The following is a 57,671-nucleotide window of genomic DNA, read 5'->3' as shown; positions in this document are numbered from 1 at the left end:
TTGCTTCAAGATTTTTTACATTTAAAAGATTTTTACTTTCTAACTCATATTTTGATATTAAATATTTTTTAATTGAAATACTAACAGGATGAGTTGATGCATCTAAAAGTGAATATAAAAGGTTTAATTTATGAATATTATCATCCATAATTCTGGCTTTTACAACATTTAATTCACCCTTTGTTAGAGTTCCTGTTTTATCAAAAACAACAGTATTTGCAACTGCTAGGGTTTCGATAAACTTAGCTTCTTTAAATAATAAGCCTTTCTTTGCAAGCTCTGAAATTCCTATTAAACTAGCCATTGGAGTAGCAAGAGCTAAAGCACAAGGACATGCGATTACTATTACAGAGATTGCTACAATAAATGATTTTTCAAAATGATTAGTTCCTGCATAATCAAAACCTAAATCTATCCCCATAAAATACCAAACTAAAAAAGTAAGCAAAGATAAAGACAAAATGGTAACGGAAAAACCTTTTGATATTTCAGCAGCTTTAGTTTGTATGGTTGGTTTTGAATTTAATGAATCTTCAAGCAAAGCAACAATAGATGAAAAAGTAGAATTTTTAAAACTTTTTGTTACTTCAAACTGAATCAAAGAATCCATATTTATAGTTCCACTATAAACTAAATCATCTATTTTTTTATATACAGGCATTGATTCTCCAGTAAGTGATGATTCATCAAAAGAACCCTCACCTATTAGAATTTTACCATCAACTGGCACTTTCTCCCCTGCTTTTATCTCAACTATATCGCCTATTGATATACTATTTAATGCAAGAGTTTTTTTACCTTCTTTTGTTACAACAACAGCTTCTAAAGGTAGAGTTGATTTTATTTTATCAAGGGTATCAACAGCAGATTTTTTTCCAATAACTTCTAAATATTTCCCAACAAGAACAAAGGTAATAATCATGGCAACTGAATCAAAATAACTTTCCCCTTTTGCTCCAAAAAGAATAAATAAAGAGTAAATATATGTTAATGTTGCTCCAAAAGAGACTAAAAAATCCATATTTAACATACGGTTTTTTAATCCATAATAAGCACCCTTGTAAAAAATCCATCCACTATAAAATAAAACTGGAGTAGAAAGAAGAAACTCTCCTATATGAATCATATGTTTTACTTCATCCGAAATACCTGTAAAAAAACCTGTATATTTTGCAACACTTAGCATCATAATATTCATACTTGCAATTACAGCAACCATCATACGAATAGAATAATCTCTTTTGGCTTTTGATGCTTGAAGATCAGCAATACTTGAATCATATGCATAAGCGTTATAACCAATTGATCTGATTTTTAAAATGATTTCTGATAGTTTTAATTTTTCATTATCCCAAACTATCCTTGCTTTATTTGTAGTGAAATTAATATTTGCTTCAACAATACCTTTTGTGTCATACAAAATTTTTTCATTTAACCAAACACAAGCAGCACAATGAATTCCCTCAATTATCAAATCTATTTGTGAAAAACCTTCTTTTGTAGTGCTTACATAATTATCTAAAAAATTTAAAGAATCAAATTTATCAACATCATCATTATCAAGTTTTAAAGGTGGAGCTATTGTTTTATTTCCAAGTTTATCGTAAAAAGAGTCCAAGCCATCATCTTTTAATAAATGATAAACACCTTGACAACCCTTACAACAAAAATTTAAATCTTCTTCTTTTATCATAATATCTTTGGAAAACTCTAAATGACAATGATTACACTTTACTTTTGACAAAAACGCTCCTAGCTTGACAATAAAATTACTTCTTTTTTTTGATTAATAATTTTGAGTTTGTAATTATGTTTAATTATGATATTATATCTTAATAATTTTAGAGAGAGACTTAATAATGATAAATAATATTTCAATACTAAAAAACATAACTATCCTATATGCTGAAGACGAAAAAGACTTAAGAGAAGTTACTCATCAAATACTAAAAGGTTTTACAAAAAAGCAGTATGTTGCCCAAAATGGACAAGAAGGATTAGAATTATTTAAAGCCCATGAAAACGAGATAGATTTAATTATTACAGATGTAAATATGCCTGTAATGAATGGCTTAGATATGGTAAAAGAAATAAAAAAAATCAATTTAAATATCCCTATTATCGTAGCAACAGCATTTTCAAATAAAGAATATTTACTAGAAGCAATTGACATAGGTGTTGATAAATATGTTTTAAAACCTATCGATATTGCAAAACTTTTACAAGTAATGTCACAATCTTTAATTTATCATGAATTAAAAGACCTATATACAGATACTCTAACAAATCTACCAAATAGAAATAAATTAAAAAAAGATTTGGATGAAAATAATATCGATTTAATGGCATTACTTGATGTGGATGAATTTTCGACTATAAATGATCTTTTTGGAGAAAAAATTGGTGATACTATTCTTTATGAATTAGCTAATAAAATAAAAAACTATTTTCCAAAGAATGAATATTTTGTTTATAGAATGGAAGCTGATAAATTTGCGATTGTTGCAAAACAAAATAATAAAGATGTAAATGAATTTTATGATTTATGCAAAGCTTTTGCAGATAAAATTGAAAAAGAATCTTTACTGATAGAAGAAGATGAAATTGATATAAATATCACAATAGGAATAGCCCAAGGAGATGGAGCAAGAGCATTTAAATACTCTCAAAGGGTAATTAACTATGCAAGAACAAAACTTCAAAGAATCATGATTTACAATGAATCATTTAGAATACAACAATCTTTTGAAGAAAATATAAAATGGGTAAAACAGTTAAAAGTTGGATTTAGAGAAAATTTATTTCAAGCATATTTCCAACCAATTGTTGACACTAATACAAAAGTTATATATAAATATGAAGCTTTAATTAGATATATCACAAAAGAAGGAGTAGAAATAGCTCCATATAATTTTATAAATGTTGCTAAAAAAACAAAACTTTATCCAAATATAATCAAAATTGTAATTCAGGACTCTTTTAATCTAATTAAGACTAAAAACAAAAGAGTTTCAGTTAATATCTCTTTTGATGATATTGCAAATGATGAAACAACTGCATTTATATATGAAATATTAGAACAAAATAGAGAATATACTAAATTCTTGGAGTTTGAAATCCTAGAATCAGAGGAAATTTCTGATTTTAATGAAGTTTCAAAGTTTATTAGTGAAATCAAGAAATTTGATTGTATTGTTGGTGTTGATGATTTTGGAGCTGGATATTCTAACTTTAACCTTCTAACACTACTTGATATTGATTTTGTTAAAATTGATGGTTCTTTAATTGAAAAAATAACTACTTCAAAAGATTTAGAAATTATTGTAAATACAATTGCCAATTTCTCAAAAGAGTTCAAAGTAAAAACAGTAGCTGAATATGTATCAAATGAAGATATCTTTAATAAAATAAAAGAGTTAAATATAGACTATTGTCAAGGTTACTATTTTGATAGACCTTTGAGTTATGATAATGTCAAATAGGCTAATTTAGCCAATTTGATATGATTTTATCTTTTTCAAAAAGCTTTGTTTTTATTCTTGTAATATTAGCAATACAAACTAACTCTTTTGCTGCTATTTCTAAATTATCATTTACAATCAAATAATCATAATCTTGAAAAAATTCAACTTCACCCTTAGCATTTTTGATTCTTTTCTCAATAATATCACTACTATCTGTATTTCTAGCATTTAATCTTTCTTCTAATACTCTTAAAGATGGTGTTGTTATAAATACCGAAGTTACAATTGAATTTAGTTTAGATCTAACTATCTCATGCCCTTGCACATCTATATCAAAGATAACTAGCTTTCCTTCTTGTAATGCTTTGTTAATTGGAGTTAAAGAAGTTCCATAATAGTTATCATGAACTTTTGCATATTCTAAAAAATTATCATTTTCTATATCTTTTTCAAACTCTTCTTTTGTAACGAAAAAATAATCAACACCATTAACTTCTCCTGTTCTTGGTGTTCTTGTTGTAGTTGATATCGAAAAATAGTAATCACTTATATCTTTATACACTTCTTTTAATAATGTAGATTTCCCACAACCACTAGGTCCAGAAAGAATTAATATTGCGCCTTTTTTTTCATTAATCAATTATTTTTCCTTTAAACTCATTTTTACATTTACTGTTTCACCACTTGAAAGTTTATCAATAACTGATTGGTCAAATTTTTCTAGCAATGGTCTTAATTCATTTATACTAAAATTACTCAATACTAAATTATATGGCTTTACAGGAGCTGCTTGAGTTAAATCAAACTCATATTCTTTTACTTCTGCTAATGCATCATCTATTATTGCAGAGATATCTTTCCAGTCATTTTTTTCTAGGTTGATTTCATTCTGAATATTATCTTCTCGTAAAATATCATTAATTTTATTTAATTCTCCATGGTCTAAAATTCCACCCGTTTTTAAGCTTTGTAAGTGAACAATACTCTCATCTTCATCTTCATAAGCATCTTCATCATAAATATTTTCATTAATAAACTTAGGAGATTTATTTTTTTCACTATGATTTTCTTTTTTTTCACCCAATGAATCAACATATTGAACTATTGGAATAGTTACTTCTTCATCCTCTTCTTCATATGAATTTTTTGAGAAAGATATTCTTTTATTACTATTTTCTTCATCTTTTTCTTCTTTAATAAATTTAACTTGTTCAAGTATCATAGCTTCTAATTTTGTAGGAAGAAATGGCCGTGGGATTATAAAATCTCTTGCTTTGTCAAATGGTAATTCTTCAGAGCTAATAGCTCCTAATTTTCTAGAATATTGTTTTATTAAATTAAATTTATCATCAATAAAATTCTGATCAATAACAATTAAATCAAACTTTTCACTTATATTAGTATTTCTTTGAGTTGTTAATTTAATATTTAATCTTTTGCATACTAAAGTAAAAATGTGCTCAATTATTGTTGTTTCACATACCAATAATAAATTCACTTAATCTCCTGCAATTTCAATTCTTCTAATTTATATACTTTATCACATCTCATAGCTAAATCATGTTCATGGGTTACTAAAATTAATCCTGCATCATTATTTTTAATATACCTAAATAAAGTATCCATAACAATAGCTGCAGTATCTTTATCAAGATTTCCAGTTGGTTCATCTGCAAAAATAATTTTTGGTTTTTTAGTCATTACTCGTGCAATTGATAATCTTTGTTGTTGACCACCACTTAATTCACCAACACCTTGATTTATTACATAATCAATATTTAACTCTTTTAATAAATCTTTATCTATTTTCTCACCACTTAATAATGTAGCAATTTCTAAATTCTCAATAGCTGAAAATCCTCTAAATAAATAATGTGCTTGGAAAATTATACCAAAATCATCTCTACGTATCTTTAATAAGTCATTTTGTTTTTGTGCATATATATCTTTACTTTTAAAAACAACACTACCGATTGATGGTTTTAAAAGAGAAGATAGGACATTTAATAAAGTAGATTTTCCACTACCACTCATTCCTATAATTGCAATTGATTCTTTTTTATAAAGAGATAAGTTTATATCATTGAAAAGTTCATAATCAAACTTATGAGATAGATTTCTAGCTTGAAGTAAAAGGTCATTTGCAATGAGCTCATCCATTTTATTAGCTTCACTCATTACATATTTCCTTTTTTTATATATTTACATAGCTTTTAGACTATGATTATTTACCCATTTGTTTTGCAACTTCAGCTGCAAAATCTTCTTCTACTTTCTCAATACCTTCACCAAGTTCAAATCTAATATACTCAGTAATTTTAATAGAAGCATCAACGTCAGCAATAGCTTGCTCAACAGTTTTTTTGTCATCCATTACATAAGCTTGAGATAATAATGCAAGTCTACCATCTAATTGTGTATTATCTGTAATATATCTTTCGATTTTTCCAGGAATAATATTTGCCCAAATTTTTTCTGGTTTACCTTGCTCTTTTAATTCAGCTTCAAAAGCAGCTTTTGCATTTGCAATAGCTTCATCTGTTAATTGAGATCTAGAAACAAAATCAGGAATATTTTTTAATGGTTTCCCTAATCTTTTTAATTCGTCATTATCAGCAGCAATTTCAGCAACGATAGCTCTGTTTTCAGATTCTACAAATTCTGGATCTAAATCAGAGTAAGAAATTACAGTTGGTTTCATAGCAGATGCATGCATTGCTATTGATTTTAATAAAGCAGCAGTTTTTTCTTTAGCAGCTTCATCACAAGTTGCAGCTAATAAAACTCCAACTCTACCATTTGTATGAACATAAGCATTTACAACAGTACCAGATACAGAAACAAGTTTTCTTGCAACTAAGTTTTCACCAATTGTTGCAATTTTTCCATTTAAAAATTCTGGGAAAGCCATTCCATTAATTGTAGATGCAGCTAAAGCTTCAGCATCTGCAATTTGATTAACTTGAGCATGAGAAACAATCTCTTGCGTTAAGTTAAGGAAGTTTTCATTTTTTGCAACGAAATCTGTTTGAGCATTTAATTCAAGCATAGTTGCAACTGTATTGTCAGCATTAACTTTAACAGCAATAACACCTTCAGCAGCTACATTCCCAGCTTTTTTAGCAGCTTTACCAAGTCCAGCTTCTCTTAAAGCTTGAACTGCTTTTTCTAAATCACCTTCTGTTTCATTAAGTGCATTTTTGCAATCAAGCATACCTGCACCAGTCATTTCTCTTAATTCTTTAATTAGTTTTGGAGTTGCTCCTGCCATAATTATGCTTCCTCTGTTTCTGCTACTTCGTCATCACCTTCAGCAACTGCTTCAGCTATTAACGCTTCAGTCTCTTCTTGAGACACAGGCTCTGAATCATCACCATTGATATCAGCTAATGCTGCTTTACCTTCATTCATTGCTGCAGCCATTTCGTTGCAGAATAAGTGAATTGATCTAATTGCATCATCATTACCTGGAATTGGTAAATCAACAACATCTGGATCACAGTTTGTATCTAATGGAGCTACAACAGTAATTCCTAATCTTCTAGCTTCTGCAATAGCAATTTTTTCTTTAACAGCATCAAGAACAAACATCATATCTGGAAGTTTGTGCATTTCTTTGATACCACCAAGGTATAATTCTAATTTTTCTTCTTTTCTAGAAAGCATTAATGCTTCTTTTTTAGTTAAAAGATCTAATTGACCTTCTTCTCTCATTTTTTTAATAATTTCTAATTTTCTAATTGATTTTTTAATTGTTCCAAAGTTAGTTAACATTCCACCTAACCATCTATGGTTAACGTAAGGCATTCCACAAGAAATAGCAGCTTTTTTGATTGCTTCACTAGCTTGTTTTTTAGTTCCTACGAAAATCATTGTTTGACCTTCAGCAGCTCTGTCTCTAACAACATTGTATGTATATCTGAAATATCTTAATGTTTTTTGTAAGTCAATAATATAAATATTTTTTCTTACACCGAAAATGAATTTTTTCATTTTTGGATTCCATCTTCTTGTTTGGTGTCCGAAGTGTACACCACACTCTAATAGGTCTTTCATTGTAACCATGAGTAATTCTCCTTGAATTAATTGTATTTTTTGTAATAGGGTTTTTGCCTCTGCGTCCCTTAATGAGTAAATTTCTTTAATCACAACCCGTACAAGGATTGACACATGTGAGGTTCTAATTTAAAATTAGAGCCGTGATTTTAGCTAAGATAAGTTTAAGATAAGTTTAATCCAGATTTGATAATTTCTTCAAATTTTATTTATTACTTATTGGATAAAATAAATTTATTAAAAAGCAAGGAAAACAATTTGAGTTCAAAAAATAAATTAACTGAATTAAAAAATGAAATTGCAAAGGGAGTAATTGGTCAAGAAGAGATGGTAAATTCTATTTTAATAGGACTTCTTACAAATGGGCATATTTTACTAGAAGGTGTTCCTGGTCTTGCAAAAACAACAACCGTAAAAGCAGTTGCCCAAGCTATTGATTTAGGTTTTAAAAGAATTCAATTTACACCTGATTTACTTCCAAGTGATATAATTGGTGCTCAAATATTTGATATGAAAACAAATGAATTTAAAATCAAAAAAGGTCCAATTTTCACAAACCTACTTTTAGCAGACGAAATAAACAGAGCTCCTGCAAAAGTTCAATCAGCATTGCTTGAAGTTATGCAAGAAAGACAAGTTACAATTGCTGATGATACATTTATAATAGATTCACCATTTTTAGTTCTTGCAACTCAGAATCCAATAGAGCAAGAAGGAGCTTATAGCTTACCCGAAGCTCAACTTGATAGGTTTATGTTTAAAATTGTAGTTTCATATAATACAAAAGAGCAAGAGTATGAAATAGCAAAAAAAGTTACTATGAACTCATTTGAACAGATAGCTAAAGCCATAGATAAAAATGATTTAGAAGAACTAAAAAAAGAGGTAAAAGATATTCATATTGATAAGGAACTTGAAGAGTACATAATTGATATAATTGATGCTTCTAGAAATCCAAAAGATTACAAACTTGATGATTTGGTTGATATTATTCAATTTGGAGCAAGTCCAAGAGCAACTATTGATATGTTTAAAGCTGTAAAAGCAAATGCATACTTAAGAGGAAATGACTATGTAAGTCCTATTGATGTAGCAATTGTTGCTAAAGATGTATTAAGACATAGAATTATTTTATCGTATGAAGCAATGGCAAAAGAGATAAATGTTGATGAAGTAATTCAAAAAATCTTAGAAAAAATTTCAATTCCATAAAATATGAATCAAGCTTTAAAAAAAATACTTATAAAAACTAAAAAACAAGTTTTTTCAGAAATCATTGGAAATAATAGTACTAAATTAAAAGGTGAAGGTTATGATTTTTGTGAGTTAAAAGAGTATGAATATGGTGAAGATGTTAAAAATATAGATTGGGTTATAAGTGCAAAAATGCAAAAACCTTATGTTAAAGTTTTTTATGCTCAAAAAGAGTTAAATGTAAATATTGTATCTTTTTTAAATGGCTCTACGTATTTTGGAAGTGATGCATTTAAACAAGAAGTTATTGTACAAATTGCAAGTGCTTTGGGATTTATTTGTGTAAAACAAGGAAATCCTTTTTCTTCATTTATTGCAAATGAGAAATTAGAAGTATGTACAAAAAAATCAAAACAAATTTTTAATGTAAATTATATGAGTGAGCAGAAATATTATTATAACGTTATTGGTAAAAATATAAACTATGAAAAAATTACAAAAGAACTTTTTAAATCTATTCATCATAAATCTATGATTTTTTTAATTGGTGATTTTTTTGATATTGAAAAACTTGATTTAAAACTTCTTTGTCAAAAACATGAAGTAATAGCTTTAATCATAAGAGATAAATTTGAAGAAAATCCAATAGAACTTGGAAATGTAAATTTTATAGATCCTAATAACAATAGAAATTTTGAAGGGATTCTAAATAAAAACACAATTGATTTATATATGAAAAAAATAAAAGAGAATGATCATAAACTATATAATCATTTCCAAAATTGTGCAGTTAGATTCACCAAAATATATACCCATGAAGATCTAATAAAAAAATTAATAGGAGTTTTAAAATAATGAATGAAGATCTATTATCAAAACTTCATGATATAAAAGAATTAGAAAAAATTCCTGATAATTCTATATTTATTTTTTCTGCTTTGGTATTTATAAGTATTTTAATAATTCTTGTAATTTTATTTTTACTTATTAAATATTTTAAAAACAAAAAAATAAGTGAAAGAAAAATTTACTTTAATATTTTAAAAAATATTGATTTTGAAGATTCAAAAAAAGCTGCATATACAATCACAAAATATTCAAGACTAATTGCAAATACAGATAGAGAAAAGAAATTAGCAAATGAATTAATAGAAGAACTTGAATTTTTTAAATATAAAAGAAATGTAAAAAATATAGATAAATTAACAAAAGCAAAATATTCAACTTTTATGGAAATTTTAGATGTTTAATAGCTACAATAATTTTACTTTTGAATATCCCTATTTTTTACTTTTGATAGTTTTATTTATTGTTTGCTCAATATATTGTAAAGCAAAAACACCTACATATTTTATTCCACATTTAAATATTTTTCAATTTGCAAATCAAAAATCAATGATTGTAATAAATATTTTAAAATATCTGGTAATAGTTTTCTCAATTATAGCTCTTGCAAGTCCTATAAAAATAAATGATACAATCCTTTTAAAAAACAATGGAATAAATATTCTTTTAAATATAGATGCAAGTGGTTCTATGAAAGAAAGAGATTTGGATGCAAACTATTCAAAAAATCGTTTTGAAGTTGTAAAAGAAATTGTAAAAGATTTTATAGACAAAAGAGTTGCTGATAATATTGGGATTGTTTTATTTGGAGATTCTGTTTTAATTGCAAGTCCTCTTAGTTTTGACAAAGATGCACAAAAACAAATACTTGATTATCTTGATGTAGAAATGGCTGGTCAAAAAACTGCAATTATTGACTCCCTTGCATCAAGTGTAAATATACTAAAAAATCAAAATGCTAAATCAAATATTATAATTTTATTAAGTGATGGAGAAGATAACTCAAGTAAAATTCCCCTTGATGTTGTAATAAAATTATTAAATAAATATAATATTAAAGCATATACAATTGGAATTGGTAATTTTAACCAAAATATATTATATGAGATTTCTAAAAAATCTAATGCAAGATCCTATACCGCAATGTCAAAAGAAGATTTGATTTTAATATATGAAGACATAAATAAACTAGAGAAATCTCAAATTGACCAAAATAAAATAATTTTAAAAGATTATTTGTTTTTTTATCCTTTATTTTTTGCAATTTTATCTTTGATACTGTTAATATATTTAAAAAACAAGGAATAGCTTTTTTAAATTAGATATAATTAAGGATAAAGGATTAATTATGATTAAAACAAACTATTCCTATCTCAAAATTACATTTGTTTATTTCTTATTTGGTATTTTATGGATTTACTTTTCTGACTCAGCTATTAATTTATTTATAGATGATTTAACTACCTTACAATTTATTCAAACGATTAAAGGTTGATTATTTATCTCCTTATCAACTATATTACTTTACTTTTTTTCTAAACAACAGTTCAATAATCTGCAAGAAGAAAAAAATCAATTAACAAAAACAAAAGATTTATTAGAAACTATTATTGAAAATGCTCCTATTTCTATATTTTGGAAAGATATAAATGGAGCTTATCAAGGTTCAAATAAAAGGTTATTAGAATTAATTAATTTAAATAATAAGGAAGAATTAATTGGTAAAAAAGACTCTGATCTTAATTTTCCTGAAAAAGAAGAGTTTGTATATGATGATAAGTTAATTATGGATACTAAAAAAGCTAAATTAAATTATACTGAAAAAGTTACAATAAATAAAAATATAGTAAGAATAGTAAATACTTCAAAAGTTCCTTTAATAGATGAAAATGGTCATGTTATTGGAATTTTAGCATTGACTCAAGATATCACAGATCAGGTAAATAATTTAAATCAATTAAAAGAGCAAGAAAAATTGATAATTCAACAATCAAGATTAGCTTCAATGGGTGAAATGATTGCAAATATAGCGCATCAATGGAGACAACCTTTATCAATTATTTCTACACTTGCAACTGGTATAAAATTAGAAAAAGAACTAAAAATTTCTGATGAAAAAAATGAGATGGAAGCATTAGATATTATAAATCAAAATACTCAATATTTATCAAAAACAATTGATGATTTTAGAAATTATTTTAAAAAAAGTAATTATATGAATAGTATATTTACAAATGATTTACTTGAAAAAACATTAAAATTAATATCTTCAAGATTAAAAGATAAAAATATTGAAATAATATTAAATACTGAAAATATAGAAATTGAAACCTATGAAAATGAACTAGTACAAATCTATATTAATATTATAAATAATGCAATTGATGCATTTGAAAATTTTAAAAATTTAGATAGTAAAAAATATATCTTTATAGAAAATAAAAAAGTTGATACTTTTTTAGAAATAGAAATAAAAGACAATGCAGGTGGAATTGATGATGAAATAATTAATAAAATATTTGAGCCCTATTTCACGACGAAAGATGAGACACAAGGTACAGGTTTAGGTCTTTTTATGTGTAATGAACTTGTAACAAAACATCTAAAAGGAAATATTCAAGCTATAAACACTACTTATACTTATTTAGATAAAAAATATAAAGGAACAATTTTTAAAATTGTATTACCATTATAGTTACTTTGAAGGCTTATAGAGGTGCATTAATTATTGAAGAAGGTTAAAAACTTTCTGGAAACAAAAGTTATGCCAGTAAAAGCTCAATTTAAATAAAGAGTTTTACTCTTTATTTAAAATTTTTAATACTTCTTCTTTATCAGAAAAAGGGAATTTTTTATCATAAATAGTTTGTGTTGATTCATCACCTTTTCCAAGAATCAATACAACACTATTTTCATCTGCCATGGCTATGGCTTTTTTTATAGCTTCTTTTCTATTTATTTCAACTTGAACACTCGTATGGTTTTTTATACCTACTAAAATATCTTCAATAATCATATCAGGATCTTCAAATCTTGGATTATCACTCGTTACTATAATATGTTTAGAATAAGATGCAGCAACACTTCCCATTAAAGGTCGTTTTGCTTTATCCCTATCTCCACCTGCACCAAACACACAAATAATATCTCTTTCATTAAAGCTTTGTAAAACCTCTTTCATTCCATCAGGAGTATGAGCAAAATCTACTATTATTAAAGGATTAGATGAAATAGTTTCCATTCTTCCACTAACCCCTGCAAAACCTTCTAAAGCTTCACAAATTTCATCAAGTGATTTTTGTGTTGTAATATGAACAGCAGCAACTGCTGCCATCAAATTATAAACATTAAAAATACCCATCATATGAGATGAAAAAGAGTGCATTGTTCCAAAATGAGAGAACATTACATGAGTTCCATTTTTAAAAGAGTATGCGGTAACTTTGTAAGTTGAAGGCTCATCTAAAGAGTATGCATATCCATTTTTAGAATTATACTTAACTATTTTATCATCTTTGTTAATTAATTTTTTACTATCATCTTCAAAAAATGAATTTTTAATTCTTATATACTCTTCTATTGTTTTATGATAATCAAGATGATCTCTTGTAATATTTGTATGAATTTTTAGAGCAAACTCTAATCCTTCAATTCTTTTTTGCTCAATTGCATGAGAGCTAACTTCCATCACAAAAAAAGTACATCCATTATTCATAGCTTTTTGAATATGAGCAAAATTTCCAATTTGAACAGGAGTTGTTAAAGAGTATTCTTCAACTCTTTCATCATTTATAAAAAAACCTCGTGTACCTTGAAGGGCAACTTTATATCCTAAATCTAATAAAATAGAATAAATAGCTGCAGCTGTTGTAGTTTTACCATTAGTTCCTGTTATACCTATAATATTTATAGAACTCATATCAAGATGATTTTTTAATTCAGAGGAATCAATAATTTCTTTACAACCATTTGAAATGGCATTTTCTTTAAATTTTTCATTTTGTTTTGAAACTACAAATACAGAGTTTTGATCTGCTTCTTTTGAGTTATCTGTATAAATTTTATTATTTATGATTAGTTGCAAGTTTTTTCTCTTCTAATTTTTTATATAATTTTTCTATCTCTTGATCATATGAGAAATATTCATTAAAACCATCAAGATATGTATATGCTGTTGTATTAAAATCATTATCTATTAATTTTGTTACAAAATCAAAAAAATCATCTTTATTTTCAATTGCAACTTTTGTTGAAAACATAATATCTTCAAAAGCTATTCTAAAAGAGCCTCTTGAATTTATTAATTTCTTAAAATCTTCATATCGTATTGCATCTAAAGCATCAACAGTTGAAGAAGATACTTCTTTTAGTATTTCCATCATCTTATCAATATCACCATCATATGCATTTATAACATCTTCAACATATCTCACAGCTTCATCAAGGTTTTCATCTTTTACTACTGTAAAATAATCATATAGGGACATTGCTTTTTGTTCATCTTCACTTGCAATATCACAAAACAATGCATATATTTGATACTCTTTATTATCTGGAAAATGTGATGATAGTTGTGAATATAAAAACAAAGCTTTTTCAAATTTCTTTTGAATGAAAAAAGAGTTTGCTTCGCTTAATAATCTACTCTCATTTATCATTAAAATTCCTCTAATCTATTTTCCATACCTTGTGGAACATTAACTATTTGTAATTCAGGGTGAATAGCAGCTTTTAGCTCCTTTTCAACTATATATTTTAATGTACTTCCACTTGCACTACAACCAACACATGCACCTTTTAATTGTACAAAGACTCTTGCATTTTTTATATCCAAAAGTTCTATTGCACCACCATCTCGTGCAAGCATTGGAGCAATTTTATTTTTTATAATTGAACTTACAGGATCTTGTAAATCTTCATCTGTAAATGGCATCATTTTATTTTACCTCTTTTGCTTTCTTTTTTACAAAATATATTCCAATAGCTGTGATTATTAAAATTATAGCTATAGTTTGAAATATAAATGTAAGCGTTACTTCTTCTTGAAACATTTTATTCCTAATTTAAAACTTCATCACATCTTTGACAAAGTGTTTCTTCTTTTGTTGCTGTATATTTCCAACATCTAGGACATTTATGTGCATTTGCTTTATAAACTTCAAATACATTTCCATCAACTTGGAAAGTTCCAAGTATATCAGAGTTTTGTTTATCTTTTGTTACAGAGCTTACTAAGAACCAATCGCTAGATTCTACTTCATCTAATGCTATTATATCTTCACAATCAGTATAAATCATTAATTCAAGTGTAGATTTTATAACTTTTTCCTTACTTAATGCATCTTTTATTTCAGAGAACTTCTCTTTTGCTGAAAATAAAATAGCCTCTTTAATATTAACTTCAACACTTGGTAATACTACTTTTTTATAATCAAATATATCTTCACAGTCACCTTTTATAAAATCAGGTGCAAAAGACAATAACTCATCCATAGTATAAGTTAAAATTGGAGCTATTGTTGATATTAGTTTTTTAGCAATTAATGCCATTGCACTTTGAGATGCAAGTCTATGAATATCATTTTTATCATCACAATATAATCTATCTTTACAAACATCAAGATAAATACCTGATAAATCAACAACTAAGAAGTTATTTAATTTATTTAAACCTTTTGAAAACTCATATACATTAAATGCAGCTTCAATTTCATCAAATACTTTTTTAGCTTTATTTAATACCCACTTATCTAAAGGTCCCATTTTATCAACTGATACAATCTCTTCTAAATCACTTACATTCGCAAGTAAGAATCTTGCAGTATTTCTAATTTTTCTATAAAGCTCTGCATTTTGTTTTAAGATATTATCAGAGATTTTTAAATCAGATTGATAATCACTCATTGCAACCCATAGTCTTAAAATTTCACTTCCGTACTCTTTTAAAACTTTATCAGGAGCAACAACATTTCCTTTAGATTTAGACATTTTTTCACCCTTTTCATCGACAGTGAATCCATGTGTTAAAATCGATTTAAAAGGAGCAATTTCACTTGAAGCTAAAGTTGTTAAAAGTGAAGATTGGAACCAACCTCTATGTTGATCACTTCCTTCTAAATACATATCAGCAGGGAAAGTTCCAGCATCATAATTTCTGCTTCTTAAAACAGCATTTTGAGTAGAACCTGAATCAAACCAAACATCTAAAATATCAGTTGTTTTTTCTAAATCTTCAGGATTTAATCCACTTCCTGGATATAATAATTCTGAAATTTCTAAATCATACCAAGCATCACAACCTTTTTGTTCAAATATCATTGCTGTATAATTTAATACTTTTTCATCAAAAACAATCTCATCTGTTTTTTTATTTCTAAAAAATGCGATTGGAACTCCCCAATCTCTTTGTCTTGAGATACACCAATCTGGTCTTCCATCAAGCATTGCCTTTAATCTATTTCTTCCCCATTCAGGATAGAATGTTAAATCTTCAACAACTTTAAGAGCATTTTCTCTTAGTGTTTTATTTTGTTTTCCATACTTATCATCAATTGAAATAAACCATTGTTTTGTAGCTCTAAAAATAATTGGTGTATGTGTTCTCCAACAATGTGGATAAGAGTGTCTAATATCAACTCTTTTTAATAAAGCATCACCTAATTCTTCAAGTATTAAATCATTCGCTTTAAATACATTTAATCCTAAGTATTTTTCTGTATTTCTAAAAAGCTTTTCTCTTATAATTGTTTCATCATATTTTCCAAAAGCATCAACTGGCATTATTACATCAAGACCGTATACTAAACCAATTTTATAGTCATCTTCTCCATGTCCAGGAGCTGTATGAACTGCACCTGATCCTGAATCCATCATTACATGTTCACCTAAAACAATTTTAGACTTTCTATCATTTAAAGGATTTATTGCATTTGTATTTTCTAAATCTTTTGGATTAATTGTTTCAACAACTTCACCTTTTATTACTTCATTTTCTATTAGAGAGTTATATAATTTCTTAGCAACAATAAACTTATCACTCGTTAATACATACTCTTCTTCACCATTAAGTGAAATACCTGTATTAGCTGGCAAAGTCCAAGGAGTTGTAGTCCAAATAATAATACTTGCATCTAATTTTTCATGTTTAAAAGCAACATAAATAGATGGTGATGTTTTATCTTCATACTCAACTTCAGCTTCAGCTAAAGCAGTTTGAGCAGCCCAAGACCAATAAACAGGTTTAGATCTTTGAATTAACAAACCTTGTTTTGCAATAGCACATAACTCTCTATAAATATTCGCTTCAAATTTAAAATCCATTGTTAAATAAGGATTTTCCCAATCTGCAATAACACCCAATTGTTTAAATTCACTTCTTTGAATATCAACAAATTTAGCAGCATGATCACGACAAAGTTGTCTAAGTTTTGATTTAGGAAGTATTTTTTTCTTTTCTGAACCAATTTTCTCTTCTACTTTTTGCTCAATTGGTAAACCATGACAATCCCAACCCGGAACATATCTAATTGATTTTCCCTCAAAATAATGAAATTTGTTAATAATATCTTTTAAAATTTTATTTAAAGCATGACCAATATGAATATTTCCATTAGCATAAGGAGGTCCATCGTGAAGTGTAAATGACTCACAACCTACCCTATTTTGTTTCATTTTATCATATACTTTTTTTTCATCCCATTGCTTATATTTAACAGGTTCATTGTTAGGAAGATTTCCTCTCATTGGAAATTCTGTTTTTGGAAGCAGTAAACTCTCTTTATAATCCATTATAACACCTTCAGTTTTCAAAATATTTATAGTTTTTCATTAAATCGCAGATTATATCTAATTTAATTTAAAAGTAAATTTATCAACAAAAAGCTATGTGACTTTTTTATTACATATCGTACAAAACTTGTACAATCAAATCTATACTATAATAATTATGTGTTACTAAAATCTATAAAATATTTACTAATTGCACAATTTTGTGTTTTATTTATGCAAAATATAAAAATTATATGATAGAATCATCAAATATTTCACAAAAACATAGGAATGATAAATGAACGAAAAACACTATGAAGTCGTAATTGTAGGTGGAGGTATCTCTGGAGCTGCATTATTTTATGAGCTTGCTAAATACTCAACAGCAAAAAACATCTGTTTACTAGAAAAATATGAAGATCTTGCTACTTTAAACTCAAAAGGTACAAGTAACTCTCAAACAATTCACGTAGGTGATATTGAAACAAACTATACTTTGTCAAAAGCTAAAATTACAAAAAGAACTGCAAAAATGATTGAAAAGTTCTGTTTACAATATAATTTACAAGATAAAATTATGTTTAAACACCAAAAAATGGCTTTAGGAGTTGGAGAAAAAGAAGTTGAATTTATTACAAAAAGATATAATGAATTTAAAGAAGTTTTTCCTTATTTAGAGTTATGGGATAAAGAGACTTTAAGAGAATTAGAACCAAAATTAGTTTATGCAGATAAAGCACAAACTAAAGATAGACCAGAGCCAATTATTGCTATGGGTGCGAAAGATCAATATACAACTGTTGATTTTGGAGCTATGACTAAAGAATTAGCAAAAGCTGGTCAAAATGCTGATTCATCTAAAACTACAGATATATTCTTTAATTCAGAAGTTGAAGATATCGAAAAAATTGGTGATAAATATAAATTAACAACTGTTAATGGTACTGTTTACACAGCTGATTTCGTGGTAGTTAATGCAGGTGCTCATTCATTATTTTTAGCTCATAAAATGGGTTATGGTAAACATATGGGTTCTTTATCAATGGCTGGATCATTTTATATTACAAATGGTGAGTTCTTAAATGGTAAAGTTTATATGGTACAAAATGATAAATTACCATTTGCTGCTCTTCATGGAGATCCAGATATCTTAGAAAATGGTAAAACAAGATTTGGACCAACTGCACTTGCTTTACTTGTTCTTGAAAGATATAAAGGTGGTAAATCAATATTCCAATGTTTAAAAACAATGAATATTGATGGAAGCATCCTAAAAATCTTCTGGGATTTATTAAAAGATTCTGAAATTAGAAACTACGTATTTAAAAACTTCTTATTTGAAGTTCCAGGAATAAACAAAGGTTTATTCGTTAAAGATGCTAGAAAAATTGTTCCATCTTTAAGTGTAGATGATCTAGAGTATGCAAAAGGATTTGGTGGAGTTAGACCTCAAGTTCTTAATAAAACTGAGAAAAAATTAATGCTTGGTGAAGCATCTTTAAGTGAAGGAAAAGGAATTATCTTTAATATGACTCCATCTCCAGGAGCAACTTCTTGTTTAGGAAATGCAGAAAGAGATATTAAAGTAGTTTGTGAATACTTAAATCTTGAATTTGATGAAGCAGCATTCTTAGCTGACTTAACAGATCCTGAAATAGCTTAAAACTTTTAAACTATCTAATAAAATATAATAAGAGTAACATCTCTTATTATATTTAATCTGACCGAATTACAATAAATAAATTTCTCCAAATTATCTTACTTTCAATAATAATCAATTAAAATAGCTGTATAAATTAACTTAAAAGGCTATAAGACATGTATGACGATATTTTTAATGAAAAAGATATGATAACTCTTCAAAAGCTTTTAAGAGCTAATAAACAAACTATTACATGTGCTGAATCATGTACGGGTGGATTAGTTGCATCTATGATTACAAAAATTTCTGGATCATCTGATATATTTAATGGAAGTATAATAACTTATTCAAATAAAATAAAAAATCAAGAACTAAAAGTAAAAAATGAAACTTTAGAAAAATTTGGAGCCGTTAGTTGTGAAGTTGTAAATGAGATGTTAGAGGGAGTAATTATAAAATTTGATGCTGATTATGCTATTGCAATATCAGGAATTGCAGGCCCAACAGGAGAAAGTAGAAATAAACCAGTTGGTACAGTGGTGATTGGTTATTGTGACAAAAAGCACCATAAAATGGTAGATACATGTTACTTCAAAGGTAATAGAGAAGAAGTACAAATTCAAGCTGCAAAATACTCTTTGAAAGAAATTTTGAAATTTCTTCAAAATACTCTTGACAAATAAATTAAAAGCTATTATAATTCCAGTCCAATTTAAGTAGAACAACTTAAAAAGGACAAACAAATGTGACCCGTTAGCTCAGCCGGTAGAGCATCTCACTTTTAATGAGGGGGCCGATGGTTCGAATCCATCACGGGTCACCATTTATTTTATTGTTGCAATCTTGGCCCCTTCATCTAACGGTTAGGATCTTGGATTTTCATTCCAATCACAGGGGTTCGAATCCCCTAGGGGTCACCAAGCCATATTGCAACAAACCGGTCGATTAGCTCAGTTGGTAGAGCGCTACCCTTACAAGGTAGATGTCATAAGTTCGAGTCTTATATCGACCACCACATTTTTAAAAATTATAAAATGCAGTAGCATTAGATTTTTAAAGATTATTTTGTGACTTCTATTTACTCTTTGTAAATAGTATTTTTTAAGTGCGGTTGTAGTTTAGTTGGTTAGAATGCCTGCCTGTCACGCAGGAGGTCGAGGGTTCGAGTCCCTTCAACCGCGCCACTTTTAATTTTGTTTATGTGACCCGTTAGCTCAGCCGGTAGAGCATCTCACTTTTAATGAGGGGGCCGATGGTTCGAATCCATCACGGGTCACCATTTATTTTATTGTTGCAATCTTGGCCCCTTCATCTAACGGTTAGGATCTTGGATTTTCATTCCAATCACAGGGGTTCGAATCCCCTAGGGGTCACCAAGCCATATTGCAACAAACCGGTCGATTAGCTCAGTTGGTAGAGCGCTACCCTTACAAGGTAGATGTCATAAGTTCGAGTCTTATATCGACCACCACATTTTTAAAAATTATAAAATGCAGTAGCATTAGATTTTTAAAGATTATTTTGTGACTTCTATTTACTCTTTGTAAATAGTATTTTTTAAGTGCGGTTGTAGTTTAGTTGGTTAGAATGCCTGCCTGTCACGCAGGAGGTCGAGGGTTCGAGTCCCTTCAACCGCGCCACTTTTAAAATCTTCAAAAGAAACTTCTTATATAAAATCAGTTATTATTTTACCTTTAAAACAAAAGGTTTTTTTATGTTAAAAGCAAAAAGTCTATACCATTTAATTGTTTATAGTATATTATTTATCGTGGTCCTAATATCATTCTTTACTTTTATTATTATCAGTAATGCCCATGATGAACTTCAAGATAAAACTGAAACCCTTAAAACAGATTATACAAACAGTCAAAAAGAACTTATTAAAAGTGATGTTAATAATGTAATTAACTTCATTAAATATTATGACAATAAATACAAAAATATAAAACCTCAAGAAATCATTCAAAAAGAAGTTATAGAAGCACTTAAAGAATTAAGAACTGACAATATGAATGAGTACCTATTTATTTACAATTTTGAAGGAGTAAGCTTATATCACCCTATTTCAAAAGATAGAGTTGGTAATACTTATTATGAATTAAAAGATAAAGAAGGTAAAGAAGTAATAAAAGACTTAATTAATGTTTCTCAAAAACCAAATGGTGGATATGTTGAATATCTTTGGTATAAATTAGCCATTTTTAAAGATACTAAAAAAATTTCTTATGCAAATTCGTATAAAAACTGGAATTGGACAATTGGTCGAGGTGTATATTTAGATGAAATTGATAAATTAGTTAAAGAAAAAGATGAAGAATATAATCAAAAAATATCAAATTATACTTTACAAATTACATCATTAACAATAATGCTTGTTCTATACTCTATATTTATATACAAAAATGCAACTATATTAATAGTAAATGATGTTAAAGAGATTGGTAAGTATTTTAAAGAATCACAAAAAAATGATAATCCAATAAATCAAAACAGAATTATATTTGGTGAATTTAAAATAATTGCAAACTATGCAACTGATGCTATGAATAATATTAAATTAAAAACACATATGTTAGAAGATTTGAATAAAAATCTTGAATACAATGTATCTGAAAAAACTAAAGAATTAACAAAATTAATTGAATCACAAAAAACATTTATAAAAAATTCTGTTCATGAGATAAATACGCCTTTAGCAATAATACAAACAAATATTGATTTATTAAAAATGAAAATTCCAAATAATAAATATATTACAAATATAGAATCAGGCTCAAAGATTATTCAATATATATATGATGACTTATCCTATTTAATAAAAAGAGATAGAGTAATCTATGAAAAAGAGTATTTAGATTTTTCTAAAATATTATCTCAAAGGATAGATTATTTTGAAGAAATAGCTATTTCAAACTCGCTTTACTTTATAAATAATATTGAAGAGGATATGTATATAAAATTCAATAATACAGAGCTACAAAGAATTATTGATAATAATTTATCAAATGCAATAAAATATTCATATGCTAAATCACCAATATTTGTAAAACTTGAATATTTAAATGATAATGAAATTAAATTTAGTGTTACAACGCATTCTAAACAAATTAATTCAGTAGAAAAAATATTTGATGACTTCTATAGAGAAAATAATGCAAGAGGTGGTTTTGGATTAGGCTTAAAAATAGTAAAAGATATTTGTGATAAAAATTTAGTTATAATTAACTTACAATCTGATGAAGAAAAGACAAAATTTACTTATAGGTTTAGAATAAATGAAGATATTACTGCTTGAAGATGAATTAATGTTAAACAATGCTATTAGCGAGTATTTGAAAAATATAGGACATATGGTTGAAAGTTTTTGTGATGGTCAAGAAGTTTTAAATGCTATTAATAATTCTTATGATTTGTTAATACTTGATATTAATGTACCAACTAAAGATGGCTTTGAAATATTAACAGAACTAAACAGACAAAAAAAATATATTCCAACTATATTCATTTCGGCACTAATTGATATAGAAGATATTAGCAAAGCATATAATCTTGGATGCAGAGAATATATAAAAAAACCTTTCCATTTAGGTGAATTAGGTATAAAAATCAACCAAATCTTAAAAAAAGAACAAAATAACACCTCTCATATTAAATTTTCAGAAAATTATTCTTATGCAAAAGACAAACAAACATTATATTTCAATGGTGAACCTCAAAATTTAACTAAAAAACAATTAGAAATTATACATATTTTGGCTCTTAATATTAATATGATTGTGGATTTTGAAAGATTTAGAATGGATATTTGGGATGGAGAAAATATAGATAATCCAACAATTAGAGCAGAAATTTCTAGATTAAAAAAAGCGTTAAAAGAAGATTTCATTAAAAATATTCGAGGACTTGGTTATAAAATAGATAGATACTACTCAGTATAAAGCCCATTTTTAAGGGCTTTTATTTCTTCAGAATTATTAACATACTAATTTTTATTATTAAATAACTAAAAAAAAAATCAATTGCTACCTTTTTGCTATTCACAACTATTATAATTTCATTGTTACCTTATTAAGCAATTTATTTTGTTTGGTATAAAAATTTTGAAGGAGAGCAAAATGAGTCCAGAAAAAGCACAAGCATACTGGAAAGAAAATATTTCTATGATCATTAAACTACTTGTAGTTTGGTTTATAGTTTCTTTCGGTTGTGGAATTTTATTTATCAACGAACTTAACGCTATTGAAATTAGTGGAGTTAAATTAGGTTATTGGTTTGCACAACAAGGTGCAATATATGTATTTGTTATTTTAATTTTTGTTTACGTAAAAGTAATGACAGGAATTGATGAAAAATACGGCGTTCATGAATAGGGAGTAGAATAGTATGGAATTACAATCATTAATTTACCTATTCGTAGGTGTTTCTTTTGCAATTTATATTGGTATTGCTCTTTGGGCAAAAGCTGGTTCAACTAAAGATTTCTATGTTGCAGGTGGTGGAGTTCACCCAGTTGCAAACGGTATGGCAACAGCAGCAGACTGGATGTCAGCAGCTTCATTTATCTCATTAGCAGGTATCATTTCATTCAAAGGTTCTGATGGTGGAGCTTATTTAATGGGGTGGACTGGTGGATACGTTCTACTAGCTATGTTGTTGGCACCATATTTAAGAAAATTTGGTAAGTTTACTGTTCCTGACTTCGTTGGTGATAGATATTATTCAGATACAGCTAGACTAGTTGCTGTTGTTGGTGTTATTTTTGTTTCATTTACATATGTTGCAGGACAAATGAGAGGGGTTGGTATCGTATTCTCAAGATTCTTACAAGTTGATGTAAATACAGGTGTACTAATTGGTATGGCTATTGTATTCTTCTATTCAGTTCTTGGTGGAATGAAAGGTATTACATATACTCAAGTTGCTCAATATATTGTTATGATTTTTGCATATATGATTCCTGCAATTTTCTTATCATTACAAGTTACTGATACATTCTTACCTCAATTAGGTATTTTTGCAACAACTACATTTGCATTTAGCAATGGTGTACAAGTTATTCCTGAAGGAACTTATCTTTTACATGCACTTGATCAATCTTTAGTTGACTTAGGTTTTGCAGAATATACTAAGCCAGGTAACTTATGGAATATGTTTATGTTAACAACTGCGTTAATGTTAGGAACAGCTGGTTTACCTCACGTTATTGTTAGATTCTTTACAGTACCAACTGTTAAAGATGCTAGAGTATCTGCTGGTTGGGCACTAGTATTTATTGCAATTATGTATACAACAATTTCTTCTGTTGCTTCTTTCTCAAGAATCAACTTAATTAAAAATGTACAAAATGTAGAATATAGCGCATTTGTTAATAATGAAGCTAAATTTGCAGATGGAACAGCTAACAATGGTAAATGGTTCAAAACTTGGGAACAAGGTGGATTATTAGCATGGACTGATAGAAATGGTGATGGAAAAATCCAATATGCTAAAGGTGATGCATTTACAGCAGCTAAAGGTAAACCTGAATTTGATGGAACTAAGGTTGGTACAAATGGTGAGAGATTAACAACTAATCCTAAACCTGCTGAAAATTCTGGAAAAATTGAAAATGAAATTTATGTTGACGTAGATATCATGGTTCTTGCAAATCCTGAAATTGCAAACTTACCTAACTGGGTAATCGCATTTATTGCAGCTGGTGGTTTGGCAGCAGCATTATCAACAGCAGCTGGATTATTACTTGTAATTGCTTCAGCTATTTCACACGATTTGATGGGTCAAGTTATCTTTAAAGATAAAAAAACTGGTAAATCAACATTAAATGAGAAAACTGAGTTAATGTGGGCAAGGGTTTCAGCTGTAGTTGCAATTGCAATTGCTGGTTACTTAGGAATTAACCCTCCAGGTTTCGTTGCACAAGTTGTTGCTTTTGCATTTGGTTTAGCAGCGGCTGCATTCTTCCCTACAATTATACTTGGGGTATTTGATAAAAGAATGAATAAAGAAGGTGCGATTGCTGGTATCCTTGTTGGTCTATTCTTTACTTTTGGATACATTGTATACTTTGTATTTTTAGGTGGAAGCAAAGAAGATTACTTATTTGGAATTGATCCAACAGGAATTGGAACTATTGGTACACTATTACACCTAATAGTAGCATTCGTTGTATCTAGAATGACTCCTGAGCCTCCTGCAGAGATTCAAGAGCTTGTAGAAAATATTAGAATTCCTTCTGGTGTTGGTGAAGCATTAGATCACTAAAAAGCTAAACTAAAAAAGTATACCTTCGGGTATACTTTTTAGTATTTTTTTATGTTAAAACTTTTAACATAAAAAAATACTATCAAAGAATCTAAGGAAAATAAATGAGTCTTCAAGATCAAGCTGCTTTTCTTTCAAATATCCATCCTTTTCAAGTTTTAACCTCAAGTCAAATGGATAGATGTATAAAACATATGGATATTGCATATTATCCTAAAGATTCAGTTTTAATCAGTCCTGAAAAAATATCAAATCATTTTTTTATAATTATTAAAGGAACAGTTTATGAATACTCATCCGATAATATGGTTGTTATGGATTATCATCATGAAGATTCATTTGATTCAAACTCATTAATATATGGTAAATGCAATAATACTTTTAAAGTTTATGAAGAATTAATTTGCTATGAATTAGAAAAAGATACTTTTTTAAAACTCATTGAACAAAATCAACAATTTAAGGATTATTTTTTAAAAGATTTAGTTAATAAAATTCAAACACTAAAAGATAAAGAATATACATCAGAATTATCATCTTTTATGATTGCAAAAGTTGATGACACATTAATTCATGAAGCTTGCATAGTTGATGAAAACACAAAATTAATAGATGCCATTGAACAATCAATGGAATTTAAAACTTCAACAATAATAGTAAAAAAAGATAATGGTAAATATGGAATTATTACAGATTCACTTTTAAAAGTAAAAGTTCTTTTAGCAGGAAGAGATCTAACAATTCCAGTTAAAGATATTGCTATATTTCCACTTATAACTGTTCATAATGATGATTATTTATTTGAAGCATTAACCCTTTTAATTAAAAAAAACATTAAAAGAATTGGTGTAACTAATTCAAAAGGTGAAATGATTGGTATATTAGAACAAATTAATATTCTTTCACATTTTGCAAATCATACCTATGTAGTAGATTCAAAAATTAAAAAAGCTAAGAATATAGATGATTTAAAATTTGCGAGTAAAGATTTATTAAATATAATAAAAAGTCTTCAAGCAAAAGGTGTAAAAGTTAATCATATATCAAACTTAATTGGTCAACTAAATATAAAAGTTTATCAAAAACTTTATAATTTAGTTTTGCCAACAGAGTTGCAAAAAGGTGCTTGCTTAATAGTAATGGGAAGTGAAGGAAGAAATGAACAAATAATAAAAACTGATCAAGATAATGCCCTTGTTGTCAAAGATGGGATAGACGTAGAACAATATAGACCTTATATGAATGATATTACAAAATATTTAATTGATTTTGGTTATCCTCCATGTGAAGGGAATATAATGGTATCAAATCCATTTTGGTGTAAAACAGTAAGTGAATATAAAAATGAAACAGCAAGATGGATTCAAGCACCAGATATGCAAAATTATATGGATTTAGCAATATTTTTTGATTCTTTTGCAGTTGCAGGAGATAAAGATTTATTAATAAACTTAAAAGATGATTTATTTAATAAGCTTCATGATAAAGATGTATTTATGGCATATTTTGCAAAAGCGACATTAACATTTGACACACCAAATACTATTGCAAATTTTATGACAAAATCACATAATATTGATATAAAAAAAGCTGCTGTTTTTCCTATAGTTCAAGGAATTAGATCTTTAGCACTGAGAGAAAAAATTAGAGAAACTACAACTGTTAAAAGAATAAAAATTTTAGAAGAAAAAAAGATTTTAGAAAGAAATAAAGCAGCTGAACTTCTTGAAGCATTTGATGTTGTTAATACACTAAGATTAAAAGCACAATTAGATGATATTCAAGATGGTAAAAAAATAAATAATGAGATTGATACACACTCTTTAGGAAAAATTGAAAGAGATTTACTAAAGGATTCTTTTAAAATTGTTATTGAGTTTAAGAAATTTATTAATTATACTTTTAGAATAGATAAGATTTCATAATGTTTGAAAATTTCTTTAAAAATTGGAATCGAAAAAAATTAAAAAATAAGAAATATGATTTCTTATTTCATGAACCAACTATTGATGAATATATATGTTTAGATTGTGAAACAAGTGGATTAAATCCAAGAAAAGATGAAATCTTATCAATAGGTGCTGTTCATATAAAAGGTAATAAAATCTTGATGAGAAAAACTTTTTATCTATTCTTAAAACCTTCAAAACATATTGCAGAAGAATCAATAAAAATTCATCAAATAAGACCAATTGACTTAGAAAATGGGTTAGATCCAGAAGATGCTATTTATCAATTATTAGATTTTATTGGCTCTCGACCAATAGTCGGATACTATATTAAATTTGATGTAGCGATAATTTCAAAATATACTAAAAAATTTATTGGTATAAAGTTACCAAACGAAACAATAGAAGTTTCATCTATGTATTATAGAACAAGAAAAAGATCAAGTGACTATGAATTTATAGATTTAAAATTCGATACAATTCTAAAAAACCTCAATATTCCGGCATTAGGAAAGCATGATGCCTTAAATGATGCGATTATGACTTCAATGATATTTCTAAAATTAAAAGATTTAACACCAGCTAAAACAACATTTTATACAAATTAATCAGACTTAAGCAGCTACAAAAAAATAATTTTCCCTATTTTATAGTGAATTTATACTTATAAATTCACTCATAAGTATAATTCTATTACAATATTTTCCGATGTTTAAAAAATGCTATCTTATTGCAACTTTCGTAGCTTAAGATTCCAATGTATTTTTTATTACAATTATTTTAGGAGGCAAACATGAATAATGATTTAGTACAAAAAATTAAATCTAATCCAAAGTATCAAGAATTGGTTTCAAAAAGAAGTTCATTTTCTTTAAAACTATCAATTTTTGTTCTAGTGATGTTTTATGCATATATTTTAGTTATTGCATTTAACAAAGAGCTTTTAGCAACAAAATTAGGGGATGGTGTAATGACAATTGCATTTCCAATTGGTGCTGCAATTATAGTTATTAGCTTTATTACAACGTTAATTTATGTAAGAAGGGCAAATAGTGAATTTGAAGACTTAACAAATCAAATTAAAGAAGATGTAAAGGATGCTATATAATGTTTAAAATAATTACAATATTATCTTTAGTTGCACTTGGTTTATTCGCTGCAGGGGATGCAACATTTTCAGGAAAAAGAGATTTAAATGTATCTGCAATTATTATGTTCTTCATTTTCATTGCTGGAACACTTTTAATTACAAAATGGGCTGCAAGTAAAACAAAATCTGCTTCAGATTTCTATACAGCAGGTGGAGGAATTACAGGATTCCAAAATGGTATGGCTATTGCTGGGGATTATATGTCAGCAGCATCATTCTTAGGTATTTCTGGAATGATTTATTTAAGTGGATATGATGGTTTAATTTATGCAGTTGGATTCCTAGTTGGTTGGCCTGTTATTTTATTCTTAATGGCTGAAAAATTAAGAAATTTAGGTAAGTTTACATTTACAGATATTGCTGCATATAGATTGGATCAAACTAAAATTAGGATTTTAGCTGCATTTGGTTCTTTATCTGTTGTAACTTTATACTTAATCGCACAAATGGTTGGAGCTGGAAAATTAATTCAAATCTTATTTGGTATGGATTATGAATATGCAGTAGTTCTAGTTGGAGCTATGATGGTTATTTATGTTACTTTTGGTGGTATGCTTGCAACTACTTGGGTACAAATTATCAAAGCTGTATTATTACTTTCAGGTGTTACTTTCATGGGTCTTATGGTTTTAGCACATTTTAACTTCTCATTTACTGATTTAGCTACACAAGCTGTTGCAACACACTCTAAAGGTCAAGCTATTATGGCACCAGGTGGGTTTATTACAGATCCAATTTCAGCTATTTCTTTAGGTATGGCATTAATGTTAGGAACTGCTGGTTTACCACATATCTTAATGAGATTCTTTACAGTTGGTAATGCTAAAGAAGCTAGAAAATCTGTTGTTTATGCAACTGGATTTATTGGTTACTTCTATTTAATTATTGCTGTTATTGGTTTAGGAGCTATTGTATTCTTAAATTCACCAGAAGGTGCACAATACTATGCTGATGGTAAATTAATTGGTGGTGGAAATATGGCTGCAATTCACTTATCACATGTTGTTGGTGGAGACATCTTCCTAGGATTTATTTCAGCAGTTGCATTTGCTACTATTTTAGCGGTTGTTTCTGGTTTAACTCTTGCAGGTGCATCTTCAATATCTCATGATATTTATGCAATTGTAATTAGAAAAGGAAATGCTACTGAAGCTGAAGAAATTAAAGTATCAAAAACATCTGTAATTATCATCGGTGTTGTTGGGGTTATTTTAGGTATTGCTTTTGAAAAACAAAATATTGCATTCATGGTTGGTCTTGCATTTGCCATTGCTGCATCTGCTAACTTCCCAATTTTATTCCTTTCAATTTACTGGAAAAAATTAACAACTAGAGGTGCATTTATTGGTGGATTTATTGGTCTTATCACTGCAGTAATTCTTGTGATTTTAAGTCCTACTATTTGGGTTGAGATTATGGGTAATGCTCAAGCTATTTTCCCATATAAACATCCTGCATTATTCTCTGTAACTGCAGCATTTATTGGAATTTGGTTCTTCTCAATTACTGATAAATCTGAAAGTGCAAAAAGAGAAATTGAATCATTTGAAGCTCAAAATGTTAGAGCTGAAACTGGTATCGGTGCTGATGGAGCAGTTGATCACTAGAAATGTTACTAAAGTGAATTTTCACTTTAGTAACATCTGAGTAATAATTCATTACTTTTCTAAACATGTTTGATAGCTTTTTAGCTATCAAACATTATTCTTAAATTTTTCTTAATTCTAGTCATTAAATTTAATAATTTATAATTATATTTTATGTTACAAATCTACAATTTAATACACAAATTTTACATAATTACTTAAAAATAATTCTAATTTCTTAAATATTGAATGTATAATCAGTTACTTTTTTCCATTTGCTATTTAAATGCTACCATTATAGTATTAGAAAAGCTTATATGAGAAATGATATAAAATTTATAAATATTTTATATCAAATTAAAAAAAGGAAGCACAATGAATGAAGAATTAGTAGAAAAAATTGAATCTAATCCAAAATATAAAGAATTAGTTTCAAAAAGAAATAGTTTTGGTATTAAACTAGGAGTTTTCGTATTAGTTATGTTTTATGCATATATTTTAGTTATAGCATTTAATAAAGAACTATTGGCAGCAAAAATTGGTGATGGTGTAACAACAATTGCATTTCCTATTGCATTAGCTATTTTAGTTATTAGTTTTATCACAACTCTTATTTATGTAAAAAGAGCAAATGGTGAATTTGAAGATTTAACTAATGAAATAAAAAAAGATGTAAAGGATATGATGTAATGTTAAAAATATTAGTACTAATTGCAATTTTTGCACTAAGCGTATTTGCTGCTGGAGATGCAACATTTGAAGCTGTAAAAAGAGAACTTAATATTCCTGCGATTATTATGTTTTTTATCTTTATTGCTGGAACTTTAGGTATTACTTTTTGGGCTGCGAAAAGAACAAAATCTGCAAGTGATTTCTATACAGCAGGGGGAGGAATTACAGGTTTCCAAAATGGTTTAGCAATTGCTGGAGATTATATGTCAGCTGCCGCTTTTTTAGGAGTATCAGGTCTTATATATATGAAAGGTTACGATGGTGTAATTTATGCGGTTTCATTTTTAGTAGGATGGCCAATTATTTTATTCTTCATGGCTGAAAAATTAAGAAACTTAGGTAAATTTACATTTGCAGATATTGCTGCTTATAGATTAGGACAAAAAGAAATTAGAACTTTAGCTGCGTTTGGTTCTATTTCAGTTGTAATTTTATATCTAATTGCTCAAATGGTTGGAGCTGGAAAATTAATTCAAGTTTTATTTGGTATGGAGTATGAATATGCTGTATTCATGGTTGGTGCCTTAATGATTATTTATGTTACTTTTGGTGGTATGCTTGCTACTACTTGGGTACAAATAATTAAAGCTTGTTTATTACTTTCAGGTGTTTCATTTATGGCTGTTATGGTTTTATACCACTTTAATTTCTCTTTTGAATCATTAGCAGCAAAAGCAGTTGAAAATCATAAAGCAGGAGAGTCAATCTTAAGTCCAGGTGGATTTATTACAGATCCAATTTCTGCTATTTCTTTAGGTATGGCATTAATGTTAGGAACAGCAGGTCTTCCTCACGTTTTAATGAGATTCTTTACAGTTGGAAATGCAAAAGAAGCTAGAAAATCTGTTGTTTATGCAACTGGATTTGTTGCATATTTTTGGGTAATTATCACAGTTGTTGGGTTTGGAGCAATTGCATTTTTAAATAGTGCAGAAGGTGCTCAATACTTTGATGGAGCAAAAGCATATATGGATGGTGGTGCATTATTTGGAGGAAGCAATATGGCTTCTGTTCACTTATCGCATATGTTAGGTGGAAATGCATTCTTGGGATTTATTTCAGCTGTTGCATTTGCAACAATTTTAGCGGTTGTATCTGGATTAACACTAGCGGGTGCATCTGCAATATCCCATGACATTTATGCAAATGTTATTAACCCAAATGCTAGTGATGAACAAGTTGTGAAAATTTCTAAAATTACAGTTATTTTAGTAGGTATCATTGGTGTTACATTGGGAATTGCATTTGAATCACAAAATATTGCTTATATGGTTGGTCTTGCATTTGGAATTGCTGCAAGTGCAAACTTCCCTATTTTATTTCTTTCAATTTACTGGAGTGGATTAACAACAAAAGGTGCATTCATTGGTGGATTTATGGGATTAATCTCTGCTGTGGCATTAGTTGTATTAGGACCAAATGTTTGGGTACAAATTTTAGGAAATGAAAAAGCTGTTTTCCCTTATGCGCACCCTGCATTATTTTCTGTAACAGTTGCTTTTGTTTCTATTTGGTTCTTCTCTAAATTAGATAACTCAGAAAGAGCTGCAAAAGAAAGACAACTATTTAGAGGTCAAAATATCAGAGCAAATACTGGTATTGGTGCAGCTGGAGCTGTTGAACATTAATCTATTTTATCAAAGGATTTTATCCTTTGATAAATCCTTTATTTTTTATTTCTTTCTTCATATAACTACTCTTTTTTAATAATAATTATTTTATTCATTTTTAGCTATAATTTACCACTTCAATATAAAGAGTAAATATGAGTCTATTAGAACAAAAAGCTTTTTTAACATCAATTCATCCCTTTGAAAATTTAAGTGCAAATCAACTTGATACATTTGCAGATAGTATGGATATTGTTTATTTTAAAGAAAATGAAACAATTCAAAAACAAGGAAAAAATCCAGAATTTCTTTTTTTTATTTTAAAAGGGCTAGTTCAAGAAAAACAAGAAAATGAAGTTTTATCAATTTATTCTAAAAATGAAATTTTTGATTCTATTTCTTTAATAGAAAATTATTCAAAGAATAGTTTTGTAACTACAGAAGAAACTATTTGTTACAGTCTTCCTCGAAGTATTTTCATAAAAACATTACATGAAAATATAGAACTAGAAACATATTTCTTCCAATCAATATCTGAAAAACTTAACAATAATATTCATTATGAAAAAAATAAAGAAATGGCAAATATAATGATTGCAAAAGTTAAAGATGCAACTATTCATAAAGCTGTAATTATTGATGAAGATAAGTCAATCTTTGAAGCTGCAACTATTATTAAAAAAGAAAAAGTTCCAACTATACTTTTAAAAGATAATAATGGGGAAATGCATATCATCACAGATTCTGATTTTAGACAAAAAGTAATTTTAAATAGAATGGATTTCGATGAGAAAGTTATAAAAATTTCTTCAAAAGGTTTAATTTATGTAAATGAAGATGATTTTTTATTCAATGCTCAACTCATAATGGCTAAACATGGATTAAAAAGAGTTGTTGTAAAAAATTCTAAAGATAATATTGTTGGTATTTTGGATCAAATTTCATTATCATCATTTTTTGCTACAAATACTTTTTCTGTTTCAAATCAAATAGTAAAAGCAGAAACTGTAGAAGAACTAAAAGAAGCATCTTTATCATTTATAAAGATAATTAAGTCTTTAAATGCAAAAGGTGTAAAAATTGAATTTATCGCTAGATTAGTTAATCAATTAAATAAAAAACTTTTAGATAAATTATATAAATTATTAGCACCTAAAGAATTATATGAAAAATCATGTTTAGTGGTTATGGGAAGTGAAGGTAGAGGGGAGCAGATTTTAAAAACAGATCAAGATAATGCATTAATAATACAAGATGATTGCACAATTAGCGATGAAGAATTACAAAAATTTACACATGATTTTACAGAAACACTTGTAGATTTTGGATTTCCAAGATGTGAAGGTAATATCATGGTTTCAAACCCATATTGGTGTAGAAAAGAATCTGATTTTAAAAACCTTATTTATCAATGGGTAAATGAACCAAGTGGTGATAATTTTATGAATATTGCTATTTTTTATGATGCTGTTTGTGTTTCAGGAAATATAGATTTAATATTAAATTTAAAAGAATACTTATTTAAAGTTGCTGGAAATTCACAAACTTTTAATGCTCATTTTGCAAAAGTAATTACTAGTTTTAATGTTCCTTTAGGATTTTTTGATGGTTTTGTTTTTAATAGCAAAGATGAAAAACAAAAAAATGAAATTGATATTAAAAAAGGTGGAATATTTATTATTGTTCAAGGTATAAGATCACTAAGCTTAGAGCACAAGTTATTAAACACAAGTACTGCAAAAAGAATAAATAAATTAACAGAGATAAATGTATTAGAACCAGAACTTGCAAAAGAATTAACAATGGCTTTTAACTTTTTAACAAATTTAAAGTTGAAATCAAATCTAGAAAAACTTGATAGAAAAGTTGCTATTGATAACTATATAAATCCTGATAGTTTAAATACAATGGAAAAAGATTTATTAAAAGATTCTTTTAAAATAGTAAATAAATTAAAGAAAAAATTAGAATTCCACTTTAAGTTAAACTATGTTTAGAAATATAAAAAACTATTTTAATAAAAAAAATTTAAAAGACAAAAAATATTTATATTTATTTGATGAACCAAATAATGAAGAATATGTTTGTTTTGATTGTGAAACAACAGGTCTAGATCCAAAAAAAGATGACATTATTTCAATTGGTGCTGTAATTATAAAAAACAACACCATTGTTGCAAGTAAAAAATTTGTTAAGTTTATTAAACCCAAAACTAAATTACAAGTTGAAGCGATAAAAGTACATCATATTAGAGAATGTGATTTAGAAGATGCAGAAGATATCAATAAAGTTATAAAGGAGTTTTTGGAATTCATTGGAAACAGAACATTAGTAGGATATTTTTTAGAATTTGATATAGCCATGATTAATAAATATTTAAAACCAATATTAGGAATAAAATTGCCTAATAAAGCCCTAGAAGTATCTGCTATTTACTATGATTATAAAATAGAAAGAATTCCACAAGCAAATATTGATTTAAGATTTAATACAATAATGAATGAATTGAAAATACCAAGCCTTGGAAAACATGATGCATACAATGATGCTGTAATGACTTCAATGATTTTTATAAAATTAAAAAACTTACCAAAAGTAAAAATAAACTAAAAAAGGAACAAAATGTTAGTATTTGTATTAAATGCAGGTTCATCTTCACTAAAATATCAACTAATCAACGCAAAGACAGCTGAGCTTAAAGCCAGTGGATTAGTAGAAAGAATAGGAATTGATGGAATATTAAAACATGAAGTTGGAGAAAATAAAAAATTAACATTTGAACTTCAAATTCCAACACATAAAGAAGCAATCGAACTTGTATTAAGAATTTTAACAAATGATGAAACAAAAGTAATAGATTCAATAAAAGAGATTCAAGCAATTGGACATAGAATTGTTCATGGTGGTGAATTTTTTAAAGAATCAACAATAGTTACTGCTGATGTGATTGATAAAATTGAACAATTAATTCCCCTTGCACCATTACATAATCCTGCAAATATAATGGGAATAAAAATTTGTCAAGAATTAATGCCAAAAGTTCCAAACGTAGCTGTATTTGATACAGCATTTCATCAAACAATGACAAAAGAAAACTTCTTATATGCAGTTCCATATGCAGATTATACAGAACATCATTTAAGAAAATATGGTTTCCATGGAACAAGTCACTATTATGTATCTAATGAAGCTGTTAAAATATTAAATAAAAAAGATTCAAAAGTAATTGTTTGTCACTTAGGAAATGGTTCTTCTGTTTGTGCAGTTAGAGATGGAAAATCAATTAGCACTTCAATGGGACTTACTCCACTTGAAGGATTAATAATGGGAACAAGAGCTGGAGATATTGACGCAGGTGTTATTCCTTATTTAATGGAGAAAAAGAACCTAACTTCAAATCAAATTCTTGATTATTTAAATAAAAAATCTGGGATTTTAGGTATTTCTGGAATTAGCTCTGATTTAAGAGAAGTTATCAAAGCTTCTAAAGATGGTGATCTTAGATCAAAAATAACTATTGAAATGTTATGTAATAGAATTAAAAAATACCTATGTTCTTATGCTGGATTAATGGGTGGAGTTGATGCTATTTGCTTCACAGCTGGGATTGGAGAGAATTCTGATTTAATTAGAGAAAAAGTTTGTCATGGACTTGAATTTATGGGAATAGAATTGGACACTGACAAAAATGCAATTAGAGAAAAAGGTAATAGAGAAATAAGTAAAAAAAGTTCTAGAACTAAAATTTATGTTATTCCAACAAATGAAGAATTAGTTATTGCAAAAGATACATATAACTTAACAAAAACAAAATAATTTGTTACCAAATAGAATTTAACTAAAAAATTGTGGATGATGTACTATTTTTGTACATCATACCTCAATTGAACTACAATAAAACTTTACATCCACCTTGATCTGTCATCTTTTACTATTGATCCTACTTTTTTAATATAATTTATTTTTTTTATGTACTATTTCTGAAATTTTGCTATTTTATTGCTACGTTTCTCTTTTATAATCATTTTACAAACTTTAAAAGTAGAAAGGATAACTTAACATGGGTTTAATTGAAAATATCAAAGTAAAAGCCAAATTACAACTAAGAACGATTGTTCTTCCAGAGCCAGAAGATGAAAGAGTTTTAAAAGCTACACAACAAGTGTTAGAAGAAAAAACTGCAAAAGTTGTTTTAATTGGTAATGTTGAAACTATTAAAGCAGATGCTGCTAAGTGTGGTGCAAATATTGAGGGTGCAACAATAATTGATCCAAAAAGTTTTGATAATATAGATAAATACATTGATGAGTTAGTAGAACTTAGAAAAACTAAAAATCTTTCAAGAGAAGAAGCCACTGAAATTATGACAACTGAGCCTAGATTTTTTGGTTGTATGATGGTAAGACTTGGAGATGCTGATGGTTTAGTTGCAGGTTCTAACTCACCAACAGCTGATGTTTTAAAAGCTGCTATTCAAGTTATTAAAACAGCTCCTGGAATTAACACTGTTTCTTCAACATTTATAATGGAAACAGCAGATGGTAAATTTGGAGATAATGGATTAATATTATTTGCAGATTGTGCTGTAATTCCTGAGCCAAATGCTGAGCAATTAGCTGATATTGCATGTGCAACAGCTGCAACTGCTGCAAGTGTTGTTGGGCTGGACCCAAGAGTTGCTATGTTATCTTTTTCTACAAAAGGAAGTGCTAAACACCCATTAGTTGATAAAGTTCAATATGCTTGTGAAATATTAGATGAAAGAAATGTTGATTTCTCATTTGACGGAGAATTACAAGCAGATGCAGCAATAGTAGAAGCTATTGGAGCAAAAAAAGCACCAGGTTCTAAAGTAGCAGGTAAGGCAAATATTTTAGTATTCCCTGATTTACAATCTGGAAATATTGGATACAAACTAGTTCAAAGATTCGCTGGTGCTGAAGCTCATGGACCAATCGTTCAAGGTTTAAACCAACCTGTTAATGATTTATCAAGAGGTTGTTCAGTAGAAGATATCGCAAACTTAGTTGCAATTACTGCAACTCAAATCAAATAATTAAATTCAAAAAAGGAAGTAATATATGTTAGTATTTATTTTAAACGCAGGAAGCTCATCTTTAAAGTATCAATTAATGAATCCAGTTTCAAAAGAAGTTTTAGCAACTGGACTTTGTGAAAGAATTGGAATAGATGGTGTTTTAAAACATGAATTTGCAGAAGGTAGAAAATTAACTTTAGATGTTTCAATGCCAAGTCATAAAGAAGCTATTGAATTAGTATTAAAAACATTAGTTGATGGAGAAGGGAAAGTTATCAATTCAATTGATGATATTGATGCTATTGGGCACAGAGCTGTACATGGTGGAGAAGAATTTGCATCTTCTGTTATGGTAACTCCTAAAGTTATTGAAACTATGAAAAAATTAATTCCTTTAGCACCTCTACATAACCCTGCAAATATTATGGGAATGGAAATATGTCAAGATTTAATGCCAGGCAAACCAAATGTAGCTGTATTTGATACTGCATTCCACCAAACTATGCCTGATTATGCTTATATGTATGCATTACCATATGATCAATATACTAAACATGGTATTAGAAAATATGGTTTTCATGGAACTTCACACTTCTTTGTATCAAATGAAGCTAAGGGAATGTTAGATAAAAAACATAATACTAGAATTATTGTTTGTCACCTAGGAAATGGTTCTTCTGTATCTGCTGTATTAAATGGTAGATGTATTGATACATCTATGGGACTTACTCCTGTTCAAGGTTTAATGATGGGAACTAGAGCTGGTGATGTTGGTGCTGGTGCAATTTCATACATGATGAGTCAAGAAAAATTAACAATTGATCAAACTCTTGATATTATGAATAAAAAATCTGGTATCTTAGGAATTTCTGGAAAATCATCTGATTTAAGAGAAGTTTTACAAGGTATGCAAGATGGTGATGATAGATGTAGATTAGCTGTTGAAATGGTAGCTTACAATATCAAGAAATATGTTGGAGCTTATGTTGCGGCACTTGATGGTGTTGATGCATTATGTTTCACAGGTGGAATTGGTGAAAATTCAGCTTTAATTAGAGAAATAGTTTGTGCTGGTCTTGATGGTATGGGATTAAACATAGATCCAACAAAAAACAACAAAAGAAGCTCTAAAGCTAGAGATATTGCAACAAATAGTTCAACAGCTAGAATCTTTGTTATTCCTACAAATGAAGAATATGTTATCGCTAATGATACTTATAAAATCGTTTCAGGACTTGAGAAGTAATTTTATAAAATTACTTCAAATAAAAAAGGGAGAAGATAAAATCTTCTCCCTTTTTTTATATATAGTATTTAATTTTAATAAGCTTTTAATCCAGAAATAAAATTCATACTAACATTTGAAATTGTTTCACTGACTAATCTATCCATAAATTTATCAAATTTATCCTCTTTTTTCCAAATAGGATTTTCAACTTTTGATAAAATAGCTAATTCATTTTGTGCAAATGAAATTGTTGCAACCTCATCTACTAAACCAACCTCTTTTGCTTGTTTTGATGTAAATATTTTTGCATCAGCAAATTGTGTATGATTTTTAACATCAAGATTTCTAGCATCTGCAACATCAGCAATAAACATATTATAAGTATCATCAATTACACTTTGAAGTTGTTTCTCTTCATAATCAAACCACTTTCTTGTAGGTGTTCCTGACTCTTTAAATTTCCCAGCTTTTACAGTTTGTGTTGAAACCCCAATTTTTTCCATTAACTCTTCAGCATTAACACCTTGCATAATAACACCAATAGATCCTACCATACTTCCAGGGTTTGCAATAATTTTATTTGCCCAAATAGAAGCATAATAACTCCCACTAGCAATTACTCCACTTGCATAAACAACAACTGGCTTAATTTCTTTTAACTCTTTTATTGCATATGCTAATTCAACAGAAGGAGCTACAGCTCCTCCAGGAGAATTTACAACTAGCATAATACCTTTTATATTTTTATCTACTTTTGCTTTTTCTATATCTTCTAAAGTCTTACTTACATCTAATATTGGTCCGCTTAACTCAATTTTTTGTAAATTTGCAAAACTATTTGTATCTGTTAAACCCTCATTTGAATCAGCAAAAATAAAATACATAATAGTTAAAAAAACTATCGTTTTAAAATACTTCGTTATAAAATCTAAAATTGCTATTACAGGTGAAAATAGTATTTTAAAAAAATTAAACAAACTCTCCTCCTATTATTATTTTATCTACAAATTTAGTATGCAAGATAATTTGCATGGCTAAATCTTCTTTATCTTCTATTTCATCAGGTAAATTAAAAGTTATCATATCAGCATCAAAGTCTTTAGATAATGAACCTTTATTTAATCCCATTGCCCTACTTCCATTTATTGTTGCTGCTCTTAATAATAAGGTTGCAAATTCCAACACATTTTTATCATAATGTGACATTAATACATTTCTTAACTCATCAAACATTGATAAAGAATTATTTGAACTAAGACCATCTGTTCCTATAGTAAAAGGAATATCTTTCAGTTTTCCTAAATCCAATTTTGTATTATTTAAAAGTCTATTTGATGTAACGCAGTGATTAACACTAGCACCCAAAGTTTTAATTTTCTCAAAATCAGTAGAACTAGCTTCAACGCAATGAGTAAATGAAAGGTTTTTAATATTTGAAAAAAGATTTAAAAACTCCATCGGTCTTGTAACTGATTGTTCTTGTCCTAAAAAATTCTTAAAAAATTCAACAAAAGAACCTTCGTCTTTATGAAGCCACTCAAACTCTTCCTTTGATTCTAAAAAATGTGATGTAACAGGAAGATTTTCTTCCCTTGCAAGTTTTAAAGTTTCTCTTACTAAAAAAGGATGTACTGAATATGGCGAATGAATTGCGATTGCAGGAATGAAATTTTTTGATTTATATTTTTTTGCAATACTTAATCTATCTTTAAAATCTGCAAATAATGTATCTATCATATCACCTTTTGTACCAATTATTTCACAAAAAAATACTTTATTTAAAGGAGATTTTACACAAGCATCCAAATCAAATGAATAAGATGAAATAGCACCTATTGTTGTAGTTCCAGTTTTTTTCATTTTATTAAGTTTTGATAGTATTAGTTTACTATTTGCTTTATTGATTAAATCTTCTCTATGCTTAATAACAGAGTTTAACCATGAATAAAAGTTCCCATACTTTAAAGTTGTAGTATTTCCAGAAAATTCTAAATGAACATGAGAGTTTATAAGACCTGGCATTAAAACTGAGTTTTTAGGAAGTTTTTCTATTTGAATATTTGGATATTTTTTTTCAATATTAGAAAGAGTATCTATATCTTGAATTTTATCATCAAAAGCAACAGCACCATTTTTAATGATACTGTTGTTTTCATCACAAGTTACAAGCCAATTTGCACTTATTATTTTCATAAAATAAGTTAATTACTCAGCTGTTTGTTGAGCGTTAGAAACAGCTTTAATTTCAGTAATAATTTGCATTAATGCAATTAATCCCATATGATAACCAAATGGTCCAAATCCAGAAATAACACCTGTGCTTGCACTTGCTGTTATTGATTTTTGTCTAAACTCTTCTCTTTTATAAATATTTGAAATATGTACTTCTACAACTGGCATAGCTACTGCGCTTAAAGCATCTTTAATAGCAATTGATGTGTGAGAATAAGCAGCTGGATTAATCATAATTCCATCAACTGTACCTAAACACTCTTGAATTCTATCAACAATTTCACCCTCTAAATTTGATTGAAAAAACTCTACTTCTACTCCATTTTGAGCAGCAGCTCCTTTTAATTGTTCATGAATTTGATCAAGACTCATAGGACCGTAAATGTGTTGTTCTCTTATTCCTAGCATATTTAAGTTTGGCCCTTGAATTACGGCAATTTTCATATTATATTCCTTTTATAAATTTTAGGTAAGATTATAATTAAATTTATGTTAAACAATACCAAATCGAAGGCTTTTAATGAAAAACTTTATACTTAGAGATGAAAATGCAATATATTACGAGTGCAAATTTTCTTGTGATAACGTAATATATTTAAATTTAGGTGATGAAAAATATTTTATTACAGATGCAAGGTATACAACTGAAGCAAAAGAGTACGCAAAAAAATGCGAAATAATAGAATCTTCAAATTTAATTGATACGGCAAAAGAAATTTTAAAAAAGAACAAAATAAAAAAACTAATATTTGATCCAAATGATTTTACATATGCAGCATACACAAATATAAGTGAAAATTTAAAAACACAATTTATTCCAAAAGCAAATTTTTCTAAACTTAAAAGAATTATCAAAAGTGATAAAGAGATAACTCTTTTAAAAAAAGCTGCAATTAAAGGGAGAGAAGGATTTAAAGAGTTAGCAAAATTTATTAGAAAAAATGGATTTAATCAAAGTGAAGAATTTTTATATTTTAAAGCTTTTGAAAAAATGACTCATACGGGAAAATTAGATATCTCTTTTGAACCAATTATTGCAATTAATGAAAATGCGGCAAAACCACATGCCCTTCCAACTTCAAAAAAATTAAAATTAAATGATTTATTACTTGTGGATGCTGGAGTTAAATATAAAAGATATTGTTCAGATAGAACTTGTACAAGTGCTGTTGATTTTGAAAAATTCTCTTTTAAAAGAGAACAAAAATTCAAAAATGAAAAACATCAAAAAATTTATGACATTGTTTTAAAAGCACAATTAAATGCTATTGAAAAAGCAAGAGTGGGAATGAAAGCATCTGATATTGATAAATTAACTAGAGATGTAATTGAAAAAGCTGGATTTGGTAAATATTTTATTCATAGCACAGGACATGGAGTTGGTCTTGATATTCATGAATTTCCAAATATAAATTCAAAATCAGATGTAATAATAGAGGATAATATGGTATTTACAATCGAGCCAGGAATTTATTTACCAAATGAATTTGGAGTTAGAATTGAAGATACAATTGTTATGCAAAATGGCAAAGCAGTAATATTATAAAATAAAAATATCAGGAAATAAAACTTGAGTAGAAAAATCAAGTTTTATTTTTTTGAAAAAATGAGAAAAATTTGAAAAAAAAATTAACGCAAGAATTAACACTTTTTTATACTCCTAATTTTCCAAAAAAATTCAATACTATTTCAAATAAAAAATACTCAGTAACTATTGGAATTGGGGGAAATATTGGAAATACAAAAAAATTATTTGATAAATTAATCTTATGTTTAAAAAAAGATGCAAGATTTACATTGATAATAACTTCACCCCTTTTACAAAATCCTCCCTTTGGATATTTAGAACAAAAAGATTTTTTAAATGGTATAATTAAGCTTAAAACTAATCTTTGCCCTAATGCTTTTTTAAAAGCAATGCAAAGATATGAAAATAAATTCGGAAGAAAGCGATCCTTTCAAGATGCGCCTAGAACCTTGGATATAGATATAATATTTTTTGATGATAAAAAAATAAATCGTGAAAATTTAATTATTCCACATAAAAATTGGGCAAGTAGAGAATCAGTTATTATTCCTTTAAAATATATAAATCAATAGATTATTGTAAATACAGTTCTTGAAAAAGAATTTTCTTAAAGGTAAAAAATGAATAAAAAAAGAGTTGTTGTAGGAATGTCTGGAGGTGTTGATTCATCTGTTACAGCACTTCTATTAAAACAACAAGGATATGATGTAGTAGGCTTATTTATGCGTAATTGGGAATATGGAATTAAAGGTAGTCAATGTCCTAATCGTATAGAATTTGAAGATGCAAAAAAAGTTGGTGAACTCATAGGCATTGAAGTAAAAGGTAAAGACTTTGTTGAAGAGTATAGAACAAAAGTTTTTGATGTATTTTTGGAAGGTCTAAAAAAAGGACTTACTCCAAATCCAGATATTTTATGTAATCGTGAGATTAAATTTAATGTATTTTTAAATGAAGCAAAAAAAATGGGTGCTGATATAATAGCAACTGGACATTATGCTAAAATTGCAAAATACAAAGAGCACTATGTACTCGATACTCCCAAAGATTTTTCAAAAGATCAAAGTTATTTTTTACATGCACTATCTAGTGAACAACTCTCTCATGCTATGTTTCCTCTTGCAGATTTAACTAAAAAAGAAGTTAGAGAAATAGCTAAAAAACACAATCTTCCAGTAAGTGATAAAAAGGATAGTACAGGAATTTGTTTTATAGGTAATCAAAGATTTGATGAATTTATCACTCAACATCTAAAAGCTATCCCAGGTGATATGATAGATGAAAATGGGAAAGTTATAGGAAAACACAAAGGTCTTATTTGTTATACATTAGGACAGAGAAAAGGTATTGGTCTTGGGGGAATTAAAGAGACCGAATGTGATAATAATATTCATAAACCTTGGTATACAGCAAAAAAAGATATTGAGAATAATACATTAACAGTTGTTCAAGATACTAATCATCCATTGCTTATGAGCCAAAATGTTGAAGCTAGTCATATGCATTGGGTATTAGATGAACCTGCTAAAGTTGGTGATAAATTAATGGCACAAGTAAGATATAGACAACAAAAGCAAGCTTGCACAGTAACAGAAGCTAGTGGTGATAAAGTCCTAGTTAAATTTGACAATCCACAAAGAGCCGTAACTTTAGGTCAAAGTCTTGTTTTATATGATGGTGATTATTGTCTAGGTGGAGGATTCATAAGTGATTATTCTTAAAAGGATGCAATCATGAAAAAAAAAGTAATGGTTGGTATGAGTGGAGGAATTGATTCATCAGTTACTGCTTATATGTTACAAAAAGAAGGATATGAAGTTGAGGGTGTTTATCTAAAACTTCATAATAGAACAGATGGTTATCATGAAAAGAATTTAGGTCATATAGAAGATGTAGCTAATTTTTTAAATATAAAATACCATGTTTTAGATTTAGCAGATAAATTTACAGCAGAAATTTATAACTACTTTGTTGAATCCTACTTAGAAGGTACCACTCCCAATCCATGTGTAAAATGCAATAAACAAATAAAATTTGGAGCTATGTTAAAATTTGCCCAAGAACATGGTGCAAATTATTTAGCAACTGGTCACTATGCAAAAACAGATGGTAAATTTTTCTATGAAGCTGATGATAAAACAAAAGATCAAAGTTATTTCTTATCTCAAGTAGACAAAGATGCTCTTGCTTATATGATGTTCCCTTTAAGTACCTATAAAAAAGAAGATATTATAAAGTTTGCAGCCCAGTTAAATTCTGTATATAGAAGAATTACAGAAAAAAATGAGTCTCAAGAGATTTGTTTTGTTGAAACTGTTTATACAGATGTTGTAAAAAAGCATGCAAATATTGATATGCCTGGACGTGTTTTAGATGAAAATGGAAATATAGTAGGAGAGCATAAAGGTTATGCACATTATACAATAGGAAAAAGAAGAGGCTTTACAGTTCATGGAGCTCATTTACCACATTTTGTTACAAAACTAAATGCAAAAGATAACACTATTGTTGTTGGAAAAAAAGAGGCATTAGAAGTAAATGAAGTTATTGCAAAAGATTTAAATATGTTTATAGATGATACTACATTTGAATGTACTGTAAAACTAAGATATAGATCAACTTCAACACCTTGTAGTGTAAAAATAGAAAATAATAAGACATATATTACTTTAAAACAACCTGCTTTTGGAGTTGCTACTGGACAATTAGCTGTATTTTATGATGGTCAAAAAGTAATTGGAAGTGCTTGGATAGAAACAACTAAATAAATTTTTTAATATTTAGTTTAATAATTTAGGAGTAAAACTCCTAAATTAATTTTTATTAGAATGTATACTCTACAGTTACAGAACCATAGTTATTATCATCAGCATTAGCCTCAGCATCAATATTAGCATATAATAATGAAGTACTTAAAGATTTTGTTATAGCATAACTTGCAGTTAAGTTTAACTCTTTTTCTTTATCATCAAGTGAAGAATATGTAGTTTGACCATATACTAACCCTAAATCAATATCAGCAATAGAATAACCTAAAGTCCCATAAATAGATTTTGCATCTGCTGAGAAAACATAATTACCTGCATCAAAAGGAGATAAGCTATCACCAAATTTACTTATTGAAGCTAATCCTGCATCTTTATCAGTTTTTATATACCCAACTGCAGCAGAGACACCTGCTATTTTTCCATTTAATTCAACATGACCAACTGATCCATCTTGACCAACATCTTCACTAGAAGCTGCATAATGAGCAACTGCACCAAACATATCAGCTGTAAATGTTGTTTTTAAACCATAAAAGTTTGCTAAATCAGGTGCAGAATAGAAGTAAGGATTAAATTCAATACCTTTTAATCCAGAATATTTAACATCTGCTACATAAGCACCATTACTTCCATTGATATCATAAAAATCAGTAATTTCATCTTTTGCAGCAACACCTTTTTTATCAGAAAAAGCTAAAACAATTGTGGTATCAGGAATTGCAGTAATAGTTGCAAGTGCAGCTTCTTGATAATCACCCATCCATTCTAAGCTAACAGCTTGTCTACCTATAGTTAATGAACCAATGTTCTCTAAAGTATAAGTTAAATTTGCTTCTGATACGATCGCATTCTTTTCAAAACTGCTATTTGCATCATCTTCTTCAAACACATGAGTACCAAAAAAACCAACTTTTCCACTTAATCCCTTAAATGAACCTGTTTCATAAGATAATCCAATATTTCCAGTACTTAAAGTATCTGCATTTTCATTTACAGCAGAATAGCCAATTACAGAACCTGCAACTTTTCCATCTTTAAATGCAGCATCAATTGTATCTACACCAAATGCCATTGACGAACTTACAATTAATCCACTAGCAATTAAACTTAATGCATTACCTTTTAATCCTAAATTCATACCTAATTTTTTTGACTTTTTAACATTCATCTCTCTCTCCTTAGTTTTAGTTAATTTGGGCATATGCTAATAAATTTAACATTTGCTCAATTGTCAAAAGGATGATAACAGTATGAAACTTAAATATAACTTAGGTTCATTAAGTAAAAAGATTAATTTATTTTTGTTGATATTGAGAGTAAAAAAAATTTTATTATTTGAGATTTTTAATTTAGGAGTTAAACTCCTAAATTAATTATATTAGAATGTGTATTCTACGTTCGCTAATACTTTATTATAATCATCAGATGATGAATTAGCATTAATATCAGCATATAAAACAGAAGCAGCTAAAGATTCAGTGAATGAGTATCCAACTGTTAAGTTTAACTCTTTTTCTTTATCATCAGCATATTCAGTTTGACCATATAATGCACCTAATTCAATACCAGCAAGTGTGTATCCTAAAGAACCATATACAGTACTAGCATCAGCATCATATACATAATTTCCATCTTCAAATGGAGAAATATTATCACCAAGTTCAGCAATAGAAGCTACTCCAGCATCTTTATCAGTTTTAATATATCCAAGAGCTGCTGTAAAATCTGAAACTGTTGTGTTTAACTCTACATGTCCAATTGAACCATCTTCTGCACCTACTGCATCTTCATTTGAAGCTGCATAATGTGCAACTGCACCAAACATATCAGCAGTAAAAGTAGCTTTTAAACCATACCAATTAGCTAAATCAGGAGCTGAATATGCATAAGGATTAAATTCAATACCTTCTAAACCTGCATATTTAACATCAAGAACATAAGCACCTTTATTTCCATTAACTTTTTCAAATTTTTCAGAAGTTTCATCAACACCAGCAACAGCTATTTTTTGTGTGTATCCTAATACTACTGTAGTATCTGGTATAGCAGTAACAGCTACAACTGCTGCTTCATGAAAATCACCCATCCACTCTAAATCAATTGCTTGTCTACCAATCATTGCAGTTACTACATTATTTGAATATTGTGCATAAGCTTCAGTCATTAATGCTTTTGAAGCAATATCATCAGCATCACCATTATTTTCTTCACCAAATTCATGAACTCCAATAAATCCAGCTTTTGCACTAAATCCATTTACTGCAGCCGTTTCAAAAGCTAAAGAAATAGCTCCAGAAGTAAATCCTGAATCATCTCCAGTTTTATTATCTTGAGTTACTCCATAAGCACTTAATGAACCTGAAACTTTACCATCTTTAAATGCAGAATCAATAGTATCTGCACCAAATGCAAAAGAAGAAGTTAATAATAATCCGCAAGCTACTAAGCTAACTTTTTTACCTTTTAAAAGGTTTTTCATTTTTTTTCCTTGTAATATAAAAATTATTTGAATAAATAAATTTCGCACTAGATATTTATTCAACTAGAAGAACACCCAAATTATAACAATTATAAAAATAAGAATAAAGAACTATTCTGTATATATTATATACAGAATTATTATTTTTTCATTGCTAATATTTATGAGAATCATTATTATTTTATAAAATATTAACTTAATTATCTATTAACTTAATATTCATTAAGTACACTTTAGATAAAATGCACACAATAATCAAACCCAAGGAATTTTTATGTCAACATTTAAGCTTTTTAGTGGTTCAGCTAATCCTGAATTTGCAACAAAAGTAGCCGAATATTTAGGTATGAGAGTATCAGGTGCTACACTTAATAAATTTAGCGATGGAGAAATCTCTGTTCAAATAACAGAAAGTGTAAGAGGATTAGATGTATTTATTATCCAACCAACATGCGCTCCAACAAACGATAATTTGATGGAACTATTAATAATGGTAGACGCACTAAAAAGATCAAGTGCAAAATCTATCTCAGCTGTTATTCCATATTATGGATATGCAAGACAAGATAGAAAAGCAGCTCCTAGAGTTCCTATTACTGCAAAATTAGTTGCTGATATTTTAGAAACAGCTGGCATTTCAAGAGTTGTTACAGTTGATCTACACGCAGCACAAATCCAAGGGTTTTTTAATATTCCTGCTGATAATTTATTTGGTTCAATTTTATTTGCTAATTATATAAAATCAAAAAATTTAAAAAATCCTATTATTGCAAGTCCAGATATTGGAGGAGTAGCACGTGCTAGATCTTATGCAGATAAATTAGGATATGATTTAGTTATTGTAGATAAAAAAAGAGAAAAAGCTAATATGTCAGAAGTAATGAATATAATTGGTGAAGTAAAAGGTAAAGATGTAATTTTAGTTGACGATATGATAGATACAGCAGGAACTATTGTGAAAGCGGCTGAAGTTTTAAAGAAAAAAGGTGCAAACTCTGTAATGGCATGTTGTACACATGGAGTATTAAGTGGACCTGCTTATGAAAGAATAGAAAAAGGTGAATTAGACGAGCTTGTAATCTCAGACACAATTCCTACACAAAAAAGTGCTAAAAAGATAACTATTTTAACAGCATCAACTATGATTGGTGAAGCAATTAGAAGAATTCATAATAATGAATCAGTGAACTCAATCTTCATAGCTTAATGTTAAAATAAAAAAACTGTGGTATAATTCCAGTAATTATTAAAATAAAGGAACAAACATGAAAAAAATATTATTGTCAACAATAGCTTGTGCAACTATGATGTTAGCTGCAAATAGTGATTATAAATACGAAATTACACCAATGATTGGTGGAGCTTTAACTGAAGGTAACTCAGGTTTAGATAGAAACTATATGAACGGTGGATTAGCTTTAGGTTTTAATCTTCAAGATTCAATGATTGATCAAGTAGAATTAGGTTTCTTAAGATCAACTGAAGATGTTGATTTTACAGGTGGAGCAAGAGATACTGGTATTTCTAGAGTTTTCACTAACTTAGTAAAAGAATATGACTTAAATTCAGCTATTTCTTTATATGCATTAGCAGGGGTTGGTGTTGAAGTTTTTGATGACGAAGCTAATGGTAATGAAGATAGTCCATTTGGAAATTATGGTGCTGGAATTAAATACAAAATTGCTGACCAATTTGCTTTAAAAGCAGATGTTAGACATTTAATTGAAACTGACCACGGTGATAGTACATTATTATATAACTTAGGTTTTGCTATTCCATTTGGTGAAGTTTCTAAACCAGCTCCTGTAGTTGTTGAGCCAGTTGTTGCTCCAAAACCAAAGCCAAAGCCAGCTCCAAAAGATTCTGATAAAGATGGTGTTATTGATGAACTAGACCAATGTCCAAACACAATGGCTGGTGCAAAAGTTGACTCTGTTGGATGTATGACTTTAGTAAATTTAGATATTAATTTTGATACTAACTCTGCAGTTATTAAAAATACTTATAATCCAAAAATTGCTGAATTTGCAAGTATGTTAAGAGAAAACCCAAAATTAAGTGCTACAATTGAAGCACATACAGATTCTGATGGTTCAAACGCATACAACCAAAAATTATCTGAAAAAAGAGCTGCTTCTACAGTTGAAGCTCTTAAAGCATTAAAAGTAGATCCTGCTAAAATTAAATCTGTTGGTTATGGAGAAACTAAACCAGTTGCTTCTAATGCTACAGCAGAAGGTAAAGCAGAAAACAGAAGAGTTAATGCTGTATTAAACAGAAAATAATTCTTTAAATTTTGTTTCAAAAAGGGTCGAGATTTTTATCTTGGCCCTTTTTTTATTTATTACTTCAATTTTTCAACTCAAATAAAAAAAAATAAGTTATAATGTTTTAAATTATTAGAAAAGGAAAAATAATGAAAAAGATTTTACTTACATCGCTGCTATGTTCAGTATCACTTTTCTCAGCAAGTAATCCTAGTAATCTTTATAGTTACGAAGTTACACCTTTTGCATCTGGAATATTAACAGATAGTAATGCTGGATTAGATGATAATCACTATCTTAATGCAGGAATTGCATTAGGTAAAAATCTTGATGACTCTTTTATAGATCAAATTGAAATTGCATATATGAGAAGTGATAGCCTTGAATATGAAGGTACAAATGGTAATACAAATATAAATAGAGCATTTTTAAATGCTGTAAAAAAATTTGCATTAACTGAAAAATTATCAGCATATGGACTATTGGGAGCAGGATATCAAGATGTTTCTCAAGAAATAGGAGACAATGAAGACTCTGCTCTTATTAATTATGGACTTGGATTAAGATATGATATTCCTTATTATGGTATAGCATTAAAAGGTGATGTTAGACATTTACTTGCATTTAAAAATACTCAAAATAGCTTGATGTATACATTTGGATTAGCATTACCACTTGGTAAAAAATATTCTGAATCTATAACTGCTACTGTTCCTGTTGTAAATGATCCAATAGTAGAAGAAGCTCCAGTAGAAAAATCAATAAAACCTCAACCAATGGATGATGATAAAGATGGTGTATTAAATCAATTTGACAAATGTCCAAATACTTCAGCAGGCGTAAAAGTAAATAAAGATGGATGTTTTGAAACTGTTAATTTAAATATTAATTTTGATAATAATTCAGTTCAAATAAAAGATCAATATATGAAAAACTTGCAATCTTTTGCAAAAATATTAAAAGAAAACAAATCTTTAACTGCTGTAATAGAAGCTCATACTGATGCTAAAGGAAGTGATTCTTATAATCAAAACTTATCTGATAGAAGAGCTGTAGCAGTTGTTAATGAATTAAAAAAATTAGATATTGAATCAATGAGATTAACATCTAGAGGATATGGAGAATCTCAACCTATTGCTTCTAATGATAATGAAGAAGGAAGAGCTCTTAATAGAAGAGTTACTGCTTTAATAAATAGATAATATAAAAAAGATTTAGGATAAATCCTAAATCTTTTTTTCTGCATAAGAACACTTTTAATAGATTTAACTAAAAACTTACTAAAATTTAGATATACTCGCGATATAACAAGTTTAAGAATAAAAAAATAATAGGAAAAACCTTGCAAAAAAATATTAGAAATTTTAGTATTATTGCCCATATTGACCATGGAAAATCTACGCTAGCAGATAGAATCATTCAAGAATGTGGAGCTGTTGCAGATAGAGATTTAACTGCACAAATGATGGATACAATGGATATCGAAAAAGAGCGAGGAATTACCATTAAAGCTCAAAGTGTGAGATTAAACTATGTAAAAGATGGCCAAGATTATATTTTAAATTTAATTGATACTCCAGGACACGTTGATTTTTCTTATGAAGTAAGCCGTTCATTAGCATCATCTGATGGTGCATTATTAATTATTGATGCAACTCAAGGTGTTGAAGCTCAAACTATTGCTAATGTTTACATTGCAATGGAAAATGATTTAGAAATTCTTCCTGTTGTAAATAAAATCGACCTTCCAAGCGCTGATCCAGACAGAGTTTTAGAAGAAGTTGAAGAAGCAATTGGAATTGATTGTACAGAAAGTAATCTAATTAGTGCTAAAACTGGTGTTGGTGTAAAAGATTTAATAGACGCAATTGTAGATAGAGTTCCACCTCCAGTCGGAGATACAGAAGCTCCAACAAAAGCTTTAATTTACGATTCATGGTTTGATAACTATTTAGGAGCTTTAGCGCTTGTTAGAGTTTATGATGGAAGTATAAAAAAAGGCCAAATGCTTAGAATGATGAATACAAAAGAAGAGCATCAAGTTCTTAGTCTAATGTATCCACATCCAAGAAAACCAACAAAAACAAATGCAATAGAAACAGGTGAAATCGGGATTGTAGTTTTAGGGCTTAAAACTACAAATAGTATTGCAGTTGGTGATACTATGACTGATGCAAAAAAACCAACACCTCAAGCTATTGATGGATTTGAACCTGCAAAACCATTTGTATTTGCAGGAATTTATCCAATTGAAACAGATAAATTTGAAGATTTAAGAGATGCTTTGAATAAACTTCAATTAAATGACTCTTCAATTTCATTTGAACCTGAAAGTTCAGCAGCTCTTGGAAGTGGATTTAGAACAGGATTCTTAGGTATGCTTCATATGGAAGTTATTAAAGAAAGATTAGAAAGAGAATTTGATTTAGATTTGATTGCAACTGCACCTACAGTTATCTATGAAGTGCTTAAATCAGATGGAACGAAAATTAGTATTCAAAATCCAAGTGAATTACCAGCACCAAACTATATAGATACCATTTTTGAGCCATATGTAAAAGCAACGATATTAGTACCTGATGAATTTTTAGGAAATGTAATAAAACTTTTAAATGATAAAAGAGCTGTACAAAATAAAATGGATTATATAGGTAAAAGAGTTTTACTTGACTATGATATTCCAATGAATGAAATTGTAATGGATTTTTATGATAAATTAAAATCAACAACAAAAGGTTATGCGTCTTTTGACTATGAACCAATTGGATTTAGACCAGGAGTTTTACAAAAACTTGATATAAAAGTTGCAGGGGAAGTTGTAGATGCGCTTTCAATTATCGTTCCAGAAAATAAAGCCCTTACAAAAGGTAGAGAATTTATAAAAGCCTTAAAAGAACTAATTCCAAGACAATTATTTGAAGTAGCAATTCAAGCAAGTATTGGAAACAATGTAATAGCAAGAGAAACAGTAAAATCAACAGGTAAAAACGTAACAGCAAAATGTTATGGTGGAGATATTACAAGAAAAAGAAAACTACTTGAAAAACAAAAAGCTGGTAAGAAAAGAATGAAAGCAATTGGAAAGGTAAATGTACCACAAGAAGCATTCATGGCCGTGTTGAAGATTTAATCTTCAGCACATCTTCTGCGTTGTCACTTCAATTTTAAATGCTCATGTACTTGTAGTACACTCCGCTTTAAAATCAAAGTTCCGCCTTGAATCTGCACTAAATCTTAAATCTCAACAATGCTGTTAAAAGTTTTCTAAAAAATTATAGATTAATTCATAATCTAAAAATATTACTTTGCATTCAATAAAACCATCTTTTTTCCTTTTTAATAGTCTATGGTTTCCATCAATTATTAAACATTCATCAATGACCTTCTAAATAATTCCAATCATTATATCAAAATCTGAACTTTACTCTTAAAATGTGAGCATTTTCAAAATAGCGTTAAAAAAAATCTATCTAAATTCGTAAAAAAATTTGAACTGTCTGAAGACTGAGGTACGAAGTCGAGTTTTCAAATTTTAGAATTTAGATATGTTTTTTAGCTATTTTGAATCCCTGCAAACGCTTTTCTTTTGCTTACTTTTCTTTACTAAAAAGAAAAGTATGAACTATCCTATTAAAGAAATAAATATAATTTATGATATTATTAAAATATGTTATGCATCACCTGTAAAAACTTATCACTACAAATAATCTGCAAAGATTGCCAAAGAAATCTACTATCACCCTCTTTCCATAAAAGAGAAATAGAAGAAGGATTTTTTAATTATTCATTTTATACCCTATCAGAATTAGAAGACCTAATATCCTCAAAATACTATTTTCATGGAGATAGAGTTTTTAATATTTTAGCAAAACTATCTTTTGCTAAATTTGCACAAAACTTTACTTTTACAAATCAAGTTATAGCTGTTCCAATAGATGATCATGTAAGACATGATTTTTCACATACTGCTATTTTAGCAAAACATTTAAAATCACAATTTATCACACCTAAATATAACACTTTAAAAGCCACTAATATAGTTAAATATGCGGGAAAAGACTTAGAATTTAGACAAAAAAATCCTCGACGTTTTAAATGTACAAATATATCTAATCAAATGACAATTCTATGTGATGATTTAATCACAACAGGTGCTACAATTAAAGAAGCCAAAAAGGCTCTTGAGAAAAAAAACAATCAGATTTTGTTTTCTTTAACCCTAGCTGATGCAAAACTTTAGTACAATTGCGAACTATAAGGTTTTCCATCTCTTAGGAAAACAAATTAAAGGAACATCGTGATTGGAATTATTGATTACAATATGGGAAATTTGGCAAGTGTTTATAATGCTTGTAAATTAATAGATGCAGATGCAACAATTGTTAAAAATCCCGAAGATTTAAAAAAATTCAATAGAGTGATATTACCAGGTGTTGGTGCATATAAAGATGCTATGGAACATCTAGTTCAAACAGGTATGAATGAAGCCGTTTATGAGTTTGCAAAAACTGGAAAGCCAATGATTGGTATCTGCCTTGGAATGCAATTATTATTCGAAAGTTCTCAAGAGTTTGGTCATTCAGATGGTTTAGGATTAATTGATGGTCATGTTATCAAGTTCGATAAATCAAAAATGCATGAAGACTTTAAAATTCCACATATGGGATGGAATACAATAAAAAATAAAGAAAATGCTTTATTTGAGGGATTAAAAGATCCTTATTTATATTTTGTGCATTCTTATCATGCAGTTACAAGTGAAAAAAATATCGTAGGAACAACAACTTATGGATATGATTTTGTAAGTGCAGTAAACAAAGATAATATTTATGGACTTCAACCACATCCTGAAAAATCTCATGATAATGGCCTTAGAATTTTAAAGAATTTTATAAATTTAAAATAATAAAGGATATCTTATGAAAACTATTGCAATAACTGGAGCTAGTGGTTTTGTAGGGACAAGTCTAAATAAATATTTTTCTAATTTGGGATATAAAGTATTTCCAATTGCAAGAGAAATTTTAAATAATCAAGAAAAATTAGATGAAATTATTAATTCAAGTGATGTCATTATAAATTTAGCTGGTGCAAACATAATAAATAGATGGACACCAGCATATAAAGAGTTATTATATACAAGTAGAATTGATACTACTAAAAAAATTGTAGATGCTTTAAATAAAATAGATGATAAAAATAAACTTTTAATCTCAACATCAGCAGTTGGCATATATGACAATAGAGAAACCTACGATGAAAAGGGAACTTATGCAAATGATTTTTTATCAAACCTTTGTCAGAATTGGGAAAAAGAAGCATTAAAAGCAAAATCTAAAAATATAAAAGTTTCAATTTTTAGATTTGGAATAGTTCTAGGAAAAGAGGGAGGAGCATTTTCAAAAATGATTACCCCATTTAGATTTGGACTTGGGGGAATAATTGGAAGTGGAAATCAAGCATTTTCATATATTCATATTGAAGATTTACTAAATGCTTATAAATATGTTATTGAAAATAATCTTCAAGATACTTTTAATTTAACAGCACCAAAACCAACTACAAATTTATTTTTTACAAGAGCTTTAGGAAAAGCATTAAGAAGACCAACTATCTTTCCTGTTCCAGAATTTGTACTTAAACTTATATTTAGTGAAGGTGCAAAAGTTCTAACTGATGGACAAGATGCAATACCTAAAAGACTTCAAGATTTAGGTTTTAAATTTAAATATAACAATATAGAAGAGACTTTAAAAAGTCTAGTTTGAATAATTAAAGGAGAGAAATAAACAATGGATATATTACCAGCAATTGATTTAAAAGATGGGAAAGCAGTACGACTTAGTAAAGGACTTATGGATAGCGCTAAAATCTATTCAGATGAGCCATGGCAAGTAGCAAAGAGATTTGAAGAGTTAGGGTCTAAATGGGTGCATATTGTTGATTTAAATGGAGCATTTGAAGGAAAACCTGCAAACCTGGAACAAATCAAAAAAATTAGAGAAAACTGTAATCTAAAAATTGAACTTGGTGGTGGAATCAGAGATGAAGAAACTATCAAAATGTATGTTGAATTAGGTGTTGATAGATTAATTCTTGGTTCAATTGCTGTTAAAAATCCACAATTTGTAAAAGATATGGCTGCAAAGTATCCAATAGCTGTTGGAATTGATGCTATGAATGGAATGGTTGCAGTAGAAGGTTGGGCAGAAGTTTCAACAATGAAAGCTACTGATTTAGCTCAAGAGTTTGCAAATGCAGGTGTTCAAGCTATTATTTGTACTGATATTTCAAAAGATGGAATGCTTTGTGGAGTAAATGTAGAGTTTACAGAATCTATTGCTCTTGCATCTGGAATTGATACAATTGCATCTGGTGGTGTAAAAGATATAAATGATATTATAAACTGTAAACTAAATGGAAACATTGCAGGGGTAATAGTTGGGAAAGCATTTTACGAAGGAACACTTGACTTAGAAGAAGGTTTTAAAGCTCTTTAATGTGTCTTATAATCTCAATGATATTTACAGCCTTAGCATATACTTTTTTTGAAGATGGTAATATGCAAGGTTTTTATATAAATATTTCTATCTCCCTATTCTTTATTTTATTAATGATAAGAAATATATTAAAAACTAAAAGTATTAAAAATAATGAAAGAAAAAATTAAACAAAAAACAGAATCAGCTTATGCAAAGTTAATGAATGAAGAAGATGCAAGAGTTTGTAAAGCAATAGATGAAAATGCTTGTAAAGTTGTTCCAGGAAACTTTTTTTTAACAATTATAAGTTACTTTTTTAATAAACTTGCAGACTCTGTTGCTAATACAAAAGTAATCATACCTTGGATTATGGAATCTCTTTCTGTTCCTTTATTTTTAATAAGTTTTTTAGTCCCTATTAGGGAGTCTGGCTCTTTATTACCACAGCTTTTAATTGCTGCTTATGTTAGAAAAATGCCAATTAGAAAATATATATGGAGTATTGGTGCATTTTTACAGGCTTTTTCAATGATAAGTATTGGAGCTGTTGCTTGGACAATGACTGGATTAAATGCAGGTATTGCGATAATTATTTTAATAATAATTTTTTCTTTAGCAAGAGGACTTAGTTCTGTTGCAGAAAAAGATGTGCTTGGCAAAACTATTCCAAAGACTCGACGTGGAACATTAAGTGGTTATTCAGGAAGCTTAGCTGGACTTTTAATTATTGGACTTGGGATTTATTTTCTATTAATTGGAGAAAAACCTTTTTCACCACAAAATTTTGGGGTAATACTTTTTGCAGCAGGTATTTTTTGGATAATTGCAGGCTTAGTTTATTCAAAAATTAAAGAATTTGAGGGAGAAACAGATGGTGGAGGGAATGCTATAATTGTTGCTCTTAAGAAAATTTCTCTTTTGAAAACAGATAAAGACTTTAGAAACTTTGTAATCTCTAGAGCGCTTTTTTTATGTTCTGTTTTATCTGCTCCATTTTTTGTAATTTTAGCTCAACAGCAATCAAATTCAAATAACTATTTACTTAGTCTTTTTATACTTGCAAGTGGTTTTGCTGATTTCTTTTCATCAATTATTTGGGGGAAACTATCAGATAAATCAAGTAAAAAAGCTATGATAATAGGAGCAATCATAACATCTGTTTTAGGATGTTTAGTATTTCTTTTAGATATATTTTATGAAAATATTTTTTCTACTATTTGGCTAATGCCTTTAATCTATTTTGCTTTAATTGTTGGCTATCAAGGTATTAGGATAGGTAGAAAGACTTATTTAATAGATTTGGCAGGAGGAAATAGAAGAACTGATTACGTAGCTGTTTCAAATAGTATTATAGGATTTATTTTACTTTTTACAGGCTTTATTGGAGTTTTA

General features: G+C 28.3%; 52 protein-coding genes and 8 tRNA genes (1 of these 60 running past the window's edge). 45 read left to right on the top strand and 15 right to left on the bottom strand.

The genetic code is table 11. The features are described from left to right. Positions 1–1,744, bottom strand: the 5' portion of a protein-coding gene (locus tag ABVS04_RS04715; protein ID WP_368029516.1) for a heavy metal translocating P-type ATPase. 695 nt of this gene lie to the left of the window's left edge; only the first 1,744 of its 2,439 coding nucleotides appear in the window; the start codon lies at positions 1,742–1,744; its stop codon lies beyond the left edge, outside the window. 115 nt (positions 1,745–1,859) lie between these two features. Here ABVS04_RS04715 and ABVS04_RS04710 point away from each other — a divergent pair, with 115 nt between their 5' ends. Then, entirely contained in the window at positions 1,860–3,482 is a 1,623-nt protein-coding gene (locus ABVS04_RS04710; protein WP_368029515.1) for an EAL domain-containing protein, read from the top strand. A gap of 1 nt (position 3,483) precedes the next feature. On the opposite strand, the gene gmk is transcribed toward ABVS04_RS04710, so the two are convergent. From gmk to rpsB, 5 genes are read right to left on the bottom strand one after another with little or no spacing between them, the layout of a single operon-like run. After that, on the bottom strand, positions 3,484–4,101 hold the full coding sequence (gene gmk / locus ABVS04_RS04705; RefSeq protein WP_368029606.1) for a guanylate kinase: 618 nt from the start codon (positions 4,099–4,101) through the stop codon (positions 3,484–3,486). A gap of 3 nt (positions 4,102–4,104) precedes the next feature. Further along, positions 4,105–4,962, bottom strand: a complete 858-nt coding sequence (locus ABVS04_RS04700) for a hypothetical protein (protein ID WP_368029514.1) — start codon at positions 4,960–4,962, stop codon at positions 4,105–4,107. Further along, positions 4,959–5,642, bottom strand: coding sequence for an ABC transporter ATP-binding protein (locus tag ABVS04_RS04695; protein WP_368029513.1), 684 nt, complete (start codon positions 5,640–5,642; stop codon positions 4,959–4,961). Before ABVS04_RS04695 ends, ABVS04_RS04700 begins: the two co-directional genes overlap by 4 nt. Before the next feature lie 46 nt (positions 5,643–5,688). Beyond that, on the bottom strand, positions 5,689–6,735 hold the full coding sequence (tsf, locus tag ABVS04_RS04690; RefSeq protein ID WP_368029512.1) for a translation elongation factor Ts: 1,047 nt from the start codon (positions 6,733–6,735) through the stop codon (positions 5,689–5,691). A gap of 2 nt (positions 6,736–6,737) precedes the next feature. After that, positions 6,738–7,529, bottom strand: coding sequence for a 30S ribosomal protein S2 (gene rpsB / locus ABVS04_RS04685; RefSeq protein ID WP_368029511.1), 792 nt, complete (start codon positions 7,527–7,529; stop codon positions 6,738–6,740). A 249-nt stretch (positions 7,530–7,778) separates the two neighbouring features. Here rpsB and ABVS04_RS04680 point away from each other — a divergent pair, with 249 nt between their 5' ends. The 5 genes from ABVS04_RS04680 to ABVS04_RS04660 all read left to right on the top strand — a co-directional run bounded on the left by ABVS04_RS04680 (position 7,779) and on the right by ABVS04_RS04660 (position 12,255). Further along, a complete protein-coding gene (locus tag ABVS04_RS04680; RefSeq protein ID WP_368029510.1) occupies positions 7,779–8,732 on the top strand; it encodes an AAA family ATPase in 954 nt (317 codons plus the stop codon). A gap of 3 nt (positions 8,733–8,735) precedes the next feature. Next, positions 8,736–9,569: a DUF58 domain-containing protein gene (locus ABVS04_RS04675; protein ID WP_368029509.1), complete on the top strand. Its 834-nt coding sequence runs from the start codon at positions 8,736–8,738 to the stop codon at positions 9,567–9,569. Further along, a complete protein-coding gene (locus tag ABVS04_RS04670) occupies positions 9,569–9,964 on the top strand; it encodes a hypothetical protein (protein WP_368029508.1) in 396 nt (131 codons plus the stop codon). Before ABVS04_RS04675 ends, ABVS04_RS04670 begins: the two co-directional genes overlap by 1 nt. Further along, positions 9,957–10,868 (top strand): VWA domain-containing protein, encoded by a 912-nt coding sequence (locus ABVS04_RS04665; protein ID WP_368029507.1) that lies wholly within the window; start codon positions 9,957–9,959, stop codon positions 10,866–10,868. The genes ABVS04_RS04670 and ABVS04_RS04665 overlap by 8 nt, the downstream gene beginning before the upstream one ends. Positions 10,869–11,061: 193 nt before the next feature. Then, positions 11,062–12,255, top strand: a complete 1,194-nt coding sequence (locus ABVS04_RS04660; RefSeq protein WP_368029605.1) for an ATP-binding protein — start codon at positions 11,062–11,064, stop codon at positions 12,253–12,255. A gap of 102 nt (positions 12,256–12,357) precedes the next feature. Here the strand turns inward: ABVS04_RS04660 and ABVS04_RS04655 are convergent, their stop codons facing one another. The 4 genes from ABVS04_RS04655 to ileS form a co-directional block, all read right to left on the bottom strand. After that, a complete protein-coding gene (locus tag ABVS04_RS04655; protein WP_368029506.1) occupies positions 12,358–13,644 on the bottom strand; it encodes a UDP-N-acetylmuramoyl-L-alanyl-D-glutamate--2,6-diaminopimelate ligase in 1,287 nt (428 codons plus the stop codon). After that, on the bottom strand, positions 13,625–14,218 hold the full coding sequence (locus ABVS04_RS04650; RefSeq protein WP_368029505.1) for a hypothetical protein: 594 nt from the start codon (positions 14,216–14,218) through the stop codon (positions 13,625–13,627). The genes ABVS04_RS04655 and ABVS04_RS04650 overlap by 20 nt, the downstream gene beginning before the upstream one ends. After that, positions 14,218–14,496 carry a NifU family protein gene (locus ABVS04_RS04645; protein ID WP_368029504.1) on the bottom strand — a complete coding sequence of 93 codons (279 nt, stop codon included), beginning with the start codon at positions 14,494–14,496 and terminating at the stop codon, positions 14,218–14,220. Before ABVS04_RS04645 ends, ABVS04_RS04650 begins: the two co-directional genes overlap by 1 nt. 122 nt (positions 14,497–14,618) lie before the next feature. After that, on the bottom strand, positions 14,619–17,348 hold the full coding sequence (gene ileS / locus ABVS04_RS04640) for an isoleucine--tRNA ligase (protein ID WP_368029503.1): 2,730 nt from the start codon (positions 17,346–17,348) through the stop codon (positions 14,619–14,621). Between the two features lie 277 nt (positions 17,349–17,625). Between ileS and ABVS04_RS04635 the strand changes: the two genes are divergently transcribed. The 25 genes from ABVS04_RS04635 to ABVS04_RS04515 all read left to right on the top strand — a co-directional run bounded on the left by ABVS04_RS04635 (position 17,626) and on the right by ABVS04_RS04515 (position 38,541). After that, positions 17,626–18,990: an FAD-dependent oxidoreductase gene (locus tag ABVS04_RS04635; protein ID WP_368029502.1), complete on the top strand. Its 1,365-nt coding sequence runs from the start codon at positions 17,626–17,628 to the stop codon at positions 18,988–18,990. Positions 18,991–19,145: 155 nt separating this feature from the next. Beyond that, on the top strand, positions 19,146–19,652 hold the full coding sequence (locus ABVS04_RS04630; protein ID WP_368029501.1) for a CinA family protein: 507 nt from the start codon (positions 19,146–19,148) through the stop codon (positions 19,650–19,652). A 64-nt stretch (positions 19,653–19,716) separates the two neighbouring features. Further along, positions 19,717–19,792 (top strand) — tRNA-Lys (locus tag ABVS04_RS04625). 22 nt (positions 19,793–19,814) lie between these two features. Further along, positions 19,815–19,889 (top strand) — tRNA-Glu (locus tag ABVS04_RS04620). A gap of 19 nt (positions 19,890–19,908) precedes the next feature. Continuing rightward, positions 19,909–19,984, top strand: a tRNA-Val gene (locus ABVS04_RS04615). A 92-nt stretch (positions 19,985–20,076) separates the two neighbouring features. Continuing rightward, positions 20,077–20,153: transfer RNA gene (locus ABVS04_RS04610), tRNA-Asp, on the top strand. A gap of 19 nt (positions 20,154–20,172) precedes the next feature. After that, positions 20,173–20,248: transfer RNA gene (locus tag ABVS04_RS04605), tRNA-Lys, on the top strand. 22 nt (positions 20,249–20,270) lie between these two features. Next, positions 20,271–20,345: transfer RNA gene (locus tag ABVS04_RS04600), tRNA-Glu, on the top strand. Positions 20,346–20,364: 19 nt separating this feature from the next. Further along, positions 20,365–20,440: transfer RNA gene (locus ABVS04_RS04595), tRNA-Val, on the top strand. A 92-nt stretch (positions 20,441–20,532) separates the two neighbouring features. Then, positions 20,533–20,609: transfer RNA gene (locus ABVS04_RS04590), tRNA-Asp, on the top strand. 74 nt (positions 20,610–20,683) lie between these two features. Continuing rightward, on the top strand, positions 20,684–22,264 hold the full coding sequence (locus tag ABVS04_RS04585; protein WP_368029500.1) for a cache domain-containing protein: 1,581 nt from the start codon (positions 20,684–20,686) through the stop codon (positions 22,262–22,264). Continuing rightward, positions 22,245–22,907 (top strand): response regulator transcription factor, encoded by a 663-nt coding sequence (locus ABVS04_RS04580; protein ID WP_368029499.1) that lies wholly within the window; start codon positions 22,245–22,247, stop codon positions 22,905–22,907. Before ABVS04_RS04585 ends, ABVS04_RS04580 begins: the two co-directional genes overlap by 20 nt. Positions 22,908–23,084: 177 nt before the next feature. Continuing rightward, positions 23,085–23,339: a DUF4212 domain-containing protein gene (locus ABVS04_RS04575; protein ID WP_368029498.1), complete on the top strand. Its 255-nt coding sequence runs from the start codon at positions 23,085–23,087 to the stop codon at positions 23,337–23,339. Between the two features lie 13 nt (positions 23,340–23,352). Then, a complete protein-coding gene (locus ABVS04_RS04570; RefSeq protein ID WP_368029497.1) occupies positions 23,353–25,230 on the top strand; it encodes a sodium:solute symporter family protein in 1,878 nt (625 codons plus the stop codon). Between the two features lie 104 nt (positions 25,231–25,334). Further along, the gene (locus tag ABVS04_RS04565) at positions 25,335–27,155 is read left to right on the top strand and encodes a DUF294 nucleotidyltransferase-like domain-containing protein (RefSeq protein ID WP_368029496.1); all 1,821 of its coding nucleotides are present in this window, start codon (positions 25,335–25,337) and stop codon (positions 27,153–27,155) included. Beyond that, entirely contained in the window at positions 27,155–27,787 is a 633-nt protein-coding gene (locus tag ABVS04_RS04560; RefSeq protein ID WP_368029495.1) for a 3'-5' exonuclease, read from the top strand. The genes ABVS04_RS04565 and ABVS04_RS04560 overlap by 1 nt, the downstream gene beginning before the upstream one ends. A 185-nt stretch (positions 27,788–27,972) precedes the next feature. Beyond that, positions 27,973–28,287 (top strand): DUF485 domain-containing protein, encoded by a 315-nt coding sequence (locus tag ABVS04_RS04555; RefSeq protein ID WP_368029494.1) that lies wholly within the window; start codon positions 27,973–27,975, stop codon positions 28,285–28,287. After that, complete coding sequence (locus ABVS04_RS04550) at positions 28,287–29,936, top strand: cation acetate symporter (RefSeq protein ID WP_368029493.1); 1,650 nt, start codon at positions 28,287–28,289, stop codon at positions 29,934–29,936. Before ABVS04_RS04555 ends, ABVS04_RS04550 begins: the two co-directional genes overlap by 1 nt. Before the next feature lie 354 nt (positions 29,937–30,290). Then, positions 30,291–30,605 (top strand): DUF485 domain-containing protein, encoded by a 315-nt coding sequence (locus tag ABVS04_RS04545; protein ID WP_368029492.1) that lies wholly within the window; start codon positions 30,291–30,293, stop codon positions 30,603–30,605. After that, positions 30,605–32,275, top strand: coding sequence for a cation acetate symporter (locus ABVS04_RS04540; RefSeq protein WP_368029491.1), 1,671 nt, complete (start codon positions 30,605–30,607; stop codon positions 32,273–32,275). The genes ABVS04_RS04545 and ABVS04_RS04540 overlap by 1 nt, the downstream gene beginning before the upstream one ends. Positions 32,276–32,412: 137 nt before the next feature. After that, entirely contained in the window at positions 32,413–34,254 is a 1,842-nt protein-coding gene (locus ABVS04_RS04535) for a putative nucleotidyltransferase substrate binding domain-containing protein (protein WP_368029490.1), read from the top strand. Further along, the gene (locus tag ABVS04_RS04530; protein WP_368029489.1) at positions 34,247–34,867 is read left to right on the top strand and encodes a 3'-5' exonuclease; all 621 of its coding nucleotides are present in this window, start codon (positions 34,247–34,249) and stop codon (positions 34,865–34,867) included. The genes ABVS04_RS04535 and ABVS04_RS04530 overlap by 8 nt, the downstream gene beginning before the upstream one ends. A gap of 12 nt (positions 34,868–34,879) precedes the next feature. Further along, positions 34,880–36,073 carry an acetate/propionate family kinase gene (locus ABVS04_RS04525; protein ID WP_368029488.1) on the top strand — a complete coding sequence of 398 codons (1,194 nt, stop codon included), beginning with the start codon at positions 34,880–34,882 and terminating at the stop codon, positions 36,071–36,073. Between the two features lie 244 nt (positions 36,074–36,317). Beyond that, positions 36,318–37,313, top strand: coding sequence for a phosphate acetyltransferase (gene pta, locus ABVS04_RS04520; protein WP_368029487.1), 996 nt, complete (start codon positions 36,318–36,320; stop codon positions 37,311–37,313). Positions 37,314–37,338: 25 nt separating this feature from the next. After that, positions 37,339–38,541, top strand: coding sequence for an acetate/propionate family kinase (locus tag ABVS04_RS04515; RefSeq protein ID WP_368029486.1), 1,203 nt, complete (start codon positions 37,339–37,341; stop codon positions 38,539–38,541). Positions 38,542–38,615: 74 nt separating this feature from the next. Here the strand turns inward: ABVS04_RS04515 and sppA are convergent, their stop codons facing one another. Genes sppA through aroQ form a run of 3 tightly spaced genes read right to left on the bottom strand, consistent with a single transcriptional unit; the run spans position 38,616 to position 41,199 of the window. After that, on the bottom strand, positions 38,616–39,500 hold the full coding sequence (sppA, locus tag ABVS04_RS04510) for a signal peptide peptidase SppA (RefSeq protein ID WP_368029485.1): 885 nt from the start codon (positions 39,498–39,500) through the stop codon (positions 38,616–38,618). Further along, positions 39,493–40,716 carry a metal-dependent hydrolase gene (locus ABVS04_RS04505; protein ID WP_368029484.1) on the bottom strand — a complete coding sequence of 408 codons (1,224 nt, stop codon included), beginning with the start codon at positions 40,714–40,716 and terminating at the stop codon, positions 39,493–39,495. The genes sppA and ABVS04_RS04505 overlap by 8 nt, the downstream gene beginning before the upstream one ends. 12 nt (positions 40,717–40,728) lie before the next feature. Further along, positions 40,729–41,199 carry a type II 3-dehydroquinate dehydratase gene (gene aroQ, locus ABVS04_RS04500; protein WP_368029483.1) on the bottom strand — a complete coding sequence of 157 codons (471 nt, stop codon included), beginning with the start codon at positions 41,197–41,199 and terminating at the stop codon, positions 40,729–40,731. 76 nt (positions 41,200–41,275) lie between these two features. Between aroQ and ABVS04_RS04495 the strand changes: the two genes are divergently transcribed. The 4 genes from ABVS04_RS04495 to mnmA (ABVS04_RS04480) all read left to right on the top strand — a co-directional run bounded on the left by ABVS04_RS04495 (position 41,276) and on the right by mnmA (ABVS04_RS04480) (position 45,051). Beyond that, entirely contained in the window at positions 41,276–42,301 is a 1,026-nt protein-coding gene (locus ABVS04_RS04495) for a M24 family metallopeptidase (RefSeq protein ID WP_368029482.1), read from the top strand. Positions 42,302–42,372: 71 nt separating this feature from the next. Beyond that, positions 42,373–42,855, top strand: a complete 483-nt coding sequence (gene folK / locus ABVS04_RS04490) for a 2-amino-4-hydroxy-6-hydroxymethyldihydropteridine diphosphokinase (RefSeq protein ID WP_368029481.1) — start codon at positions 42,373–42,375, stop codon at positions 42,853–42,855. 48 nt (positions 42,856–42,903) lie between these two features. Further along, positions 42,904–44,004 carry a tRNA 2-thiouridine(34) synthase MnmA gene (gene mnmA, locus ABVS04_RS04485; protein WP_368029480.1) on the top strand — a complete coding sequence of 367 codons (1,101 nt, stop codon included), beginning with the start codon at positions 42,904–42,906 and terminating at the stop codon, positions 44,002–44,004. A 12-nt stretch (positions 44,005–44,016) separates the two neighbouring features. Next, positions 44,017–45,051, top strand: a complete 1,035-nt coding sequence (gene mnmA / locus ABVS04_RS04480; protein WP_368029479.1) for a tRNA 2-thiouridine(34) synthase MnmA — start codon at positions 44,017–44,019, stop codon at positions 45,049–45,051. Positions 45,052–45,106: 55 nt separating this feature from the next. On the opposite strand, the gene ABVS04_RS04475 is transcribed toward mnmA (ABVS04_RS04480), so the two are convergent. Together ABVS04_RS04475 and ABVS04_RS04470 are read right to left on the bottom strand one after the other, a co-directional pair. Further along, positions 45,107–46,219 carry an Opr family porin gene (locus ABVS04_RS04475; protein WP_368029478.1) on the bottom strand — a complete coding sequence of 371 codons (1,113 nt, stop codon included), beginning with the start codon at positions 46,217–46,219 and terminating at the stop codon, positions 45,107–45,109. Positions 46,220–46,429: 210 nt separating this feature from the next. Then, entirely contained in the window at positions 46,430–47,530 is a 1,101-nt protein-coding gene (locus tag ABVS04_RS04470) for an Opr family porin (protein ID WP_368029477.1), read from the bottom strand. 274 nt (positions 47,531–47,804) lie between these two features. Here ABVS04_RS04470 and ABVS04_RS04465 point away from each other — a divergent pair, with 274 nt between their 5' ends. The 10 genes from ABVS04_RS04465 to ABVS04_RS04420 all read left to right on the top strand — a co-directional run. Continuing rightward, positions 47,805–48,737: a ribose-phosphate pyrophosphokinase gene (locus tag ABVS04_RS04465; RefSeq protein ID WP_368029476.1), complete on the top strand. Its 933-nt coding sequence runs from the start codon at positions 47,805–47,807 to the stop codon at positions 48,735–48,737. Positions 48,738–48,795: 58 nt separating this feature from the next. Continuing rightward, a complete protein-coding gene (locus tag ABVS04_RS04460) occupies positions 48,796–49,815 on the top strand; it encodes an OmpA family protein (protein WP_368029475.1) in 1,020 nt (339 codons plus the stop codon). 131 nt (positions 49,816–49,946) lie between these two features. Then, a complete protein-coding gene (locus tag ABVS04_RS04455) occupies positions 49,947–50,999 on the top strand; it encodes an OmpA family protein (protein WP_368029474.1) in 1,053 nt (350 codons plus the stop codon). A 140-nt stretch (positions 51,000–51,139) separates the two neighbouring features. After that, positions 51,140–52,927, top strand: a complete 1,788-nt coding sequence (lepA, locus tag ABVS04_RS04450) for a translation elongation factor 4 (RefSeq protein ID WP_368029473.1) — start codon at positions 51,140–51,142, stop codon at positions 52,925–52,927. 537 nt (positions 52,928–53,464) lie between these two features. Continuing rightward, positions 53,465–54,037 (top strand): ComF family protein, encoded by a 573-nt coding sequence (locus ABVS04_RS04445; RefSeq protein WP_368029472.1) that lies wholly within the window; start codon positions 53,465–53,467, stop codon positions 54,035–54,037. A 57-nt stretch (positions 54,038–54,094) separates the two neighbouring features. Next, positions 54,095–54,703: an imidazole glycerol phosphate synthase subunit HisH gene (gene hisH / locus ABVS04_RS04440; protein ID WP_368029471.1), complete on the top strand. Its 609-nt coding sequence runs from the start codon at positions 54,095–54,097 to the stop codon at positions 54,701–54,703. 13 nt (positions 54,704–54,716) lie between these two features. Beyond that, on the top strand, positions 54,717–55,565 hold the full coding sequence (locus ABVS04_RS04435) for a TIGR01777 family oxidoreductase (RefSeq protein WP_368029470.1): 849 nt from the start codon (positions 54,717–54,719) through the stop codon (positions 55,563–55,565). A 24-nt stretch (positions 55,566–55,589) separates the two neighbouring features. Next, positions 55,590–56,297: a 1-(5-phosphoribosyl)-5-[(5-phosphoribosylamino)methylideneamino]imidazole-4-carboxamide isomerase gene (gene hisA / locus ABVS04_RS04430; protein ID WP_368029469.1), complete on the top strand. Its 708-nt coding sequence runs from the start codon at positions 55,590–55,592 to the stop codon at positions 56,295–56,297. Beyond that, positions 56,297–56,467: a protein YpmT gene (gene ypmT, locus ABVS04_RS04425; protein WP_368029468.1), complete on the top strand. Its 171-nt coding sequence runs from the start codon at positions 56,297–56,299 to the stop codon at positions 56,465–56,467. Before hisA ends, ypmT begins: the two co-directional genes overlap by 1 nt. Beyond that, positions 56,451–57,671, top strand: a 1,221-nt coding sequence (locus ABVS04_RS04420) for an MFS transporter (protein ID WP_368029467.1), incomplete at its 3' end; no start/stop codon positions are given. The genes ypmT and ABVS04_RS04420, both read left to right, overlap by 17 nt.

The organism is Arcobacter sp. s6, assembly GCF_040884245.1.
Classification (GTDB): Bacteria; Campylobacterota; Campylobacteria; order Campylobacterales; family Arcobacteraceae; genus Aliarcobacter.
Note: the sequence above shows the minus strand (reverse complement) of the source record. Positions and strands in the feature narration are given on the sequence as shown.

What these genes read in the sequence shown, in the direction of transcription:
- ABVS04_RS04535 (WP_368029490.1), top strand. Translation starts at nt 32,413, where the DNA reads ATGAGTCTATTAGAACAAAAAGCTTTTTTAACATCAATTCATCCCTTT.
- aroQ (WP_368029483.1), bottom strand. Translation starts at nt 41,199, where the DNA reads ATGAAAATTGCCGTAATTCAAGGGCCAAACTTAAATATGCTAGGAATA.
- rpsB (WP_368029511.1), bottom strand. Translation starts at nt 7,529, where the DNA reads ATGGTTACAATGAAAGACCTATTAGAGTGTGGTGTACACTTCGGACAC.
- ABVS04_RS04525 (WP_368029488.1), top strand. Translation starts at nt 34,880, where the DNA reads ATGTTAGTATTTGTATTAAATGCAGGTTCATCTTCACTAAAATATCAA.
- ABVS04_RS04575 (WP_368029498.1), top strand. Translation starts at nt 23,085, where the DNA reads ATGAGTCCAGAAAAAGCACAAGCATACTGGAAAGAAAATATTTCTATG.
- ABVS04_RS04495 (WP_368029482.1), top strand. Translation starts at nt 41,276, where the DNA reads ATGAAAAACTTTATACTTAGAGATGAAAATGCAATATATTACGAGTGC.
- pta (WP_368029487.1), top strand. Translation starts at nt 36,318, where the DNA reads ATGGGTTTAATTGAAAATATCAAAGTAAAAGCCAAATTACAACTAAGA.
- ABVS04_RS04635 (WP_368029502.1), top strand. Translation starts at nt 17,626, where the DNA reads ATGAACGAAAAACACTATGAAGTCGTAATTGTAGGTGGAGGTATCTCT.
- mnmA (WP_368029479.1), top strand. Translation starts at nt 44,017, where the DNA reads ATGAAAAAAAAAGTAATGGTTGGTATGAGTGGAGGAATTGATTCATCA.
- ABVS04_RS04505 (WP_368029484.1), bottom strand. Translation starts at nt 40,716, where the DNA reads ATGAAAATAATAAGTGCAAATTGGCTTGTAACTTGTGATGAAAACAAC.
- ABVS04_RS04540 (WP_368029491.1), top strand. Translation starts at nt 30,605, where the DNA reads ATGTTAAAAATATTAGTACTAATTGCAATTTTTGCACTAAGCGTATTT.
- ABVS04_RS04445 (WP_368029472.1), top strand. Translation starts at nt 53,465, where the DNA reads ATGTTATGCATCACCTGTAAAAACTTATCACTACAAATAATCTGCAAA.
- ABVS04_RS04670 (WP_368029508.1), top strand. Translation starts at nt 9,569, where the DNA reads ATGAATGAAGATCTATTATCAAAACTTCATGATATAAAAGAATTAGAA.
- ABVS04_RS04515 (WP_368029486.1), top strand. Translation starts at nt 37,339, where the DNA reads ATGTTAGTATTTATTTTAAACGCAGGAAGCTCATCTTTAAAGTATCAA.
- tsf (WP_368029512.1), bottom strand. Translation starts at nt 6,735, where the DNA reads ATGGCAGGAGCAACTCCAAAACTAATTAAAGAATTAAGAGAAATGACT.
- ABVS04_RS04530 (WP_368029489.1), top strand. Translation starts at nt 34,247, where the DNA reads ATGTTTAGAAATATAAAAAACTATTTTAATAAAAAAAATTTAAAAGAC.
- ABVS04_RS04545 (WP_368029492.1), top strand. Translation starts at nt 30,291, where the DNA reads ATGAATGAAGAATTAGTAGAAAAAATTGAATCTAATCCAAAATATAAA.
- ypmT (WP_368029468.1), top strand. Translation starts at nt 56,297, where the DNA reads ATGTGTCTTATAATCTCAATGATATTTACAGCCTTAGCATATACTTTT.
- ABVS04_RS04675 (WP_368029509.1), top strand. Translation starts at nt 8,736, where the DNA reads ATGAATCAAGCTTTAAAAAAAATACTTATAAAAACTAAAAAACAAGTT.
- ABVS04_RS04645 (WP_368029504.1), bottom strand. Translation starts at nt 14,496, where the DNA reads ATGATGCCATTTACAGATGAAGATTTACAAGATCCTGTAAGTTCAATT.
- ABVS04_RS04555 (WP_368029494.1), top strand. Translation starts at nt 27,973, where the DNA reads ATGAATAATGATTTAGTACAAAAAATTAAATCTAATCCAAAGTATCAA.
- ileS (WP_368029503.1), bottom strand. Translation starts at nt 17,348, where the DNA reads ATGGATTATAAAGAGAGTTTACTGCTTCCAAAAACAGAATTTCCAATG.
- ABVS04_RS04470 (WP_368029477.1), bottom strand. Translation starts at nt 47,530, where the DNA reads ATGAAAAACCTTTTAAAAGGTAAAAAAGTTAGCTTAGTAGCTTGCGGA.
- ABVS04_RS04710 (WP_368029515.1), top strand. Translation starts at nt 1,860, where the DNA reads ATGATAAATAATATTTCAATACTAAAAAACATAACTATCCTATATGCT.
- hisA (WP_368029469.1), top strand. Translation starts at nt 55,590, where the DNA reads ATGGATATATTACCAGCAATTGATTTAAAAGATGGGAAAGCAGTACGA.
- ABVS04_RS04580 (WP_368029499.1), top strand. Translation starts at nt 22,245, where the DNA reads ATGAAGATATTACTGCTTGAAGATGAATTAATGTTAAACAATGCTATT.
- ABVS04_RS04630 (WP_368029501.1), top strand. Translation starts at nt 19,146, where the DNA reads ATGTATGACGATATTTTTAATGAAAAAGATATGATAACTCTTCAAAAG.
- ABVS04_RS04570 (WP_368029497.1), top strand. Translation starts at nt 23,353, where the DNA reads ATGGAATTACAATCATTAATTTACCTATTCGTAGGTGTTTCTTTTGCA.
- ABVS04_RS04565 (WP_368029496.1), top strand. Translation starts at nt 25,335, where the DNA reads ATGAGTCTTCAAGATCAAGCTGCTTTTCTTTCAAATATCCATCCTTTT.
- ABVS04_RS04475 (WP_368029478.1), bottom strand. Translation starts at nt 46,219, where the DNA reads ATGAATGTTAAAAAGTCAAAAAAATTAGGTATGAATTTAGGATTAAAA.
- ABVS04_RS04435 (WP_368029470.1), top strand. Translation starts at nt 54,717, where the DNA reads ATGAAAACTATTGCAATAACTGGAGCTAGTGGTTTTGTAGGGACAAGT.
- ABVS04_RS04455 (WP_368029474.1), top strand. Translation starts at nt 49,947, where the DNA reads ATGAAAAAGATTTTACTTACATCGCTGCTATGTTCAGTATCACTTTTC.
- mnmA (WP_368029480.1), top strand. Translation starts at nt 42,904, where the DNA reads ATGAATAAAAAAAGAGTTGTTGTAGGAATGTCTGGAGGTGTTGATTCA.
- ABVS04_RS04695 (WP_368029513.1), bottom strand. Translation starts at nt 5,642, where the DNA reads ATGAGTGAAGCTAATAAAATGGATGAGCTCATTGCAAATGACCTTTTA.
- ABVS04_RS04550 (WP_368029493.1), top strand. Translation starts at nt 28,287, where the DNA reads ATGTTTAAAATAATTACAATATTATCTTTAGTTGCACTTGGTTTATTC.
- ABVS04_RS04585 (WP_368029500.1), top strand. Translation starts at nt 20,684, where the DNA reads ATGTTAAAAGCAAAAAGTCTATACCATTTAATTGTTTATAGTATATTA.
- ABVS04_RS04465 (WP_368029476.1), top strand. Translation starts at nt 47,805, where the DNA reads ATGTCAACATTTAAGCTTTTTAGTGGTTCAGCTAATCCTGAATTTGCA.
- ABVS04_RS04650 (WP_368029505.1), bottom strand. Translation starts at nt 14,218, where the DNA reads ATGATAAATGAGAGTAGATTATTAAGCGAAGCAAACTCTTTTTTCATT.
- ABVS04_RS04460 (WP_368029475.1), top strand. Translation starts at nt 48,796, where the DNA reads ATGAAAAAAATATTATTGTCAACAATAGCTTGTGCAACTATGATGTTA.
- ABVS04_RS04665 (WP_368029507.1), top strand. Translation starts at nt 9,957, where the DNA reads ATGTTTAATAGCTACAATAATTTTACTTTTGAATATCCCTATTTTTTA.
- ABVS04_RS04560 (WP_368029495.1), top strand. Translation starts at nt 27,155, where the DNA reads ATGTTTGAAAATTTCTTTAAAAATTGGAATCGAAAAAAATTAAAAAAT.